Origin of the sequence: Luteipulveratus flavus (assembly GCF_029439465.1) — a bacterium.
Taxonomy (GTDB): Bacteria; Actinomycetota; Actinomycetes; order Actinomycetales; family Dermatophilaceae; genus Luteipulveratus; species Luteipulveratus flavus.
Map to the genome: position 1 here is coordinate 224766 of NZ_JAROAV010000010.1, position 48561 is coordinate 273326.

Sequence of the window (48561 nt, forward strand, 5' to 3'; positions counted from 1 at the left end):
GCGCTCGGAGTGGGCGGCCTACCGCGAGCAGGTCACCGCGTTCGAGCTCGAGCAGTACCTGCACCTGTGAGTCCGGAACGACCCGTCAGCCGGCCGGGCGCCCTGGTCCGGGCCGGGTTCGCCGACCACACCCGGGCGGCGGGCATGCTGGACGAGCTCGGGTCGACCGACCAGGCCGGCCTGGTCACCGCGCTGGGCCGCACCGCCGACCCGGACGGCGCCCTGCTCGGCCTCCTGCGTGTACGGGAGGCGCTGGCCGACGGCCAGCGAGCCGATCTGGACGCGCTGCTGAGCAGCGCGGATCAGCCTCGCCACCGCCTGCTGGCCGTCCTCGGGGCGTCCTCGGCGCTCACCGACCACCTGGTGCGGCACCCGGAGCAGTGGCGGGACGTCATCGACGCCGAACGACGCGACGCCGTCCAGCTGGCGCGGCTGCTGTGCGGTGAGGTCACCGACCGTGGCGAGCTGACGGCGTACGACGCGCTGCGGATCGCCTACCGACGCCAGCTGCTGCAGATCGCGGCGATCGACCTCACCAGCGATCCGTACGACGAGATGCCCGCGACCGGCGAGGCGCTGGCCGACCTGGCGGGCGCCGCGCTGGAGGCGGCGCTGCTGATCGCGCGCGAGGAGCACGACGCCCCGCAGCGGTGCCGGCTCTCGGTCATCGGCATGGGCAAGACCGGCGGGCTGGAGCTGAACTACCTCTCCGACGTGGACGTGGTCTTCGTCGCCGAGCCGGCGGACGGTGTCGAGGAGGACGAGGCGATCGCGGTCGCGACCGCGCTGGCCACGTCCGCGATGCGCGCCTGCTCCGCCTCCACCGGTGAGGGCAACCTGTGGCAGGTCGATGCGAATCTGCGCCCCGAGGGCAAGAACGGCCCGCTGGTCCGGACCGTGGAGAGCCACCGCGCGTACTACGAGCGGTGGGCCAAGACCTGGGAGTTCCAGGCGCTGCTGAAGGCCCGACCCATCGCCGGTGACGCCGAGGTGGGCGCTGCGTACCTCGAGGCGATGACGCCGATGGTGTGGCAGGCGAGCACCCGGGAGAACTTCGTCGAGGACGTCCAGGCGATGCGGCGGCGCGTCGAGGACAACGTCCCGCCCGCGGAGGCAGCGCGTCAGCTGAAGCTGGGCCCGGGTGGCCTGCGCGACATCGAGTTCAGCGTCCAGCTGCTGCAGCTGGTGCACGGCCGAGCCGACGACCGGATCCGGCAGCGCAGCACCCTCGCCGCGCTCGACGCGCTCTCGCGCCGGGGGTACGTCGGTCGCTCGGACGCCCACGAGCTGGACGTCGCCTACCGCTTCCTGCGCGTCCTGGAGCACCGCATCCAGCTGTCCCGGATGCGGCGTACCCACCTGATGCCCACCAGCGAGGCGGACCTGCGCCGCCTCGGTCGCAGCGTCGGTGAGTTCTCCGACCCGGGCGAGACGATCACGAAGATGTGGCGCGGGAAGGCGCGAGAGGTGCGCCGCCTGCACGAGCGGCTCTTCTACCGACCGCTCCTGTCGGCGGTCGCTCGGCTGAGCGACGACGACGCGACGCTGAGCCCCGCGGACGCGCGAGAACGACTGGCAGCACTCGGTTTTCGTGATCCCGCCGGGGCGATCCGGCACATCGAGGCGCTCTCGTCCGGTGTCAGCCGCCGCGCCGTCATGCAGCGGACCCTGCTGCCGGTGATGCTGCAGTGGTTCGCGAACGAGGCGGACCCGGACGCCGGGCTGCTGGCCTTCCGCCGCATCAGCGACGAGCTCGGCACGAGCCCCTGGTACCTCAAGCAGCTGCGTGAGGGGTCCTCGGCGCAGCAGCTGGCCAAGATCCTGGCGAGCAGCAGGTACGCCGCGGCGATGCTCGAACGCTCCCCGTCGGCGGTCGCGATGCTGGACGACCCGGACGCCATGACGCCGCGGACCCTGGACGCACTCACCCGCACGATGGGCGCGGCGGCCCGCAGGCACCGCGACGCGGACCAGGCGGCGCTCGCAGCGCGCGCGGTCCGCCGGACCGAGCTGCTGCGGATCTCGATCGCCGACCTGCTCGGCCTGCTGGACCTCGACCAGGTCGAGGTCGCGCTGACGGACGTCATGGCCGCGACGGTGCAGGCGGTTCTCGACGTGGCGGTCCGCAGGGTCGAGGCGGAGCACGGCGAGCTGGTGACGAGCCTGGCCGTGATCGGGATGGGCCGGTTCGGCGGCCGTGAGATGGGCTACAGCAGCGACGCCGACGTGATGTTCGTCCATCGGCCGCACGAGGATGCCGACGACCAGCGCGCCCAGGAGCAGGCCCTCGCCGTCGTCACCGAGCTCCGGCGCCTGGTCCAGCTCAGCGGCCCGGACCCCGCGCTGACGGTCGATGCGGACCTGCGGCCCGAGGGCAAGGCGGGCCCGCTGGTGCGCAGCCTCGACTCCTACCGGGCGTACTACGACCGGTGGTCGGAAGGCTGGGAGGCGCAGGCGCTGCTGCGCGCGACGCCGGTGGCCGGCGACCGGGAGCTGGGACGCGCGTTCGCCGAGCTGATCGATCCGCTGCGCTGGCCGGCGGACGGTCTGAGCGTCCGGGCGGTGCGGCAGATCCGCACGCTCAAGGCCCGGATGGAGGCCGAGCGCATCCCGCGCGGCGGTGACCGCAAGACGCACTTCAAGCTCGGCCACGGCGGACTCGCCGACGTCGAGTGGACCGTCCAGCTGCTCCAGCTGGAGCACGCCGGCCAGGTTCCGGGACTGCGGCACCCGGGGACGATGACGCCCCTGCAGCGGGCGGCGGACGCGGGTCTGCTCGGTCACGAGCAGGCCGAGGCGTTGCGCGAGGCGTGGACCCTGGCGACCCTGCTGCGTAACGCGTCGGTGCTGTGGCGGGGGCGCCCGGTCGACGCGCTGCCCAGCGACCTGCGCGACGGTGACGGGATCGGCCGCATCCTGGGCATGCCCACCGGGTCGGGCCCGGCGCTGCACGACGACTACCGCCGCTGCGCGCGGCGTGCCCGCGCCGTGGTCGACGAGTGCTTCTACGGCACCCCACCCTCCGAGAACGGCGCCCGTCCGGGCCGCTGAGACCGCCGAGGTCGTCGGCCTGCCGCGGCCCGGCGAGCGTCCGAGAGACCCGACGGCTGAGATGGCCCCGCAGGGCGTGTCGGGCGGTTCGTAGAATCGATCAGGTGATCACACGTACCGACCTGCGCGGTCCTGCGCTCGCGTCCCTCGACGCGCGCGGCCTGCGCGACACGTTGCCCCGGGCGGCCTTCGACGTCGAGGCAGCCCTCGACGTCGTTCGACCGATCTGCGAGCAGGTACGGCATCACGGCGCCGAGGCGCTGCGCGAGCTGTCCGAGCGGTTCGACCAGGTCCGGCCGCAGTCGTTGCGCGTCCCGGGCGAGGTGCTGGCCGCCGCGCTGGAGCAGCTCGACCCCGACATCCGGGCGGCGCTCACCGAGGCGATCCGGCGGGCGCGGCTCGTCCACGACGATCAGCGACGCACCGACACCACGACCCACGTCGCGCCGGGCGGCACCGTCACCGAGCGGTGGGTGCCGGTCGACCGGGTCGGCCTGTACGTCCCCGGCGGCGTCGCCGTCCTCGCCAGCAGCGTGGTCATGAACGTCGTGCCCGCGCAGGCGGCCGGCGTCACCTCGCTCGCGGTGGCGAGCCCGCCGCAGCGCTCCAACACCGGGGCGTTCGCCGGCTACCCCGACCCGACCATCCTGGCCGCGTGCGCGCTGCTGGGCGTGGACGAGGTCTACGCGGTCGGCGGTGCTCAGGCGATCGCGATGTTCGCCTACGGCGCCCGCGAGGACGACGGCACGACCGTGTGCGAGCCGGTCAGCCTCGTCACCGGTCCGGGCAACATCTACGTCGTGGCGGCCAAGCGGCTGCTCAAGGGTCTGATCGGCATCGACTCCGAGGCGGGCCCGACCGAGATCGCGATCCTCGCCGACGAGACCGCGGACGCCGAGCACGTGGCGGCCGACCTCATCAGCCAGGCGGAGCACGACACCCTCGCGGCCGCGGTGCTCGTCACCGACAGCGAGGAGCTCGCCACCGCCGTGGAGGCGGCGCTGGAGCGCCGGGTGGCCCGGACCAAGCACGCCGAGCGCATCCGCATCTCGTTGACAGGTGAGCAGTCCGGCATCGTCCTGGTCGACGACGTCGAGGCTGGTGTGCGGGTCGTGGACGCGTACGCGGCCGAGCACCTGGAGATCCAGACCCGCGACGCCGCGGCGGTCGCCGCCCGGATCCGCAACGCGGGCGCGATCTTCGTTGGCGCGTACGCCCCGGTCAGCCTGGGCGACTACGCCGCGGGCTCCAACCACGTCCTGCCGACCGGCGGCTGCGCCTGCCACAGCTCGGGTCTGTCGGTGCAGTCGTTCCTGCGCGGCATCCACGTCGTCGACTACACCCAGGACGCGCTGCGCGAGGTGGCCGGTGTCGTGACGACCCTCGCGCAGGCGGAGGACCTGCCGGCGCACGGCGAGGCGGTCACGGCGCGCTTCGAGTCCGATGAGTGAGCCGGTCACCGGGGTGCGGGCGCTGCTGCGTCCCGACCTGCAGGGCCGGACTCCGTACGGCGCGCCGCAGCTGGACGTACCCGTCGCCCTCAACACCAACGAGTCCTCCTACCCGGTGCCGGACGCGGTCGTGCAGACGATCGTCGAGCGCGTCGGCGAGGTCGCGGCGAGCCTGAACCGCTACCCCGACCGCGAGTTCACCCGGCTGCGGACGGAGCTGGCCGCCTACCTCACCCGGACGACCGGGCCGGTGCTGAGCGCGGACCAGCTGTGGGCCGGCAACGGCAGCAACGAGGTGCTCTCCCACCTGGTGCAGGCGTTCGGCGGGCCGGGGCGGACGGCGCTGGGCTTCACGCCGTCGTACTCCATGCACCCGATCATCACCCGCTCGCTCGGGACGGAGTGGGTCGACGGGCTGCGGGGGAGTGCCGACGGGCTCTTCGACCTCGACGTCGACCGCGCGGTCGAACAGGCCCGCACCACCGACCCGAACCTCGTCTTCCTCACCTCGCCGAACAACCCGACCGGCACCGCGTTGTCCCTCGACGTCGTCGCGGCGGTGTACGACGCGGCCCCGCACGCGGTAATCGTGGTGGACGAGGCGTACGCCGAGTTCGCCCGCCCCGGCACGCCGAGCGCGACGACACTGCTGGCCGGACGCGACCGCCTCGTCGTCACCCGCACGATGAGCAAGGCGTTCGCGTTCGCGGGCGTACGGCTGGGTTATCTCGCCGCCGACGCGCAGCTCACCGAGCTGCTCCGGCTGGTCCGGCTGCCGTACCACCTGTCCGCGGTGACCCAGGCGGTGGCGCTCGCGGCGCTCGAGCACGCCGACCTGATGCTCGGCATGGTCGAGGCGATCAAGACCGAGCGGGACCGTCTGGTCGACGGCGCCCTGTCGCTCGGGCTGCGACCCGTCCCGAGCGACGCGAACTTCGTTCTCGTCGGTGGGTTCGTGGACGCCCCCCGGACCTGGCAGGCTCTGCTGGAGGAAGGTGTCCTCGTCCGTGACGTCGGGATCCCGCACCACCTGCGGATCACGGCCGGGACGCCGCAGGAGACCGACGCCGTGCTCGCCGCGCTGGCGAGCGTCGGCGGCAGCGACCGAGAGGAGCAGGTCCGATGAGCCGGACGGCGCAGATCACGCGCACGACCAAGGAGAGCTCGGTCGACCTGTGGCTCGACCTCGACGGCTCGGGGACGGCGGAGGTCAGCACCGGCGTGCGGTTCTACGACCACATGCTGGAGAGCCTGGCCAAGCACAGCCTGATCGACCTGCGCGTCGAGGCGAGCGGCGACCTGGACGTCGATGCCCACCACACCGTCGAGGACACCGCGATCGTGCTCGGCCAGGCGGTCCGCGAGGCGCTCGGCGACAAGAGCGGCATCGCCCGTTTCGGGGACGCGACCGTCCCGCTGGACGAGGCCCTCGTGCACGCCGTCGTCGACGTCGCCGGCCGGCCGTACTGCGTCCACACCGGCGAGCCCGAGGGCCAGGTGTACGCGATCATCGGCGGGACGTACACCGGCTCGCTCACCCAGCACGTGATGGAGTCCTTCGCCCACCACGCGGCGATCGCGCTGCACATCCGCGTCCTCTCCGGGCGCGACCCGCACCACATCGTCGAGGCACAGTTCAAGGCGCTGGCCCGGGCGCTGCGGGCGGCCGTCGCGCTCGATCCCCGGGTCAAGGGCATCCCGAGTGCCAAGGGGGCGCTCTGAGATGACCGCGACCGCGTCGACCCTCCCGGGCCTGCTGCTGCTGCAGGGCGAGCCGCGCAGGGTCGGCAGCTGGGTGGCACGTGGGACCGTACCCGCGTACGTGCTCCCCGTCGGCGGCTGGACGGCCGTCGTCGCGGCCGGTGAGTCCGCTGCGAAGGCACCGTACGACGACGGGCTGACGATGCTCGCCAACCGCCCGGTGCCGCACGGCTTCCGCGGGTCGGTGGGGTTCTTCTCGATCGACGGGCGCGCGGTCGTCGTCGTGCAGCGGCGCGGCTGGCGGACCATCCCGCGCTGGCTGGTGTGGGAGCCGGGCCACGGCGCGCAGCGCGTCCACGGTCTGTCGCCGCTGCGCTCCAGCGACCTGCTGGACGTGGTCGGCGTCGCGCCCGAGGAGACCCAGACCCTGCGGTCGCTGCTGCGCTCGACCGAGGGCGAGTCGCTGGACCTCCTGCGCGATCTGATCGACGCGCTGGCCCTGCCCGCCGGCCGGATGCTGTCGGGTTCGGGTGTCCCGACCCAGCCCGACGCCACGCTGGTGACACCGGGGGAGCGGGACGTCGCCCGGTTCGAGCGGGTCGTCGGCGAGGACCGCGCCATCCGGGCGGAGCAGGAGGACCTCTCGTGAGCCGACGCGTCGTCGTCCTGGACTACGGCAGCGGCAACGTCAGATCGGTCGTGCGCATGCTCGAACGGGTCGGGGCCGACGTCGAGCTGACGGCCGACCCGCGGGCGGTCCGGCGCGCCGACGGCCTGTACGTCCCCGGGGTCGGCAACTTCCACGCGTGTGTACAGGGTCTGGTCGGCGTCGGCGGTGACACCCTGATCCGCGAGCGGGTGGTCGCCGGCGCCCCCGTCCTCGGCGTGTGCGTCGGCATGCAGGCGATGTTCGTCGACTCGACCGAGACGAGCGCCGTCGGCACCCATCCCGGTCTCGGCCTGTGGTCGGGAGCGGTCACCCGGCTCACCGGGCCGGTGGTGCCGCACATGGGCTGGTCGACCGTCGAGCCACCACCCGGCACCCGGCTGCTGCGCGGGCTGGAGGGTGAGCGCTTCTACTTCGTGCACTCCTTCGCCGCGCACGAGGCTCCGGTACGCGACGGTGCGCGTCCGCTGACCACGTGGGCCGAGCACGGCGACCGGTTCGTCGCCGCGGTCGAGGACGGTCCGGTGAGCGCGACCCAGTTCCATCCCGAGAAGTCCGGCGACGCCGGGGCCCAGCTGCTCAGCGCCTGGCTCGAGACACTCTGAACGTTGTTGCAACGAAAGGACACTCAGTGACCACTGCCCGCCTGGAGCTGCTCCCGGCCGTCGATGTCGCGGACGGTCGTGCCGTCCAGCTGGTGCAAGGCGTCGCCGGCACCGGCGGCGAGTTCGGCGACCCGTGGGAGGCCGCGAAGGCCTGGCAGGACCAGGGCGCGGAGTGGATCCATCTGGTCGACCTGGACGCCGCCTTCGGCCGGGGGTCCAACGGCGACCTGCTCGCCGACATCGTGGGCCGGCTCGACATCAAGGTGGAGATGTCCGGCGGGATCCGGGACGAGGAGACGTTGCGGGCCGCTCTCGCGACCGGCTGCCGCCGGGTGAACCTCGGCACCGCCGCCCTGGAGGACCCGGAGTGGACCCGGGAGGCGATCGCGACGTACGGGGACCAGGTCGCGGTCGGGCTCGACGTGCGCGGCACGACACTCGCCGCCCGGGGCTGGACCCGCGAGGGCGGCGACCTGTGGGAGACGCTGGCGCGGCTGGACTCCGAGGGCTGCAGCCGGTACGTCGTCACCGACGTGGCCAAGGACGGCATGCTGCAGGGTCCGAACGTCGCGCTCCTGCAGCAGGTGTGTGAGCGCACCGACCGCCCGGTCGTCGCCTCCGGCGGCATCTCCACGCTCGAGGACCTGGCGGCGCTGCGCGGCCTGGTCGGCGACGGCGTCGAGGGCGCGATCGTCGGGTCGGCCCTCTACCGAAAGGCGTTCACGCTGCCCGAGGCGCTCGACGTGGCGGGCCGGTCATGACCGACGGCTCGGACAGCACCGACTCCGCCGGCCAGGAGTGGCACGGCCGCAGCCTCAGCGGAACGGGCTTCGACGACGACACCGGCTCGGCCGACGCCGGGCTCGTCGCCGCGCTGGCGGACCCGGGCGACGAGCTGCGGCTGATGCGCGCGGTCGCCGAGGCGCGCCTGCTCGTCCCGGTGGTGGCCGCCCCCACCGAGATCGACGACTCGGGCGACCTCGCCGTGGAGAAGTCCACCGACATGGCCGTGGTAACCCTGACCGCTCCCGACGGGCAGCGCGCGCTCCCGGTGTTCTCCGGGGTGGAGGCGCTGGCGCGCTGGGACGAGGGCGCCCGTCCCTCGCCGGTCACCAGCGCGCGTGCGGCCCAGGCGGCGGTCTCCGAGCGCTGTGACGTGATCGTCCTGGACGTCGGGTCACCGCACCAGGTGGTGCTGCGACCGAGCATGGTGTGGGCCCTCGCGCAGCAGCGCGCGTGGATCCCGGCCCACCAGGACGAGCACGTCCGCTCAGCCGTCGCGGCTGCGGTCCGCGACGACCCCGCCGTGGAGGAAGTCCGCTGCGAGGACGGCTCCGACGCCGGCCCGGGGGTCCTGCGCGTCGTCCTCGGCGTCCGCCCCGGCCTGTCGCAGAACGAGCTGCGCGAGGTCGCGACCCGCGTGGGGGAGCGGATCGCGACCGACGGGGAGGTCAGGGCGCGGATCGACGGCCTGGCCTTCGCGCTGCAGGCCGCCGGACCCGCCGACCCGGGCGGGCGCTGAGCCTGGTCAGCGGCGGTTGGCCTTCAGGGTGTCCAGCCGCTGCCGCATCTCGTCGGCGCTGATCTCGCCGCGAGCGTACAGGTCGCGAACCGTCCCGACGGCGTCGTGACGGCCGCCGCGCCACCGTCGGGAGACGACGTAGATGAACGTCCCGACGACGAGAAGCCACAGAATCGGGAAGATCGGGAAGAACGGCCAGGGCGGGCCGTCCCAGTGGTCGGTGCTGTCGGCGGTGAGCTGGAGCAGTGCAGTGGTCATGCCGTCCAGACTCGGCGAGACGCGCGGTCGGCGCGTCCGCCGGGCGTTGAGATCGCCCTGCGCACCGTGCGTACGAGCCTCAGCCGGCGCGCGCCCGCAGGTGGACCTTGACGCCCTGGGTCCCGAACATGCTGAGCGCCTCGACCGGCTTGTCGTCGGCAGACCCGAACCAGTGGGGGACCCGGGTGTCGAACTCCACCGCCTCGCCCCGCGTCAGCACGAGGTCCTGGTCGCCGAGCAGCAGCCGCAGCCGTCCCTCCAGGACGTACAGCCACTCGTAACCCTCATGAGTGCGTGGTCTGGGGTGCTCGGGACTGGTGCGCTCGTGGAAGACGAGCTTGAAGACTTGGACCTGACCGGGCTGCACCGACAGCGGGATCATCGTCATCGAGCCGTGGCGCCGCGCCTGGGTCCGGACGCGAGGGTCACCGACCGCGGGTGAGCCGACGAGCTCGTCCAGGGACAGGCGGTACGCGCCGGCCAGCGCCAGCAGCAGCTCCAGGGTGGCCTTGCGCTGCCCCGACTCCAGCCGGGAGAGCGTGCTGACCGAGACACCGGTGCGCTCGGACAGGTCGGCGAGGGTGATCTCCCGCTCCTGCCGCACCGAACGCAACCGAGGGCCGATGCCGTCGATGATCTTCGCCAGGTCGGTCATGAGATCACCTTGCCATTACGGCAAGGATGTTTGCCAGCGCCTCTGCTCCGGAGGCACAGTCGCTGCATGAACGACACCCAGCAGCAGTACGACGTCCTGGTCATCGGCGGTGGTCCCGCCGGCCTCAGCGCCGCTCTCGTGCTCGGACGGTCGCGCCGGTCCGTCCTGGTGGTCGACGCGGGCGAGCCGCGCAACGCACCGGCGGCTCACATGCAGGCGTTCCTCTCCCGCGACGGCGCGCCACCGAGCGACCTGCTGGCGGCGGGACGCGCGGAGGTGGCCGCGTACGGCGTGGACATCGTCGGTGACTCGATCGCCGAGATCGACCGTACGGCAACCGGATTCACGGCGACCACCACGAGTGGCGCGACGTACGACGCTGGCCGCGTCGTGCTGGCCACCGGTCTGCGCGACGTGCTGCCGGACGTCCCCGGCATTCGCGAGCGGTGGGGTCGCGACGTGATCCACTGCCCGTACTGCCACGGCTGGGAGGTGCGCGACCAGCGCATCGCGGTCCTGGCGACCGGGCCGATGAGCGCGCACCAGGCGCAGCTGTTCCGGCAGCTGTCCGACCGGGTCACCTTCCTCGCCGGCGACACCGACCCGGACGCCGAGACGCGCACCGCGCTGGAGGCCCGGGGCATCGAGATCGTGACCGGCCCCGTCGCCGAGCTGGTCGTCGAGGACGACCGGCTCACCGGCGTACGCACCGGATCGGGTGCGGTCCTGCCGCTCGACGTGCTGGTCGTCGGCACCCGGATGGAGGCGCCGCGCGACCTGCCGGACCGGCTCGGCCTGGAGATGACCGAGCTGCCGGGGATGGGTCGTCAGGTGACGGTCGACGACATGGGCGCCACGACGGTCCCCGGCGTCTGGGCGGCCGGCAATGCCGCCGACGTGCGGATGCAGGTGATCAACGCGGCGGCCGCGGGGAACCTCGCCGGCGCCGCCGTGAACATGGACATGGTCCAGGAGGAGGTCCGGCTCGCGGTGCAGCAGCAGGCGAGCCGGACGACCGCCTAGAGGTTGATCATGTGGCCGGCGATGCCCTCGATGGCTTCCTTCACGGCCTCGCTCAGCGTGGGGTGGGCGAAGATGTTGCGGGCCACCTCGTCGGCGGTGAGGTCCCACTTCTGGGCCAGCGTCAGCACGGGCAGCAGCTCGGTGACCTCCGGGCCGATCAGGTGCCCGCCGATGATCTCGTTGTGGGCGGCGTCGGCGACGATCTTCACGAACCCGACGCCCTCGCCCATGCCGCGGGCCTTGCCGTTGGCCGAGAACGGGAAGGAGGCGACCTTGACGTCGTACCCCTTCTCCTTGGCCTGCTCCTCGCTGTAGCCGAACGAGGCGATCTGCGGCTGGCAGAACGTGGCCCGCGGGATCATGTCGAAGTCGATCTCGACGGTCTCGGCGTCGCCGATGGTCTCGGCGGCGACGACACCCATGGCCTCGGCGGTGTGCGCCAGCATCAGCTTGCCGGTGCAGTCGCCGATCGCGTAGACGCCCTCGACGTTGGTGCGGCCGCGCTCGTCGACCGCGATCGCCTTGCGCTCGGTGAGCTGGACCCCGGTGCCCTCGATGCCGTACCCCTCGATGCGCGGCGCGAAGCCGAACGCGGCGAGGAAGCGGTCGGCCTCGAGCACCTGCTCGTCGCCGCCGGCGGCCGGAGCCACCGTGACGCGGACGCCGGAGCCGGTGTCCTCGACGCCCTTGACGGCGGTCGACAGCAGCACCTTGACGCCGAGCTTCTTGTACTGGCGCAGCAGCTCCTTGGACACGTCGGCGTCCTCGGTGGGCACCATGCGGTCCAGGAACTCCACGATGGTGACCTCGACGCCGAAGGACTTCATCACATACGCGAACTCGACGCCGATCGCGCCGCTGCCGCCGATGACGACCGACTTCGGGAGGTTGCCGTCGAGGATCTGCTCCTCGTACGTCACGACGTTCTCGGAGAGGGTGACGCCCGGCACCAGGCGCACGGTCGCGCCGGTGGCGATGATGACGTTGTCCGCGGTCACCGTCTGGTGCTCACCGGCGTTCAGCTCGACGTCGATCGTGTGCGCGTCGGTGAACATCCCCCACCCGTCGATCTCGGTGATCTTGTTCTTCTTCATCAGGTAGTGCACGCCCTTGGCGCTGGCGTCCGCGACGCCGCGGCTGCGCTGGTGGGTGGCGCCGAAGTCCATGGTCGCCTCGCCGCTGATCCCGAACTTCTTCTTCTCGTTCGTGATGATGTGCGCCAGCTCGGCGTTGCGCAGCAGCGACTTGGAGGGGATGCACCCGACGTTGAGGCAGACACCGCCCCAGTACTTCTTCTCGATGACCGCAACGGTCTTACCGAGCTGCGCCGCGCGGATCGCCGCGACATAACCACCCGGACCGGCTCCCAGGACTACGACATCAAAGTGATCAGCCACGCGCCAGAGCCTATCTCCGCCCTCCTGGCCGCCCGACGCCGCGGTCGAGCGAGCGGACGCCCTGTGGGGTGGCTCACGAACGCGTGATGACTGGTTCGGTCGCGAGCAGCGCGGTCGCCAGCTCGCTGTCGGTGACGAGGCTGTCGACCAGGCCACCGCCGACGGCGGCGCGCACCACGCCGGCGCGGCTCGGGCCGGTGACGAGCCCGATGACGTGCGGGACGGCGCGCAGCTGGTCGACCGAGACGGTGATGAGGCGCTGCGCCAGCTCGCTGTCCACGGCGTTGCCCTCAGCGTCGATGAACGCGCCGGAGATCTCCCCGACGGTGCCGGCGGCGGTGAGCGCCGCGGCCGTGGGGGCGTCGACGAGGTCGATGATGGTCGACTCACCGGGCAGCCACGCGCCGATGCCGACCACCGCGACCGTCACGTCGTCGATGTGCGCGAACGTCCCGGCCACACTCGGCTGACGCTGCATCATCCGGGCGCTCTCGATGTCGGCGGCCACGAGCGGGGCGTAGAAGTGGTGGGCCGGCCCGCCGCTCAGGCGCGCGGCCTCGCGCACCACGTCCACCGGGGTGGCCGCCACGTCGGTGACGGTCAGGGCCCCGCTCAGCTGGACCACCGGCACCCGCGGCAGCGTCTCGAGGGCGGTCACCATCGCCGAGACGGTGCGCGACCACGGCAGCCCGAGCACGTCGCCCTCGCCGAGGACCTGGTGGAGCAGGACGGCCGCCGTACGCCCGATCTCCTCGCGCAGGTGGACGGCGGCCTGCGCGTCGTCGGAGAACAGCGGGACGTCGACGACCGCGGCGTGCCGCAGGCCGAGGTGCTCGATGAGCTGCTCGGACAGCGCGGTGTCGACGGCGGCCTGGGGAGCGATCTCGATCCGGACGACGCCCCGGTCGCGAGCCTCGGTCAGCAGCCTGGCCACCTTGAACCGGCTCAGCCCGAGCTCCTGCGCGATCTGCACCTTCGAGGCGTCCTGCAGGTAGTAGCGGCGCGCGACCGTCGCGAGCAGCCGCCGGTCGTCGGCGGAGTCGACCGGGCCCATGCGACCGCCTCTGCCTTCGGGCGCCGCGTTTCCGTGCACGCGGCGATGTGATCTGGAACACTACACTCAAACGTGCACGCACATGCTCATATGAGCAGAACCGGTGATGGCGCGGACGCAGCGGCAAGGAGGCCAGATGCGACGGCGGAGGAAGTTGTTGGCGACAGGCGCGGCGGTCGCGATGGCGACGAGCGTGGCGTCGTGCGCGGGGTGGGGCGGTGGTGTCGGCGGCGGTGGCGGCGACACCGTCAACGTCCTGATGGTGAACAACCCGCAGATGATCGACCTGCAGAAGCTCGCGCCGCAGTTCACCCGCGAGACCGGGATCAAGGTCAACTTCACGGTGCTGCCGGAGAACGACCTGCGCGACAAGGCCAGCCAGGAGTTCTCCAGCCAGGCCGGCCAGTACGACGTCGCGACCCTGAGCAACTTCGAGATCCCGATCTACGCCAAGAGCGGCTGGGTCGCGCCGATGGACGACTACATCAAGGCCGACCCGGAGTTCGACCAGGCCGACATCCTCAAGCCGATGGCCACGGCGCTCACGGCGGAGGGCAAGGTCTACGGGCAGCCGTTCTACGGCGAGTCCTCCTTCCTGATGTACCGCAAGGACGTGCTCGCCTCCAAGGGCATCACCATGCCGGCGAAGCCGACCTGGAAGCAGGTCGCCGACATCGCGGCCAAGGTCGACGGCGCCCGGCCGGGCATGGCCGGCATCTGCCTGCGCGGCCAGCCCGGCTGGGGCCAGCTGTTCGCCCCCCTCACCACCGTGGTCAACACCTACGGCGGGACGTGGTTCGACCAGGACTGGACGCCGAAGGTCGACTCACCCGAGTTCACCCAGGCCACCCAGTTCTACGTCGACCTGGTGCGCAAGCACGGTGAGAAGGGCGCACCGCAGGCCGGGTTCACCGAGTGCCTCAACAACCTCACCCAGGGCAGCGTCGCCATGTGGTACGACGCGACGTCCGCCGCCGGCTCGCTGGAGATGGCGGGCTCGCCGGTCAAGGGGAAGATCGGGTACGCACCGGCACCCGTCGTGAAGACCAAGAGCGCCGGCTGGCTCTACACCTGGGCATGGGCGATCGAGAAGGCCAGCAGCCACCAGGACAACGCCTGGAAGTTCATCGCCTGGGCCAGCAGCAAGAAGTACGAGAACCTCGTCGGCCAGCGGGTCGGCTGGTCGTCGGTCCCGGCGGGCAAGCGGGCGTCGACCTACACGAACCCGCAGTACCTCGCCTCGGCGGGCCCGTTCGCGGCCCAGACGAAGCAGGCCATCGAGTCGGTGAACCCGAACAACCCCGGCCTGCAGCCACGTCCGGCGCCGGGCATCCAGTTCGTCGACATCCCGGAGTTCCCCGACCTGGGCACCCAGGTCAGTCAGGAGGTCAGCTCGGCCATCGCCGGCAAGACCACCGTCCGCAGCGCCCTGAACCTCGGGCAGCAGCTCGCGGACGACGTCGCGACCCAGTACCGGAAGCGGGAGGGCAAGTGAGCACCGTTGCCGCACGAGGAGACTCGGCTCTCGGCCGGGCGGGGGCGTGGGCACGCCGTGCTCCGCTCCTGCCGGCACTGATCTTCATGATCATCGTGACCCAGCTGCCGTTCCTGGTCACGCTGGTCGTGTCGTTCATGAACTGGAACGCCTACTACCCGAACGACCGCGGGTTCGCCGGCCTGGACAACTTCCAGAGCGTCCTCACCGACGTCAACGCCCGCAAGGCGATCCTCGTGACGGTGCTGCTGACCGTCGGCGTCGTCCTCATTTCCCTGATCCTGGGGCTGATCGTCGCGCTGCTGCTGGACCGCAAGTTCCGCGGCCGGAGCATCGCCCGCACGCTGATGATCACCCCGTTCCTGGTCGTGCCGGTCGCGGCGGCGCTGCTGTGGAAGCACGCGCTCTACAACCCGGAGTACGGACTGCTCAACGGGCTGCTGCGCGGCATCTTCGGTGACAGCGCGCCGCAGAAGGACTGGATCACCGACAACCCGCTGATCTCGATCGTCGTCGCGCTGGTGTGGCAGTGGACGCCGTTCATGATGCTGATCCTGCTCGCGGGTCTGCAGAGCCGTCCGATGGACGTCGTCGAGGCCGCGCGCATCGACGGCGCGTCGTCGTGGCAGATCTTCCGCAACATGACCCTGCCCCACCTGCGGCCGTACATCGAGCTGTCCGGACTGCTCGGGGCGATCTACGTGGTCCAGAACTTCGACGCGGTCTTCACCATCACCTCCGGCGGTCTCGGCACCGCCAACCTGCCGTACTTCATCTACCAGACCTTCTACACCGCCCATGACTACGGACGCGCGTCCGCCGCCGGTGTGGTCGTGGTGATCGGGACGATCATCATCGCGACCTTCGCGCTGCGCACGGTGCTGAGCCTGTTCCAGGAGGAGTCACGATGACCACCACCCTCGCTCGTCCCGCGGCCACCGACCTGGAGATCCGCCACGCGAAGCAGCCCCGGTCCGGGGTGCTGCTCACCGGCGCGGCCTGGATCATCGCGGTGCTGTTCGTCCTGCCCGTGCTGTGGATGATCCTCACCTCGTTCCACACCGAGCAGGACGCGGCCGCGAACCCGCCGAAGCTCGCGGCACCGCTCAGCCTGGAGGGGTACCGCTCCTTCTTCGACTCCGGGCCGTGGCCGCCGCTGGCGAACTCGCTCACCGCGAGCGTCGTCTCGACGCTGCTCGTCCTGCTGCTGGCGCTCCCGGCCGCGTACGCGCTGTCGATCAAGCCGGTCAAGAAGTGGAGCGACGTGATGTTCTTCTTCCTGTCCACCAAGTTCCTGCCGGTGGTGGCGGGCCTGCTGCCGGTCTACCTGTTCGCGCAGAAGGTGAACCTGCTGGACAACATCTGGCTGCTGATCATCCTCTACACCTCGATGAACCTGCCGATCGCGGTGTGGATGCTGCGGTCGTTCCTCTCGGAGGTGCCCACCGAGATGCTGGAGGCCGCGCAGGTCGACGGGGCGGGACTCGTGCGCACCCTGCGCGAGATCGTCGCCCCGGTCGTCGCACCGGGCATCGCCGCCGCGGCGCTCATCTGCTTCATCTTCTCCTGGAACGAGCTGCTGTTCGCCCGGGTGCTGACGGGCACGCGCGCGGAGACCGCACCGGTCTTCCTCACCGGCTTCGTGACCAGCCAGGGACTCTTCCTGGCCAAGGTCTGCGCGGCGTCGCTGGTGGTGTCGCTTCCGGTGCTCGCGGCCGGGTTCGCGGCTCAGGACAAGCTGGTCCAGGGGCTGTCGATGGGTGCGGTGCGATGAGCCCGGCGCCGGTCGCGCTCTCCCAGGCCACGGTCGGCGACCTCGATCCCGCGGTCGCGACGCCGTCGTACGACCGCTCGGCCGTCACGCCCGGCGTCGTCCACCTGGGCGTCGGGGGCTTCCACCGGGCCCACCAGGCGATGTACCTCGACGCCCTCATGAACCAGGGCGAGGCGCTGGACTGGGGCATCGTCGGCGTGGGCGTCCTCGCGCACGACAAGCGCATCGTCGAGACGCTGAACGCCCAGGACGGCCTCTACACCCTGGTGCTCAAGCACCCGGACGGCCGGCGCGAGCCGCGCGTCATCGGCTCGATCGTCGGGATGCTGCTCGCTCCGGACGATCCGGAGGCGGTCCTCGCGCGGATGACCGACCCGCAGACGCGGATCGTGTCGCTGACGATCACCGAGGGCAGCTACCTGATCAACCAGTCGACGGGGGAGTTCGACGCCGAGCACCCGTCCATCCAGGGCGACCTGGCGCAAGGGGCGGTCCCGTCCACCGCCTTCGGCTACGTGGTCGAGGCGCTGCGCCGGCGCAAGGACGCGGGCACACCGCCGTTCACCGTCATGTCCTGCGACAACCTGCCCGGCAACGGCGACGTCGCCCGCAAGACGATGATCGCGTTCGCGCGGCTGAAGGACCCCGGGCTCGCGGACTGGATGACCGCGCACGTCGCGTTCCCGAACGCCATGGTCGACCGCATCACGCCGGTGACCGCGGACGCCGACAAGGAGGCGCTCGCGCAGGAGTTCGGCGTGCAGGACGGCTGGCCGGTGGTGTGCGAGCCGTACACCCAGTGGGTGCTGCAGGACGAGTTCCCGCTGGGGCGGCCGCCGTTGGAGGACGTCGGCGTCCAGGTCGTCGACGACGTCGTGCCGTACGAGCTGATGAAGCTGCGGCTGCTCAACGCCAGCCACCAGTCGCTGTGCTACCTCGGCTACCTGTCCGGGTACCGGTACGCGCACGAGGTCTGCCAGGACCCGCTGTTCGTGGAGTTCCTGCTCGGCTACATGAACGAGGAGGGGCGCCCGACGCTTCCGGAGGTCCCCGGCGTCGACCTCGACGCGTACTGCCACACCCTGATCGAGCGGTTCGCGAACCCGCAGGTACGCGACACGCTGGCCCGGCTGTGCGCGGAGAGCTCGGACCGCATCCCCAAGTGGCTGGTGCCGGTGATCCGCGACAACCTTGCCTCGGGCGGGCAGGTCGGGCGCTCGGCCCTGGTGGTCGCCGCCTGGGCGAGGTACGCCGAGGGTGTGGACGAGCAGGGCGAGCCCATCGAGGTCGTCGACCACCGCAAGGAGGCGGTCATGGCCGCAGCCGCCGCGCAGCAGGAGGACCCGCTGGCGTTCCTGCGCGACCCGACCCTGTTCGGCGACCTGGCCGAGCAGGAGCGGTTCACGGCGCCGTACCTCGCCTCGCTCGAGGCGTTGCACCACAGCGGTGCGCGCGCGACGACCCAGGCCACGGTCGACGCGCTCCGCGGCGCGTGACGGTGCCGACGGCGTACGTCCCGGCACGCTGAGCGGTTCTGGACCAGGATGGGAGTCATGGGACAGCGACGTCTGGTGGCCGGGGTCGACTCGTCGACCCAGTCGTGCAAGGTCGTGGTGTGCGACGCGGACTCCGGTGCGGTGGTACGCATGGGTCGAGCCGCGCACCCCGACGGCACCGAGGTGAGTGCCGACCACTGGTGGACCGCCTACACCGAGGCGACGGCCGACGGCCTGCTCGACGACGTCGAGGCGATCGCGGTCGGCGGTCAGCAGCACGGCATGGTCACGCTCGACGAGGACGACGCACTCGTACGAGATGCGCTGCTGTGGAACGACACCCGCTCAGCCGACGCGGCGCGCGACCTGGTGTCCGAGCTCGGTGGCGCGCAGGCCTGGGTCGACGCGGTGGACTGCGTGCCGGTCGCGAGCTTCACCGTCACCAAGCTGCGCTGGCTGGCCGAGCACGAGGCCGCCAACGCCCGGCGCACGCACACCGTGGTGCTGCCCCACGACTGGCTGACCGGTCGGATCCTGCAGCAGGCGGGCGGGTTCGGCGGCTGGACGACCGACCGCGGCGACGCCTCGGGTACCTGCTACTGGTCGGCGCTGACCGACGACTACCGGCTGGACCTGATGGAGCGCGCGCTCGGCCGCGCGGTCGAGGTGCCGCGCGTCCTCGGACCCGCGGAGCGTGCGGGAGTCACCGACTCCGGGATGGTGGTCGGTCCGGGGACGGGCGACAACATGGGCGCCGCTCTCGGGCTGGGCCTGCGGCCCGGCGACGTGGTGGTCTCGCTCGGCACCAGCGGCGCGGTGTTCGCCGAGCACGACGCAGCGGTCGGCGATGCCGACGGGTACGTCGCGGGGTTCGCGAGCGCAACCGGCGGGCACCTGCCGCTGGCGTGCACCCTCAACGCCGCGCGCGTGCTGACGGCGGGTGCGCACCTGCTGGGCACGGACCTGGCCGGTCTCGACCGGTTGGCGCTGGCGGCCGAGCCGGGCGCCGACGGGCTCAGCCTGCTGCCGTACCTGGACGGCGAGCGCACGCCCAACCTGCCGGACGCCACCGGCACCCTGGGCGGACTGACCCGGGCGAACGCCACGCCGGAGAACCTCGCCCGCGCGTGCGTCGAGGGCATGCTGTGCAACTTGGCGAACAGCGTGGATGCGCTGCGGGAGAAGGGAACTCACGTCGAGCGCGTGCTCATGATCGGCGGTGCGTCGCAGTCGGCGGCGGTGCGTGAGGTCGCGCCCCGCGTGCTCGGTGCGCCGGTGGTGGTGCCGACCCCGGGGGAGTACGTCGGAGTCGGGGCCGCTCGACAGGCGGCCTGGGTCCTCACCGGCGGCGAGGAGCCGCCGCGCTGGGACGTCTCACTCGAGACCGAGCTCGAGCCGCCGAGCGGACGCGTGGACCTGGAGCAGGACGAGCACGTGCGGTCCCAGTACGCCGACCTGCAGCGCGGCCTGTACGGCAAGCGCTGACGGGAGTCCCGCACGAGGTGTCGGGGCAGCCCTACGCGTCGTGCGGGGGCTCCAGCGGGTGGACCGCGACCACGGCATCGGTGTTCAACGGACCGTGGATGTGCGGGAACAGCTCGCCGCCGGCCTCCGCGGCCGGCTCCCGGACCAGGGGAGCGGTCAGCCGGTCCGTGTCGATCTCCAGCAGCAGGAGCGGGCCTTCGACGTCGGCGTAGAAACGGGAGCGCACCGTCTGCCACTGGGTGTCCTCGGAGGCGTGGATGAAGCCCTCCTGGGCGAGCGTGCGCCCGCGCGTGGAGATCTCGTACGCGCCGGCGGCTCGGGCGGCGTCCCAGTCCTGCGGCTCGGCCAGGTGGTAGATACGCGACATGGCCCCGAACCTACGGTCCGGGGCCATGTCGGTGGCAGGTGGGCTACGCCGTGAACGCCTGCGCGACCGGGGTGGAGCCCTGGTTGAACTCGTACACGTGCCGAGCCGACTCGGGCCGCTCGACCACGGCCGCGATCGCCGCCGCGACATCGGCGCGTGAGACCTGGGAGGCGTCCTGGTCGGCTCCGACGCTGATCGCCCCGGTCGCCGGGTCGTCGGTCAGCCCGCTCGGACGCAGGATCGTCCAGTCCAGGTCGGTCGACTCCAGGTGCGCGTCGGCCGCCGTCTTGGCGTCGGCGTACGCGTGGAACGAGCTGTCCTGCGGCACACCGTGATCGGGGCCCGCGCCGAAGTAGGACACCATCACGTACCGGCGTGCGCCGATCTTCGCGGCGGCGTCCATCGTGCGGATCGCGGCGTCGCGGTCGACCGCGTACGTGCGCTCGGGGTCGCCGCCGCCCGCTCCGGCGGACCAGACGACGGTGTCGTACCCGTTCAGGAGGTCCTCGGTGCCGGCCTCGTCGAGCTGCTCGACGTCGGCGACGACGGCGGTGGCACCGGTGGCCTCCACGTCCGAGGCGTGGTCGGGGTTGCGGACGATCGCGTCGACCGTGTGGCCGGCCTCGACCAGCAGGGGAGCGGTGAGCAGGGCGACCTTGCCGTGGCCGCCGATGAGGGCGATGCGTGCCATGCCGCTCACCGTACCGGCGCGCCGGCGGGCTTCGGGGCCGCGACCGGGCGGCCGGTGGGCTGGTCGCCGAGCACGAAGCGCTGGCGGCGGCGGAGCAGGTGCTGAGTCGTCGCGGTGACGACGGCGGAGGAACGAGCCATGAGGGTCTCCCGTCTGCGGCGCGGCTCGCCCGGATGAGGGTCGAGCAGCACGGATGGCCAGGGGGTCACCAGTGCTAACGGAGGCCCCCTCCGATTAATTCCCCGCCTCGGCAGAATCTCCTCGAGCCGACCCTTCCGCGCCGCACCCACGGCCGCGCACGGCCAGTGTGCCGCTCCGGCACCGCGAAGGGGTACGCCGACCGGCGGGTCGGCGTACCCCTTCGTCCTCGCGGGGCCCGCTAGCTGCGGGCGTTGGTCACCGTCTCGACGATCGGTTCCTCGACGACCTTGGCGTCGTCGGCCTCGCCACCGGGGTTGGCCCCGCCGCTGTCGGCGCGGACGAGCTCCTCGATCTTCTTGCCGGTCTCGGCGTCGACGTTCTTCCAGTAGTCGAACGCCCGCTCCAGGACCGGCGACTTCACGCCACCGAGCAGGTGCCCGGCGACGGTCCTGACGAACTCCTCGCGCTGCTGGTCGTTCCAGACCTCACGCACCAGGGTGCCCGCCTGGCCGAAGTCGTCGTCGTCCTGACGCAGCGTGTACGCCTGGCGCACCATCACGCCGTCGGACTCCCACGACTCCTCGGCCTCGCCCACTTGGTCGGCGTAGCCGCGGCCCTCGGAGTTCGGCGCGTAGACCGGCGCGTCCGCGCGGTGGTCGTACGCCATGGGGCCGTCCTGGGTGTAGGTGTTCAGCCCCTCCACCCGGGGACGGTTCACCGGCAGCTGAAGGTAGTTCGGCCCGATGCGGTAGCGGTGGGTGTCGGCGTACGCGAACGCCCGCCCCAGCAGCATCTTGTCGGGGGAGAAGCCGATGCCCGGCACGAGCGCCGACGGCTCGAACGCCGCCTGCTCGATCTCGGCGAAGAAGTTCTCCGGGTTGCGATTCAGGGTCATCGTGCCGACCTTGATCAGCGGGTAGTCCTCGTGCGACCAGATCTTGGTCAGGTCGAACGGGTTGAACCGGTAGGTCTTCGCGTCCTCGTAGGGCATGACCTGGACCGAGAGCGTCCAGGACGGGAAGTCGCCCTTCTCGATCGCGTCGTGCAGGTCGCGCCGGTGGTGGTCGGCGTCCTCGCCGGCGATGCGGGTGGCCTCCTCGCCGGTCAGGCCCTCGACGCCCTGGTCGCTGTGGAAGTGGTACTTCACCCAGAACTTCTCGCCGGCCTCGTTGATCCACATGTACGTGTGGGAGCCGTAGCCGTTCATGTGACGGAAGGTCTTCGGGATGCCGCGGTCGCCCATCAGGTAGGTGACCTGGTGCGCCGACTCGGGGTTGAGGCTCCAGAAGTCCCACTGCATGTGGTTGTCCCGCAGCCCCGAGCCGCCGCGCCGCTTCTGGCTGCGGATGAAGTGCGGGAACTTCATCGTGTCGCGCACGAAGAAGACCGGGGTGTTGTTGCCGACCAGGTCGTAGTTGCCCTCGGTCGTGTAGAACTTCAGCGCGAAGCCGCGCGGGTCCCGCCAGGTGTCGGGCGAGCCCTGCTCGCCGGCAACGGTCGAGAACCGGGCGAGCATCTCGGTGCGTGCACCCTTCTGGAAGAGCGCCGCCTTGGTGTACTTGCTGACGTCCTCGGTGGTCTCGAAGACACCGAAGGCACCGGAGCCCTTCGCGTGCACGTTGCGCTCGGGCACGCGCTCGCGGTTGAAGTGCGCCATCTGGTTCAGGAAGTGCACGTCGTGCAGCAGGATCGGACCGTCCGGCCCGATGGTGAGGCTGTTGCGGTCGCTGGGCGCAGGCGAACCGGTCTCCGTGTGCGAGCCGAGCTCGGCCTCGCGGGAGGGAGCTGTCTCGATCGAGGGGTTGGAGGTGGTGCTGTCAGCCATCATCTCTCCTTCGTGGGTGTCGGTCCGTCCTGGTCGGACCGCTCCTGGCACCGGGGACACAAGCCCCAGTAGATGACCTCGGCCTCGTCCACGGTGAAGCCCTGGGGGGAGGAGGCGTCGAGGCATGGTGCCGACCCGATCGCGCAGTCGACGTCATCGACCGCGCCGCACCGGCGGCACACGACATGGTGGTGGTTGTCCGCGACCCGGGTCTCGTACCGGGCGGGATGACCGGCCGGCTCGATCCGCCGGACCAGCCCGGCGTCGGCAAGGGCGCGCAGGACGTCGTAGACCGCCTGCGTCGAGACCGACCCCAGCCGCGCGCGTACGGCGGCGGAGATCGTCTCGACGTCGGAGTGCGGTCGTCCCTGCAGCTCGGACAGGACGGCGACCCGGGGCGCGGTCACGCGCAGCGAGGACCGGCGCAGGAGCACGGTCACGTCGTCGTCGGCCACGTCTCCACCCCACCACGCAGTCTGGAACGAGTCAAGAAAACTGACCCGTCGACCGGGGACGGCGTCGCCGGCGGCAGATTCGGGCTGTGATCTGAATCTCCCTGAAAACCGGGGAAATTGGCCATTCCTCCCGTGACGCAGCCCAACTTTACGACCGCTTGGACAAACCCGGGCGAAGCCCAGACGCGGGCGGCCACTGACGCGGATCGGGCCGGAAGAACGGCCGTTAACGTGGCCGGAATCGTCCAGCGGCGGGTCACCACCGGCCGTCCCGAGCCGACCAGGAGACACACCTTGACGGATCTGCTCGAGCCCGTGCCGGCCCTCGACGTCGGTGCCGGTCACCGCCTCGTCCCCGGCGTACGGCGACGCGACGAGCTCTCCCCGGAACAGCTGGGCGAGCAGCTGCTCCGGTCGGCCTCCGACCCGCGGGCCCTGGTCGCTGCCGTCCGGGTCCCCGAGCTGACGACGCTGCACGAGGAGCTGCCGCAGCCGGTCTGGGACTCGATCCGCCACCGGGTCGTCACCGAGCTGCTGCGCGACGTGGACGCCGACGTCACCCTTGCCTGGCAGGACCCCGAGCTGATGCTGGTCCACGTGCCGGGCGACCGTGCCCGCAGCGCCGAGGACCTCACCCGCCGGCTCGAGGAGGCGAGTCGCGGGCTCGCCGCGGCGGGGCTCCCCAGCGGGGACGGTCAGCTCTACCTCTCGCCGCACACAGGGGTCGCCTCCAACGCCTCGTCCCGGCCGGGATTCAGCGCGCTCGACCAGGCCCTGGACGCCGCGCTCCAGGCGCAGGGGCACATGGACCTCGTACCGCGGATGACCGGAGCCGGGTCGCGCGGCCCGGCCCACCGGGCCCGTCGCACACCGCTCCTGCTGCGTGGTCCCGGCCTGGTCGTCTGCTCCTACCTGCTCGCGCTGGGCGTTCCGTTCGTGGTCTACGAGCTGCTCTACCTGGGCGGCCTCGACGTCACCCGCGTCGCGTACCTCATCGCGGTCGGCGCCGGGCTGCTGACGGCGTGGCTGGCCTTCTCCGAGGTCGTCCGCGCACTCCCGCACCACGACCCGCCCCCGCCGCCCGTCGGCACACCGGCCCCCGCGGCGAGCGCGATCATCGCGGCGTACCTGCCGAACGAGGCCGACACGATCGAGGAGACCGTGCAGCGGTTCCTCGGCCTGGACCACCCCGGCGACCTGCAGGTGATCCTCGCCTACAACACCCCTCGGCCCCTCCCGGTGGAGACCCGGCTGCGGGAGGTGGCCAGGCGGGACCCGCGGCTGCTGCTGCTCGCGGTCGACGGCAGCACGTCCAAGGCGCAGAACGTCAACGCCGCGCTCGCGCACGTCACGGGCGACGTGGTCGGCGTGTTCGACGCCGACCACCACCCGCGGCCCGGGGCGTTCGAACGGGCCTGGCGCTGGGTCGGCAACGACTACGACGTCGTCCAGGGGCACTGCGTGGTCCGCAACGGGGACGAGTCCCGGCTGGCCGCGATGGTGGCGGTGGAGTTCGAGTCGATGTACGCCGTCTCCCACCCGGGCCGCGCCCGCTGGCACGGGTTCGGGATCTTCGGCGGTTCCAACGGCTACTGGCGCGCCTCGGCGCTGCGAGCCATGCGCTTCCGCCGCGACATGCTCACCGAGGACATCGACGCCTCCATGCGCGGGCTCGCGCTCGGGCTGCGGATCGCCAGCGACCCCTACCTCGTGTCCACCGAGCTCGCGCCCACGTCGTTCTCCGCCCTGTGGCGGCAGCGGCTGCGCTGGGCCCAGGGCTGGCACCAGGTCGGCCGCGTCCGGATGCGACCTGCGCTGCGCAGCGCTCGACTCACCGTCCGGCAGAAGGTCGGTGTCCTCGTGCTGCTCGGCTGGACGCAGGTGGTCCCGTGGATCTCGCTGCAACCTCTGGCGCTCGCCGCGGTCGCGCTCCTCAACACCCACCACTCGCGCCAGTGGTTCGCGCCCCTGGTCGTGCTCACCTTCTTGATGACGCTCTCGGAGTCGCTGCTGCAGGGCGCGGTCGCCTGGCTGCTCGCCGAGCCGTCGATCAAGCGGCGGCCGCTGTGGTGGCTGCAGTACCTGCTGTTCAACATTGTCTTCTACGCCGAGTACAAGAACGCCGGCGTCCGCACGGCCCACCTGCGGGAGGTCGTCGGCGAGGAGCAGTGGGTGGTCACACCCCGGACGGCCGCAGCCGTGGCCGCGCTGGACGGGCGGAGCGCTCCGGCCGGGGCGGTGTCCTGATGGCCCGGGTGCGCGACACGTCGCTGGACGGTATGCGAGGAGCCGTCGTCCTCACCGTGCTCGCGTTCCACGCCTGGCAGTACGCCGGCGGCCAGGCCGGCCGTGGCACGGGCGTCAGCGACGCGGTGGTGCTCGGCCTGTCCTGGTCGGTGTCCTGGTTCTTCGTCGTCACCGGCTTCCTCGTCTTCGCCTCGTACGCCCGGGCGCTGGTCGACGGAGGCCGCACCGAGACGGCCGGGCGGTTCCTGGCGCGGCGGCTCGTCCGGGTCCTGCCGGCGTACTGGACGGCGGTCCTGATCATCTGGGCGGCGCGGACCCGTGCCTTCCCCGGTGACCTGGTCGACCTGGTCGAGCACCTCACACTCACCCACGTCTTCGACCAGCAGCGCATCTTCTGGACGCTGGGTCCGGGGTGGTCCCTGACCTCGCAGGTGCTGGTCTACGTCTTCGCGGCTCTGCTGTGGCTCCCGCTGGGAGGGCTGGCCCGCCGGTTGCCTCGCGCCGGCCGGGTCGCCGTCCTGACCCTGCCCGGGCTGCTGCTGATCGCGGCCGGGGTCGCCTATCAGTACTGGGCGCTGAACCGGTCCGGCGCCGCCGCACGGGACTGGCCGGTGTGGTTCCACCCGCTGGCCCAGGCGCCGGCGATGGGCGCGGGGATGCTGCTGGCGGTGGTCGTGGCGGCGGGGCCACGGGCGCTGGGCTCGCCGCGCGGCGCACGGACCGGCACCGCGCTCGCCGTCGGCGCGGTGGCCGGGCTCGCGGCCATGGTGGTCTGGCAGCACGGAGCCGTCGAGCACGGCGTCGGCGCGATGCTCGTGTTCCGCGCGGCCAGCGGTGTGGTGTCCGTGCTGTTCCTCGCCTCGATCCTGTACTCGCGCGCGGCCGGACGGTGGCGCCGCTGGTGGGGCAACCGCTCGCTCGCCTGGATCGGCACGATCTCCTTCAGCGTGTACCTGTGGCACGAGGCCGTGATGCTGTCGATGGGCTACCTCGGCATCCTCACGCCGCAGGACTCGGCGCTGCGGGTGCTCGTGCTCCTGCTTCTCGTGGCCCTGCCGGTGTCGTGGTTCGCACACGTGGCCCTGGAGCGACCGTTCGGGATGCTGACCGAGCTGCTCGCGCCGCGGGTGCCGTTCCGCGGTCGCTACGAGCGGGCGTACGCGCCGGAGCCTCTCCCCGTACCTCGACGCACCGACCGGGAGCCGGCGCGGGTGTAGCGGTTGGGTCGTATCTAATTTGATGCGCAAATATTCGATATGGAAGAATGGGGCGCATGTCCATCGCTCCCTACCGGCGCGTGCTCGCCGTGGCCCAGACCCGCCGCATCCTGCTCATCGCCTTCCTGCTGCGCATCCCGATCATGGGTGCGGGCGTCCTGCTGACCCTGCACGTCACCGGCTCCCTGGGGCGCAGCTGGACCGACGCCGGGCTGGTGTCGGGAGCGGCCACCGTCGCGATCGCGGTGAGCGGCCCGTGGCGTGGCCGGCTGCTGGACCGGATCGGGCTGCGCCGGGTCGTGCTGCCCTCGATGCTGGTGTCGGGCACGTGCTGGGCGGTCGCACCGTTCGTCGGGTACTGGGAGCTCCTCGGTCTCGCCACCGTGGCCGGCCTGTTCGTCGTGCCGACGTTCTCGATCATCCGGCAGGCCCTGATCGTGGCCGTGCCCGAGAGCGACCGGCGCACCGTGCTGTCGCTGGACGGCGTGGTCGTCGAGCTGTCCTTCATGGTCGGCCCGCTCCTGGGCGTGTGGCTGACCACCCTCGTCCCGACCCGCTGGGTCCTCTTCGGCATCGAGATGATCTCCGTGATCGTCGCGGGTGTGCTGTGGTGGATGAACCCGCCGCTGCGCTCCGCCGAGAGCGACCTCGCCGACGCTGTCGCCGACGCGCTGCCGCGTCGGGCGTGGTTCGGACCCGGTTTCCTGGGGGTCTGCGCGGCCGCCGCGGCCGCCACGGTCGTCCTGACTGGTAGTGACGTCGGTGTCGTCGCCGCGCTGCAGGAGTGGGACGCCGTCCCGCAGCTCGGCCTCGTGCTGCTGCTGTGGGGCCTGGGCTCCATCGTCGGCGGGCTGCTGTACGGCGCGATGTCCCGGCCGCTGCCGCCGTTCCTGCTGCTCGCCGGGCTGAGCGCCACGACCGTCCCGATGGCGTTCGCCTCGAGCGTGTGGGCCCTCGCTGGCCTGTCGTTCGTGGCCGGCCTGCTGTGTGCGCCGACGGTCACCTCGACGGTCGACGCGGTGAGCCGGATCGTGCCGCAGGCGGCTCGCGGTGAGGCCATGGGCTGGCACGGCTCGTTCATGACCGCCGGCTCGGCGATCGGTGCGCCGCTCGGCGGTGTGTTCATCGACCGCGCCGGGTTCGGGGGCGGCTTCGTCAGCGTCTCGGTGATCGGGCTCGCCGTCGCGCTCGCGGGCCTGTGGACCGTCCGCCTGCGCAGCCGGCTGCGGCGTCGCCTGGCCCTGGCCGCCTGACCGCGGCTCGATTTCGGGGAATGCCACGGTGTCCGGTACGGTTGTGCGTACCGACTGGTCTGCGTGAGCAGCCAGTGTGCAAGAGAAGCCCAGCTTCCACCCGCGTCGACAGACATGTCGCCGGGTCACGGTGAGGACGGGCCCGTCGTCTCGACGGGCCGGACACTCGTCATCTGACGGGTGTCGTCCTCGACCTTCGCGAAGGCTCCTCGTGCGCTCCGGTGACGAGGAGCCTTTCCTTGTCTCCGGACTCCGTGACAGACAACGAAGGAGCAGACATCAGCGTCGAGCCACGTATCAACGACCGCATCCGGGTCCCCGAGGTGCGGCTGGTCGGACCCAACGGCGAGCAGGTCGGCATTGTTCGCGTCGAGGACGCGCTCCGACTGGCTGCCGAGGCTGACCTGGACCTCGTCGAAGTGGCGCCGATGGCCAAGCCGCCGGTCGCCAAGCTCATGGACTACGGCAAGTTCAAGTACGAAGCCGCCATGAAGGCGCGTGAGTCGCGCAAGAACCAGGTCAACACGATCATCAAGGAGATCAAGCTCCGTCCGAAGATCGACCCGCACGACTACGGCACCAAGAAGGGCCACGTCGAGCGGTTCCTCAAGGCGGGCGACAAGGTCAAGGTGACGATCATGTTCCGCGGACGTGAGCAGTCCCGCCCCGAGCTGGGCTTCCGGCTGCTGCAGCGTCTTGCGGAGGACGTCGCCGAGCTGGGCTTCGTGGAGAGCGCGCCCAAGCAGGACGGCCGCAACATGATCATGGTGCTCGGTCCGACCAAGAAGAAGGCCGAGGCGCGAGCCGAGGACCGCCGTCGCCGTGAGGCGGAGTCCAAGACCGACGCCGCAGAAGCGGTCGCCTCCGAGTGACCTCCCGGGGCTGCGGCCCCGACCGGCGGCTCCGGCCGCCACCAGACTCGCCATGAGTGCGCTCGTGGCTGCCATCACCCGCGATCGGCGCGCTCCAGGCGCCGACCACACGAAGGAGATCGGCTCATGCCGAAGATGAAGTCGCACAGCGGTGCGAAGAAGCGTTTCCGGGTCACCGGGTCGGGCAAGATCATGCGCGAGCGTGCCCGCCACGTGCACAAGTTCCAGGAGCGCACCTCGAGCCAGGCTCGTCGCCTCGCCAACGACGTCGTCGTCGCCCCGGCCGACACGAAGAAGATCAAGAAGCTTCTCGGCAAGTAAGCCCGTCGTCCTGCTGATGAGCCGATCGGCCGGCAGGACACCACTCGACCACCCCAGCACTGAAGGAGTACTCACGTGGCACGCGTGAAGCGGGCAGTCAACGCCCACAAGAAGCGTCGGACCGTTCTCGAGCAGGCCAGCGGCTACCGCGGCCAGCGCTCGCGCCTGTACCGCAAGGCCAAGGAGCAGGTCACCCACAGCCTCGGCTACAGCTACCGCGACCGTCGCGCCCGCAAGGGTGACTTCCGTCGCCTGTGGATCCAGCGCATCAACGCCGGCTGCCGCGCCAACGGCATGACCTACAACCGGTTCATCCAGGGTCTGAAGGCCGCCGAGGTCGAGGTCGACCGTCGCATGCTGGCCGAGCTCGCCGTCAACGACGCTGCCGCGTTCGCCACGCTCGTCGAGCTGGCCAAGGCCAACGTCCCGTCGCAGGAGTCCGCCAAGGACACCGAGCCGACCACGGCTGCCTGAGCTGCCGCACCCTTCACGAACGCCGGTCCACCCCGTGCTGACCAATCCTCGCGCCGAGCGAGTGCGGTCCGTACGGGCGTTGGGCCGGCGTTCGTCGCGTGAACGGGCCGGGCGCTTCGTCGCCGAGGGCCCGCAGGCGGTACGCGAGGTGCTCGCGTTCCGCCCGGAGACCGTGGTGGACCTGTACGTCGACCCGCAGGTGGGCGACCGGCGTACCGACATCCTGGCGCTGGCGCACCAGCACGACGTGCGGGTGCACGAGTGCTCGCCCGAGGTCATCGCCGCCATGGGCGACACCGGCCAGCCGCAGGGCCTGGTCGCGGTGTGCCGTCCGGTCGACGTCGACCTCGCCGCCGCGCTGGCGGGCGCCCCCCGCCTGGTCGTGGTCCTCACCAACGTCCGCGACCCCGGCAACGCGGGGACGGTCATCCGGGCCGCGGACGCGGTCGGCGCCGACGCGGTCCTGGTCAGCGACGCCAGCGTCGACATCTACAACCCCAAGGTGGTCCGCTCCACCGTCGGTTCCCTGTGGCACCTCCCTGTCGTGCGCGGCGAGTCGGTCGAGACGCTGCTGCACGCCTGTCGGCAGGTCGGGTTACGGACCCTCGCGGCCGACGGCTCGGGCGACCAGCTGCTGCCCGACACCGACGTACGGAGGCCGCACGCCTGGGTGATGGGCAACGAGGCGTGGGGGCTGGAGCCCGCAGTCCGGGACGCGTGCGACGAGGTCGTGCGGGTGCCCATCTACGGGCACGCCGAGTCGCTCAACCTCGCGATGGCCGCGACCGTCTGCCTCTACGCCTCGGCGCAGGTCATGCGTCGAGGGGAGTGACCTCGACCCGGGCCTCGTAGCTCGCCTGACCGGCGGGGAAGCGCTCGGCCGCGACGTCCGGTACCACCCGGTCCCCGCTGGTGAGGGTGTTCAGCCCCGCCCAGCCGTCCCGCATCCAGACCACGCCGGGAGGCGTCCGGTCGGTGACCGTGGCCACCGCCTCCATCGCACCGCGTCCGTTGCTCAACCGGATCCCAGCGCCGTCGCTGACGTCGCGCCGCTCGGCGTCGACCGGGTTGATCCACAGGCGGGGCTCGGGCTCGCGGCGCGCCAGCGTCGGCAGCGCCTGCCCGTGGTCGTAGAAGGCGTGGAAGTGCCCGATGGTGCGCCCCTGCACGAACCGCAGCGGGTACGAGTCCGGCTGGGGCGGCTCGTAGACCGGGAGGTCCGGCAGCCCGAGCTGCGCCGCTCGCGAGGAGCGCAGCTCGATCCGCCCGGACGGGGTGTCCAGCTCGAGCGTGGGATGGGCGACGGGCGAGGTCCGCAGGGGGACGTGACCGCCGGCCGCTCGCAGCTGCGCGACCGTGGTGTGACCGGTCGCGTCGTGGTCGAAGATGGCGTCCAGGGCGGCCTCGGGCGTCTCCCAGGGCAGCATGTCGGTGACGCCGAGGCGCCGGGCCAGGTCGTCCAGGACGTCCCGGACCGGGCGCGCGTCGCCACGCGGGCTGATGGCCTGCTCCATCAGGTACAGGTGGTTGCCGGTGGCCTTGAAACCGGTCTCCTCCACCCACGAGGTCCCGGGCAGCAGCACGTCGGCGTACTCGCGGATGGTCTCGTTCTCGAACAGGTCGAACGCCACGACCATCGGCATCCGCTCCAGCGCGGCAGCGGCCCGGCCGGCGTCGGCGAAGGAGCTGAGCAGGTTCGTGCCGAGCAGCAGCAGCACCTCGACGCGGTCCTCCTCCAGCGCCGCCAGGATGCTGCTCATCTCGCTGATCATGCGCTCCGGCGGCACCTCGGTCCCGTCGCTCAGCTGGTTCAGACCCATGCCGTGGACCTGCCCGGCGTGGCGCGGCCCGAGGCCGGCGCCCGGCCGTCCGAGGTGGCCGGTCACCGCTGGGAGGCAGGAGATCGCGCGAGCGGCATGCCAGCCGTTGCCGGTCTTGTGCATAGAGCTGCCGCCGATCAGCACCATGGCCGCCTGCGCACCGGCGTACGCACGGGCCAGGTCGACGATCACGTCGGCGTCGATGCCGGTCTGCTCGGCCGCCCAGGACGGCGTGCACCCGGCGACCTGCTCGGCGAGCTCCTCGAAACCCACCGTGTGCGAGGCGACGAAGTCCGCGTCGTGGCGGCGCTCGCCGATGATGACGTGCAGCATCGCCAGCGCGAGGGCCGTGTCGGTGCCGGGCCGGATGACGATCCGGTCGTCGGCCTGGGCGAACGCCTCGGTGCGGCGGACGTCGATCGCGACGACCCGGGCGCCCCGGCGACGGGCCCGGACCAGCGCGGGCGCCGTCAGCGGCTGGCTGGCGATGTTGGCGCCCCACAGCACGATCAGGTCGGAGTGGTCGCGCATGTCCTCGACCGTGTGGGTCTCGGTCGTCCCGGTCAGCCACAGGCCGAACCCGCCCAGGCCCCAGCACACGATCGCGGGGTTCCAGTGGTGCAGGCCGAGCAGGTTCGCGAACCGCAGGGAGTACTGCCCGCCGGCGCCGTTGGCGCTGTTCCCGTGGCCCCGGCTGACGACCGTACGGTCCGCGCCGGCGCTCTCGATGGCGTCGGCCACGCGCTGCAGCGCCTCGTCCCAGGTCGTCTCGCGCCACGCGTCCGGCTCGCGACGGTCCCGCACCCGGGGCCGCAGGACGCGGCGCGGGTTGTCCGGGACCTCGATCGTCGAGCGGCCGCGGATGCACAGGAAACCGCGGCTGTCGGGGTTGTCCCGGTCACCACGGACGGCGACGACGCGGTCGCCCTCGACGTCGACCTCCATCCCGCAGTACGTCGGGTGGCAGTTCATCGGGCACATCGTCTTGACCGTCGTCGGCACCCGATCAGGCTACGGCGGTGCCGTCGGCCGCCGCCGAGGGTCCGGGACGAGGTTGGGTGAGATCTCCACCCCCAGCGTGCGTGGCTATTCTGCCCGGCATGCCTAGCGACCCACAGCGGTACGGGGGCGGACCCGACGACGAGCCCGTCGGCGACGTCACTGACCCCGCGAACTGGGTGGCGCTCGTGGAGTACCTCCCGGAGGGCGTCGTGGTCGCGGACGCCTCGGGCGCGCTGCTGGGCGCGAACCGCCGGGCCGAGCAGCTGACGGGCATCCCGCTGCGGTCTCGTACCGGCGAGCAGGTCGACCGTGTCCTCCCGCTGTGCGACCACCAGGGCCGTTCCTGGTGGCAGGTGCAGGACCCCTGGGGTGGCCTGACCACCCGCACCGGTTCGCCGGAGCAGGACCTGCGGCTGCAGGGCGGGCGGTCCCTGCTGGTGGCCTCCCGGTTCCAGCGCGCCGCCGACCGGTCCGTCGAGCACGTCGTGCTGACCATGCGCAGCACCCGCGGACGCGAGCGGGCCGAGCGCGACAGCGTCGCGCTGATCAGCACGGTCTCCCACGAGCTGCGCTCACCGCTGACGTCCGTCAGAGGGTTCTCCCGGACGCTGCGGCAGCGATGGGGTCAGCTGGCCGACGAGCAGAAGCAGTGGATGCTGCAGGCGATCGAGACCGACACCCAACGCCTTTCTCGCCTCGTCGGCGAGCTGCTCGACATCTCCCGCATCGACGCCGGCCGCCTGCGGCTGCGCAACCAGCCCATCGACATCACCGCGCTCGTCGAGGACCAGGTCGGCCGGATGATCTCGGCCGGTCACGACCCCGACCGGTTCGAGGTCGTCGGCGCCCCCGAGCCGCCGGAGCTGTGGGGCGACCAGGACCGCATCGTGCAGATCCTGAGCAACCTGCTGGAGAACGCCGTCCGGCACGGCGGCGGGTCGGTGACGGTGAGCATCGGCCAGGACTCCGAGAACGTCATCCTGCTGGTCGCCGACCAGGGGCCCGGCATCCCGCCCGAGGACCGGGAGGCGGTGTTCAGCCGGTTCTGGCAGGGCAGTACGCGCGGCGGGAGCGGGCTCGGCCTGCATGTCGTGCGCGGCCTGGTGCAGGCGCACGGCGGTCGCGTGGAGGTGCTGGACGTGCCGGTCGGGGCCACCTTCCGCGTCCTGCTGCCGGCCGGTCCGCCCGAGTCGCTTCGCTGAGCGCCCGCCCCGGACCCGGGGGTCCGCTCTCGGCCGAGCGGCCGGCGCGGGAGGGACAGCGGTCGGGTGCTCGCCGGTCGCGTCGATAGACTCGGCGGCGCGCCCGTGAGGGAGACCCGGGCGCTCCAGCCGAACCGACGCGCGAAGTGAGACCCATGTCTGGCCCGAACACCCAGTACGACCCGGTCGAGGTGAGCGCGCTCGACCCGGCCGCCATCGACCAGGCCGTCCAGGACGCCCTGAGCGCCATCGCGGGCGCCACCTCGCTGGACGATCTCAAGACGGTCCGTACGGCGCACCAGGGTGACCGCAGCCCGCTCGCGCTCGCCAACCGCGAGATCGGCGCGCTGCCCCCGACCGCCAAGGCCGAGGCCGGCAAGCGCGTCGGTCAGGCACGCGGCCGCGTCGGCGGTGCGCTCAAGCAGCGTCAGGCCGAGCTGGAGAGCGAGCGGGACGAGCGGATCCTCGTCGAGGAGGCCGTGGACGTCACGATGCTGCCGGGTCGCCGGCCGCTCGGGCGCCGCCACCCCATCGAGCTGATGGGCGAGCGGATCGCCGACATCATGGTCGGGCTCGGCTGGGAGGTCGCCGAGGGTCCCGAGGTCGAGGCCGAGTGGTTCACCTTCGACGCCCTCAACTTCGACGCCGACCACCCGGCCCGCCAGATGCAGGACACCTTCTACGTCGACCCGCCGGAGAACGGCCTGGTGCTGCGGACGCACACCTCGCCCGTGCAGGCCCGCTCGATGCTGGAGCGCGGCGCACCGCTGTACATCGCGTGCATCGGCCGGGTGTTCCGTACCGACGAGCTGGACGCCACGCACATGCCGGCGTTCCACCAGATCGAGGGTCTGGCCGTCGACGAGGGCCTGACCATGGCCGACCTCAAGGGCACCCTCGACCGGCTGGCGACCGAGCTGTTCGGTGAGGGCATCGTGACGCGGCTGCGCCCGTCGTACTTCCCGTTCACCGAGCCGTCGGCCGAGATGGACCTGCGCTGCTTCGTCTGCGGCGGGACCGACCCGGACTGCCGCGCGTGCTCCGGCACCGGCTGGATCGAGTGGGGCGGCTGCGGCATGGTCAACCAGAACGTCCTGCGCGCCTGCGACGTCGACCCCGAGAAGTACACCGGCTTCGCCTTCGGCATGGGCGTGGACCGGGCGCTGATGTTCCGAACCGGCCAGTCCGACATGCGGGAGATGATCGAGGGCGATGTGCGCTTCAACGCCCAGTTCGGAATGGAGATCTGATGCGCGTCCCCGTCGACTGGCTGCGTGAGTACGTCGAGATCCCGAAGCAGGCGCGCGGTGCCGACATCGCCGCCGCCCTGGTGAAGGTCGGGCTGGAGGAGGAGGGCCTGCACGGTGCCGACCTGACCGGTCCGCTCGTCGTCGGCCGCGTCCTCACCCAGCAGCTGGAGCCGCAGAAGAACGGCAAGACGATCGGCTGGTGCACCGTCGACGTCGGCGACGCGAACGGCACCGGTGAGCCGCAGGGCATCGTGTGCGGGGCGCACAACTTCCAGGAGGGTGACCTGGTCGTCGTCGCTCTGCCCGGATCGGTGCTGCCGGGCGGCTTCGCGATCTCCGCGCGCAAGACGTACGGCCACGTGTCGGCGGGGATGATCTGCGCCGCCGACGAGCTCGGGCTGCCGGACGACGGCTCGGGCGGCATCATCCGCCTGGCCGACCGGCTCCCCGCGCACGAGCTGGCGCCCGGTGACGACGCCGTCCCGCTGCTCGGGCTCGACCGCGAGACGGTCGAGATCAACGTGACGCCGGACCGCGGCTACTGCTTCAGCATGCGCGGTGTCGCGCGGGAGTACGCCCACTCGACGGGAGCCTCCTTCGTCGACCCGGTCGTCGCGCTGCGCGACCGGGCGCCGGCGGGCAACGACGCGGGCTTCCCGGTCGAGCTGCGTGACGAGGCCCCGATGCGCGGGCGTGCGGGCTGCACCCGCTTCGTCGCCCGGATCGTCCGCGACCTGGACCCTGCCGCGACGACCCCCGACTGGATGGCGACGCGCCTGACCGAGGCCGGGATGCGGCCGATCTCGCTGCCCGTCGACATCACCAACTACGTCATGCTCGCCCTCGGCCAGCCCCTGCACGCGTACGACCTGGACACCGTGACGGGGCCGATCGTGGTGCGCCGTGCCCGCGCCGGGGAGACGCTCACGACGCTGGACGACGTCCGTCGGACCCTGTACCCGCAGGACCTGCTCATCACCGACGGGGGCGAGCGGCCGCTCGGTCTGGCCGGTGTGATGGGCGGCCAGGACGGCGAGCTCGGCGAGGGCACCACCGCCGTGCTCGTGGAGGCGGCCCGGTTCGACCCGGTGACCATCGCCCGGTCGGCGCGCCGTCACCGCCTCACCACCGAGGCGTCCCGACGCTTCGAGCGCGGCGTCGACACCGACCTGGCTGCCGCCGCCGCCCAGCTCGCCGTCGAGCTGCTGGTCGAGCTCGCCGGCGGTCGTGCGGACGCCGCCGTCACCGACCTCGCCGAGCCGCTCGAGCCTGTCGTGATCGACCTCGACCCGGCCGCGATCGGCCGTCTGGTCGGCGTCGACTACGCCGTCGACCGGGTCACGGCGATCCTCGACGAGATCGGTTGCAGCATCGACGGATCCGGCGACCTGTTCGCCGTGACTCCGCCCACCTGGCGCCCCGACCTCACGACCTGGCCCGACCTCGCGGAGGAGGTCGCCCGGATCGACGGCTACGACCGGATCCCGTCCGTGCTGCCTGCCGCGCCCGGTGGCCGCGGGCTGACGACGGAGCAGGAGGGGCGCCGCCTGGCCGCGAACCTCCTGGCCGGCCGCGGGTTCTCCCAGGTCTGGAGCGCGCCGTTCGTCGGTGAGGCGTTGTTCGACCAGCTGGGATACCCCGCGGACGACCCGCGCCGGTCGACCTTGCGCATCGCCAACCCGTTGTCGGACGAGGCGCCGCTGCTGCGGACGTCCGTGCTCCCGAGCGTCCTGGAGGTCGCGCGCCGCAACGTCTCGCGCGGCACCAAGGACGTCGCGCTGTTCGAGCACGGTCTGGTGCTCGGCGGCCCCGCAGGTGTGGCGCCGACGTACGACGTCGGTGTCTACCCCGGTGCCGAGGCGGTCGAGCAGATCGCCGCCGCCGTGCCGGCCCAGCCCCGCCACCTGGCGTGGGCGATGGTCGGCGAGGCCGAGCCCGCCGGCTGGTGGGGGCCGGGCCGCGCCGCCGACTGGGCCGATGCCGTCGGCGTCGTGCACGCGCTCGCCGAGGCCTTCGCGGTCGAGATCAGGGTCTCGACCGGCGCGGAGGCGCCGTTCCACCCGGGCCGGTGCGCGCGCGTCGAGCTGGCCGACGGCACCTACCTCGGGTCTGCGGGCGAGCTGCACCCGAAGGTCGTGAGTGCGCTGGGGCTGTCCGGGCGTCCGGTCGGTGGTGAGCTCGATCTCGACCGGCTCATCGCCGCCTCGACGAGCCCGCAGGCGAGCGGGCTGTCCAACTACCCGTCCGCCCAGAGCGACGTCGCCCTCGTCGTCGACGCGGCCGTCCGGGCCGCCGACGTGGAGGCGGCCCTGCGGCGCGGTGCGGGTGACCTGCTGGAGTCGGTGACCCTGTTCGACGTCTACGAGGGCGACCAGCTCGGCGAGGGCAGCAGGTCGCTGGCCTACCGGCTGGTGTTCCGCGCACCCGAGCGGACCCTGCGGACCGAGGAGGTCAACGACCTGCGCGACGCCGCCGTCGCCGCAGCCGGCACCGCCACCGGCGCCACCCAGCGCATCTGACGATCGTTCTGACATCACGTCCGCGCTCGTGGACGTGATGCCAGAGCGATCCGCCGGCGTGATCGTCGGTGGGCACGTATGAATGATCATGCACCTGCGTGTATGATCATGCCTCATGATCACGGTGGGCGTCGCAGGCGCGAGCGGGTACGCGGGCGGTGAGGTGCTGCGGCTGCTGCTCGGCCATCCTCAGGTCCGCATCGGGACGATCTCGGCAGGCAGCAGCGCGGGCTCGCTCCTGGGCCAGGTCGCGCCTCACCTGACACCGCTGGCCGACCGCGAGCTGCAGGCGACCTCCCCGGAGGCGTTCGCCGATCACGACGTGGTCGTCCTGGCGCTGCCGCACGGCGCTTCCGACGGCCTCGCCCGCGAGCTGGCCGATGACGTCGTCGTCATCGACTGCGCCGCCGACCACCGCCTGACGGACGCCGCCGCGTGGTCGAGCTTCTACGGCTCGCCGCACGCGGGGGCCTGGCCGTACGGCATGCCCGAGCTGTTGACCCACGGGGGAGTCAAGCAGCGCGAGTACCTGCGCGAGGTGCGCCGGGTGGCCGTGCCCGGGTGCTACCCCACGGCGGTGAGCCTGGCGCTCGCGCCGGTCCTGCAGGCGGGTCTCGTCGAGTCGACCGACGTGGTCGTCGTGGCGGCGAGCGGCACGTCCGGCGCCGGCAAGGCGCTCAGGCCCCACCTGCTGGGCGCCGAGGTGATGGGCGGTATGAGCCCGTACGGCGTCGGCGGCGGTCACCGGCACACGCCGGAGATCGAGCAGAACCTCGCTGTCGCCGCGGGTGAGCCGGTCTCGGTCTCGTTCACGCCGACGCTCGCCCCGATGCCGCGCGGCATCCTCGCCACCTGCACCGCCCGTACCCGCCCCGACGTCACGGCAGCCGACCTGCGCGCCGCGCTCGACAAGGCGTACGGCGACGAGCCGTTCGTGACCCTCCTTCCGGAGGGCGCCTGGCCGACCACGGGCGCGGTGCTGGGTTCCAACAGCGTCCAGCTGCAGGTCGCGCTGGACGAGCACGCCGGACGTGCCGTCGTCGTCGCCGCGGTCGACAACCTCACGAAGGGCACGGCCGGCGCCGCGGTGCAGTCGATGAACCTCGCACTCGGTCTGGACGAGCAGGCCGGGCTCAGCACGATCGGAGTGGCCCCGTGAGTGTGACCGCGGCCCGCGGGTTCCGGGCAGCGGGCGTGGTCGCCGGCCTCAAGAGCTCCGGCGCCCTCGACGTGGCGATCGTCCGCAACGACGGCCCGGACCAGTACGCCGCCGCGGTCTTCACCAGCAACCGCGTCGAGGCGGCGCCGGTCACCTGGAGCCGGCAGGTCGTCAGCGACGCGCGGGTCGACGCGGTCGTCCTGAACTCCGGAGGAGCGAACGCCTGCACCGGGCCGCAGGGGTTCCTCGACACCCACCGCACCGCGGAGGCGGCTGCGGACGCCCTGGGCGTGTCCGCCGGCGACGTCGCGGTCTGCTCGACCGGTCTCATCGGCGAGCTGCTGCCGATGGACGCCCTGCTCACCGGCGTCGAGCGCGCCGCAGACACCCTCTCCGACGAGGGCGGGCCCCGCGCGGCCGAGGCCATCATGACCACGGACACCCGGAGTAAGCAGTCGGTCGTCACCGGTGACGGATGGACGGTCGGCGGCATGGCCAAGGGCGCCGGCATGCTCGCGCCGGCGCTCGCCACGATGCTCGTCGTCGTCACGACGGACGCCGTCGTCGACCCGGCCGACCTCGAGACGGCGCTGCGGGCAGCGACGGCGGCGACGTTCGACCGGGTCGACTCCGACGGCTGCCAGTCGACCAACGACACGGTCCTCCTGCTCGCCTCCGGGGCCTCCGGCGTCCGTCCGAGCGCGGCCGAGCTCCAGCAGGCGGTGACCGGTTGCTGCGCCGAGCTCGCGCGTGCGCTCGTCGCGGACGCCGAGGGTGCCCACCACGACATCGCCATCGAGGTCCGTACGGCGGCGAGTGAGGAGGACGCGCTCGAGGTCGCGCGCTCGGTCGCCCGCAACAACCTGTTCAAGTGCGCGGTCTTCGGCAACGACCCGAACTGGGGCCGCGTACTCGCTGCGGTCGGCACCACGACCGCGGCGTTCGACGCCGCTCGGCTCGACGTCGCCATCAACGGCGTTCAGGTGTGCCGAGCCGGCGGCGTCGGCGAGGACCGCTCCCTGGTCGACCTCACGGCCCGCGACGTCAGCGTCGTCGTCGACCTGCACGCGGGCGAGGCGTCCGCGACGGTCTGGACCAACGACCTGACCCACGAGTACGTCCACGAGAACTCGGCGTACAGCACATGAGCCGCCGTACTCCGTCCTCGCTCGCCGCCGCAGCCGGGAAGGCCGCGACCCTCGTGGAGGCGCTGCCCTGGCTGGAGCGGTTCAAGGACGCCCTCGTCGTGGTGAAGTACGGCGGCAACGCGATGACCGACGAGTCGCTGAAGGCCGCGTTCGCCGCCGACGTCGCCTTCCTGCGCTACTCCGGCCTGCGGGTCGTCGTGGTCCACGGCGGCGGGCCGCAGATCCAGGCCATGCTCGACCGGCTCGGGGTCGAGAGCGAGTTCAAGGGCGGGCTCCGGGTCACGACACCGGAGGCGATGGACGTCGTCCGCATGGTCCTCACCGGCCAGGTGTCTCGTGAGCTCGTCGGCCTGGTCAACCAGCACGGTCCGCTCGCGGTCGGCCTGTCCGGCGAGGACGCCGCGCTGTTCGGGGCCCGACGCCGGACGGCGCTCGTCGACGGCGAGCAGGTCGACATCGGCCTGGTCGGCGACGTGACCACGGTCAACCCCTCGGCCGTGCGCGACCTGCTGGACGCCGGTCGCATCCCCGTCGTGTCGTCCGTGGCGCCGGACCTCGACCACGACGGCCAGGTGCTCAACGTCAACGCCGACACGGCCGCGGCCGCCCTCGCCGTCGCCCTCGGTGCCCACAAGCTGGTCGTCCTGACCGACGTCGAGGGCATCTACGAGCGCTGGCCGGACCGGGACAGCCTGCTGTCGACCCTGAGCGTCGGCAGCGCCGAGGAGCTGTTGCAGACCGTCGACGCGGGGATGGTCCCGAAGCTCGAGGCGTGCGTACGAGCCGTTCGCGGAGGCGTCCGGCAGGCGCACGTCATCGACGGCCGCGCTCCGCACTCACTGCTGCTGGAGATCTTCACCGACGAGGGCATCGGCACGATGGTCCTGCCCGAGGAGACGACACCATGACCACGACCGGCCATCAGACCGACCTGCTCGGGCGCTACCGCGACAGCGTGCTGGGCGTCTTCGGTACGCCCCCGCTGGTCCTCTCCCACGGCGAGGGCTGCTACGTCTGGGACACCGACGGCCGCCGCTACCTCGACCTGGTAGGTGGCATCGCGGTCAACGCGCTCGGCCACGGTCATCCGGCGCTGGTGTCGGCGCTGTCGAAGCAGGCCGCCGAAGCGATCCACATCTCCAACCTCTTCACCTCCGTACCCCAGATCGAGCTCGCCGAGCGGCTGCTGGGCGTCGCCGGCGCACCCGAGGGATCCCGCGTGTTCCTCGCCAACTCCGGTGCTGAGGCGATGGAGGCCGCCGTCAAGCTCACCCGGCGCACCGGTCGCACCCGGATCGTCGCCGCGGAGGGCGCGTTCCACGGCCGGACGACAGGAGCGCTCGCGCTCACGTCCAAGGCGGCCTACCGCGAGCCGTTCGAACCCCTCCTGCCCGGGGTGTCGCACGTGCCGTACGGCGACGTGGACGCTCTGCGAGCGGCGGTGACCGAGCAGACCGCCGCGGTGGTCCTCGAGCCCGTCCAGGGTGAGGCGGGCGTCCTCGACCCAGGCCCCGAGTACCTCGTCGCCGCCCGCGAGATCACCCGCGCCGCCGGCGCCCTGCTCGTCCTGGACGAGATCCAGACCGGCGTCGGGCGTACGGGGGAGTGGTTCGCCTTCCAGGCCGCCGGGATCGTCCCGGACGCGATCACGGTCGCCAAGGGTCTCGGCGGCGGCGTCCCGATCGGCGCGCTCGTGACGTTCGGCGAGCGGGTGTCGTCGATGCTCAGCGCGGGCCAGCACGGCACGACGTTCGGCGGGAATCCCCTGGCGGCAGCGGGCGCGCTCGCCGTTCTCGACACCATCGAGTCGGAACGCCTGCTCGAGCACGCCCGGCTCGCCGGCGAGCACCTCGCCGCGCGGGTGGCAGGGCTCGAGCACCCGATGCTGCATCCGGTACGTGGCCGCGGTCTGCTGCGCGCGATCCCGCTGGCGGCACCGGTGTCGGCCGAGCTCGCGACTGCCGCACGCGACGCCGGATTCATCGTGAATCCCGTTGAGCCACAAGCGATCCGGCTGGCGCCGCCTCTGGTCGTCACCACCGGACAGCTCGACACGTTCGTCGACGCCCTGCCCACCTTGCTCGACTCCTTGGAGGCCACGCCGTGACCCGTCACTTCCTGCGCGACGACGACCTGAGCCCCGCCGAGCAGGCTCACGTCCTTGAACGCGCCGGCCGGCTGAAGGCCGACCGGCACGCCGAGCAGCCGCTCGCCGGGCCTCAGGGGGTCGCGATCATCTTCGACAAACCGACCCTGCGCACCCAGCTGTCGTTCTCGGTGGGCATCGCCGAGCTCGGCGGCTTTCCGATGGTCGTCGACGGCAACCTCGCCCAGATCGGGACGCGGGAGTCCGTGGCGGACGTCGCCCGCGTCATCGGCCGCCAGGTGAGCGCGATCGTGTGGCGGACGTACGAGCAGTCGCGGCTGGAGGAGATGGCCGCGTACGCCGGCGTGCCGGTGATCAACGCGCTGACCGACCAGTTCCACCCGTGCCAGATCCTCGCCGACCTGCTCACGATCTCCGAGCACCGCGGCCGCCTCGCCGGGCAGACCATGACCTACCTCGGGGACGCCGCGAACAACATGGCGCACTCCTACCTGCTCGGCGGCGCGACGGCCGGCCTGCACGTCCGGATCGCCGGGCCGAGCTCACACCATCCCGACCCCGAGGTCGTCGACCGCGCCGCGAAGATCGCCGCCGCGACCGGTGGGTCGGTGATGGTCGGCGACGACCCGCAGGCGGCCACGGACGGTGCCGACGTCGTGGTCACCGACACCTGGGTGTCGATGGGTCAGGAGTCCGAGGGGGAGGGCCGCAAGGGAGCGGACTCGCCGTTCACGCCGTACGCCGTGGATGCCGACCTGCTGAGCCACGCCGCGGACGACGCGATCGTCCTGCACTGCCTGCCGGCGTACCGCGGGTTCGAGATCGCCGCGGATGTCATCGACGGACCCCGATCGGCCGTCTGGGACGAGGCGGAGAACCGGCTGCACGCGCAGAAGGCACTCCTGGCGTTCCTGCTGGAGCACCGCTCGTGATCGCCCGGAACCGCGCTGCACGCCACCAGCGGATCGTCCAGATCGTCCAGAGCACCGCGATCCGGTCCCAGGGCGAGCTCGCCGACCGCCTGGCCGACGACGGGGTGGAGGTCACCCAGGCGACACTGTCGCGCGACCTCGTCGAGCTGGGAGCGACCAAGGTGCGCCAGGGGCGCCAGCTGGTGTACGCCGTGCCCGGTGAGGGCGGCGACCGGACGCCCCGGGCCGGCGGCGCCGACCAGGAGCCGAGCGACGCCCGGCTGCGGCGCGTCCTCGGCGAGCTGCTGGTCAACGCCGAGGCCAACGATCACACCGTCGTCCTACGCACCCCGCCCGGCGCCGCGAGCTTCCTCGCCTCCGCGATCGATCACGCCGACCTCCAGCCGGTGATGGGCACCATCGCCGGCGACGACACGATCCTGCTCGTCACCCGCGCCGACCATTCCGGTGCGCAGGTGGCAGAGCTGCTGCTGGACCTCGCCCGGACGGGCGAGGCATGACCGCGCCGCACCCCGAAGGAGCGACCTCCGTGCCCACCCCTGACAGTCCCGCACCCGAGCCACACCTGAGCCTGTGGGGCGGGCGGTTCGCCGGCGGACCGGCCGACGCCCTCGCCGCGCTGTCGCGGTCCGCCCACTTCGACTGGCGGCTGGCGCCGTACGACATCGCCGGCTCGCGCGCTCACGCGCGGGTACTGCACCGCGCCGGCCTGCTGGACGAGACCACGCTGCAGACCATGCTCGAGGGTCTGTCGGGCCTGCTGGACGACGTCCGGTCCGGCGCGTTCACCCCGGGGCCGGCGGACGAGGACGTCCACACGGCGCTCGAGCGCGGGCTCATCGAGCGGGTCGGGGCCGAGGTCGGCGGTCGGCTCCGCGCCGGACGCTCGCGCAACGACCAGGTCGCCACCCTGTTCCGCATGTACCTGCGTCAGCACGCTCGTACGGTCTCGGGGCTGGTCCTGGACGTCGTCGACGCGCTGACCGCCCAGGCGGACCAGCACCTCGGCGTCGCGATGCCCGGGCGTACCCACCTGCAGCACGCCCAGCCGGTCCTGCTCTCCCACCACCTGCTCGCCCACGCCTGGGCGCTGCTGCGGGACGTCGACCGGTGGCAGGACTGGGACGTCCGCGCCGACGAGTCGCCGTACGGCTCCGGTGCGCTCGCAGGGTCCTCTCTCGGGCTGGACCCCGAGGCCGTGGCCCGCGACCTGGGCTTCAGCCGGGCGACGCAGAACTCCATCGACGGCACCGCCGGGCGGGACTTCGTCGCGGAGTTCTCCTTCGTCGCGGCGATGGCGGCGGTCGACGTCTCCCGGATCGCCGAGGAGGTCGTGCTCTGGGCGACCAAGGAGTTCTCGTTCGTCACGCTCGACGACGCGTACTCCACCGGGTCGAGCATCATGCCGCAGAAGAAGAACCCGGACGTCGCCGAGCTGGCGCGTGGCAAGGCCGGCCGTCTCGTCGGTGACCTGGCCGGTCTCATGACGACGCTCAAGGCCCTGCCGCTGGCCTACAACCGTGACCTGCAGGAGGACAAGGAGCCGGTCTTCGACGCGGTCGACACCCTCGAGGTCCTGCTGCCGGCGTTCTCGGGCATGGTCGCGACCTTGACCTTCCACCAGCAGCGGCTGGAATCCCTTGCACCGCAGGGCTTCTCGCTGGCCACCGACATCGCGGAGTGGTTGGTGCGGCAGGGTGTCGCGTTCCGGATCGCGCACGAGGTCGCCGGTGCGTGCGTCCGCGAGTGCGAGTCGCGCGGCATCGAGCTCTGGGACCTCACCGACGACGACCTCGCCGCGATCGACGAGCACCTCACCCCGGCCGTACGCGAGGTCCTCACCGTTCCCGGCTCGCTCGCGTCCCGGTCCGCACAGGGCGGCACGGCACCCGTACGGGTCCGTGAGCAGCTCGCCGCCGCGCGCGCCCGCAGCACGCAGCTGCGCTCCTGGACCAAAGTGGCTGTCCTCGCCGACTAACGGCGCTCGGCTGTCGAACCACCGGCCCGCTCGCGCAGCCGCCTGAGCATCCGCCCGTCCTCGAAGCCCACGGCTCGGGCTGCGGCCTCGACGGTCGAGCCGCCGCCGATGAGCCGGTTGGCCCGTTCGAGCCGGATTGTCTGCTGGTAGCGCAGCGGCGTGGTGCCCGTCGCCGCGCGGAAGGCCCGGGTCAGGGTGCGTTCGCTGACCCCGGCCGCACTGCTGAGGTGCAGCAGGGACAGCCGCTCGGCGAACCGCTCGTCGATGACGTCCTGCACCCGGTGCACGGCCTCGTCGAGGTGGTGGCGGGTCTCGATCAGGACGCTGTCCTGCGGGTCGTCCCCGTTGCGGCGTGCGTACACGACGGTGTCGCGCGCCACCCGTGCGGCCGTCTGCGGGCCGTCGTGCTGCGCGACGAGGTGGAGCGCGAGGTCGATGCCGCTGGCGATGCCGGCGGAGGTGACCACCCGGTCGTCCTCGGTGAACAGCACGTCCTGGACGACGGTGGCCCTGGGGTACGCCGCGGCGAGCCGGCGCTGCACCGCGTGATGAGTGGTGCAGCGGCGTCCGTCCAGCAGTCCGGCCGCCCCCAGCGCCAGCGCACCGGCGCACACGCTGCCGACCACGCCGCCGCCGGCATGGTGCGACGCCAGCCGGGAGATGACGGAGTCCGGCAGCGGCACCCGCATCGGGTCGTCGGCGGTGACGTGCCAGCCGGGGACCAGCACCAGGTCCCGCGGCGTGTCGTCGGTCGGCCACTGCGGCTCGCCCGTGAGCCGAAGGCCCTGGTGGGACCGGACCCCGCCGGCGCTCGTCACGAACACCAGCTCCCATCCGCCGCGCAGCTGCGCGGCCGAGGAGAAGATCTGGCTCGGCCCCGAGACGTCCAGGAGGTGGACGCCCGTCGGCAGCGGCATGATCACCCTGGGCATGATCCGGTCAGTGTGCCACCGCGGTCGGCGAGAGCACCTGCTCCATCGTGAGGATGCGGGCGAACCGCCCGGCGAGCGCGTACTCGGTCCGCTCCTCGATCGCCGCGGCGCCGAGGGTGGTCGGATCCGCCAGGACGGCGTCGAGGTCGCGTTCCGCCGGAGCGTCCCGGTGAGCGATCGGGAACGTGGCGGTCGCCTCGGTCACGAAGTCGACGTCGTAGCCGAGGTCGGCGGCGACCCTGGCGGTGGTCTCGCAGCACTGCTCGGTCTGGATCCCGGTGATCACCAGGCGGTCCACACCACGCTGGGTGAGGAGCTGCGCGAGTCCGGTGGTGGTGAACGCGTTACGGGACGTCTTCGTCAGGACCGGCTCACCGGCGGCGGGGGCCAACCCGTCCATCAGCCTGACGTGGCCCTGGTCGGGATCGAACGGGCCGCCACTGCCCGGCTCGGCATGAAGCACCCAGACGACCTCCTGCTGCTCGGCCCGGGCGTGCGTGACGAGGCGGGCGACGCGGTCGGCGATGTCGGGGCGCGACACCGCCGTCCAGGACGGGCGGACGGTGAAGGACTGCTGGACGTCGATGACGAGGAGCGCTGTGGTCATGCCACGATCCTGGTGCCGCGTGCGTCCCGGTCACCAGACCGCGACAGGTCAGGAACCGGACCGATCCGGTCACAGCGAGGGAGAGCGTCATCGAGCGACTGCAACCGTCCTTCTACGACCGGCCGGTGCTGCAGGTCGCGCCCGACCTGCTCGGCTGCCTCGTCTCCCACGCCGGCGTGACGATCCGCCTGACGGAGGTGGAGGCCTACGACGGCGCGAACGACCCCGGCTCGCACGCTTTTCGCGGCAGGACGGCGCGAAACGCGAGCATGTTCGGGCCGCCCGGCACGCTCTACACCTACTTCACGTACGGGATGCACTGGTGCGCGAATCTGGGCTGCGGGCCTGAGGGCGTCGCGCGGGCCGTGCTGCTGCGGGCCGGCGAGGTGGTCGAGGGCCTCGACGCCGCGCGAGAGCGACGGAACGGGATCGGGGATCGCGACCTGGCACGCGGCCCGGCGCGGCTCGCCCAGGCGCTCGGTCTCGGGCGCGACCAGGACGGCGTTGTGACCACCGCACCCGACGCTGCGGTGGCCGTCGCGCCTCGGGCCGGTGAGGCGGGAGTCGTCCGCACCGGTCCGCGGGTGGGCGTGAGCGGCGCCGGCGGTGACGCCACGAGCTACCCGTGGCGGTTCTGGCTGGACGGTGAGTCGACGGTCTCCGTCTACCGGCCGGCGAAACCACGTCGGCGCCCTGACGGCTGATGCGGCAGGCTGGACCACGAGGTCCGCGCGCGCGGTGCGGCCCGCACGAGAGGAACGATGACCTGTGAGCGATCTGTTGGACGAGCTGCAGTGGCGCGGCCTGGTGGCGCAGACCACCGACGAGGCTGCGCTGCGGGAAGCACTCGACGGCGGGCCGCTCACCATGTACGTGGGCTTCGACCCCACCGCGCCGTCCCTGCACTTCGGCAACCTCGTGCAGCTGGTGGTGGTGCGGCGGATGCAGCGGGCGGGCCATCACGTCATCTGCCTGGTCGGCGGGTCGACGGGCCTGATCGGTGATCCGAAGCCGGACAGCGAACGCGTGCTGCGGACCAAGGAGCAGGTGGCCGACGCGGTCGCGGCGATCCGCTCGCAGGTCGAGGCCTTCCTGGACTTCGACGGCGACAACCCCGCGCGGATGGTCAACAACCTGGACTGGACCGAGGGCATCTCGGCGCTGGACTTCCTGCGCGACTACGGCAAGTACTTCCGAGTCAACGGGATGATCAAGAAGGACGCCGTCTCGGCGCGGCTGAACTCCGACGCCGGCATCAGCTACACCGAGTTCAGCTACCAGATCCTGCAGGGCCTGGACTACCTCCACCTGTTCCGGGAGCTCGGCTGCACGCTGCAGACCGGTGCGGTCGACCAGTGGGGCAACATCCTGGCCGGCGTGGACCTGATCCGGCAGACGGAGGGCGAGCACGTCCACGTGCTGACCACGCCGCTGCTCACCGACTCCACCGGCCGCAAGTACGGCAAGTCGGAGGGCAACGCCATCTGGCTCGACCCGGCCATGACCAGCCCGTACGCCTTCTACCAGTACTTCCTCAACGTCGAGGACGCCGAGGTCGTGAAGCTCCTCAAGGTGTTCACCGACCTCGGGGCCGACCAGGTCGCCGACCTGGAGAAGCAGGTGCGGGAGGAGCCGTTCCGGCGAGCGGCCCAGCGCACCCTCGCGGAGCAGGTGACCACGCTGGTGCACGGGCCGGAGGCGACCCGTGCCGTGCAGGACGCCTCGGCGGCCCTGTTCGGCAAGGGGGACGTCACGGTCCTGGACGAGCGGACACTGGCCGACGCGACCGCCGAGCTACCGGGTGGAGAGGTGGCCGTGGGCGTGACCATCACCGACGCCCTGGTGGCGAGCGGCGTGGCGGACAGCCGCAACGCCGCGCGCCGACTCATCGCCGAGGGAGGGGTGTCCCTGAACAACGTGAAGGTGGGCGATCCCGAGGCGGTGCTGGTCGAGGAGGACTTCCTGCACGGCCGGGTGGCGATCGTGAAGCGCGGCCGCAAGCACCTGGTCGCGGTCCGTCGCAGCGCCTGATCGACCACCGAGGACGCGTGGTGCGGCCGCCGATTTGGCGTCTGCACCACGCGTCCTCTAATGTTCCATCTGTCGCCGCGAGGAGGCACGGACAACCGGGAGACCGGGAGGCCGGTCCAGCGGACGACCAACCCACTGTTGATCGAGGTGGTGGACGCATGTCCCTCACCTGAGTACAGTGGTCCCTCCGCCGCTGATGCGGCACCCAACACTCCACGGAGCGGACACAGTCCGAAGTTGGCGAGAAAGCGAAGCGGTGGTAAGTTAGAGAAGTTGCCCCGGACGGGAAGCGGCGAAAGCCACGAACCGAAGGTGAGCGGCTGTTTCTTGAGAACTCAACAGCGTGTCGAGTGATTGATGCCAAATGTTTGTTTGGT

The 48561-nt window shown here is 72.0% G+C and carries 46 protein-coding genes (1 of these 46 cut by a window edge); 34 read left to right on the plus strand and 12 right to left on the minus strand.

Translation table 11 applies throughout. From position 1 onward, the window contains the following. From P4R38_RS04210 to P4R38_RS04250, 9 genes are all read left to right on the plus strand, one after another. Positions 1-70: the end of a glutamine synthetase family protein gene (locus P4R38_RS04210; protein WP_275240280.1), read on the plus strand. The gene continues 1265 nt to the left of window position 1, outside the view; only the last 70 of its 1335 coding nucleotides appear in the window; the start codon falls outside the window, past its left edge; its stop codon occupies positions 68-70. Next, positions 67-3051, plus strand: a complete 2985-nt coding sequence (locus tag P4R38_RS04215; RefSeq protein WP_277191170.1) for a bifunctional [glutamine synthetase] adenylyltransferase/[glutamine synthetase]-adenylyl-L-tyrosine phosphorylase — start codon at positions 67-69, stop codon at positions 3049-3051. The genes P4R38_RS04210 and P4R38_RS04215 overlap by 4 nt, the downstream gene beginning before the upstream one ends. A gap of 104 nt (positions 3052-3155) precedes the next feature. Continuing rightward, complete coding sequence (gene hisD / locus P4R38_RS04220; RefSeq protein ID WP_275240278.1) at positions 3156-4502, plus strand: histidinol dehydrogenase; 1347 nt, start codon at positions 3156-3158, stop codon at positions 4500-4502. After that, entirely contained in the window at positions 4495-5628 is a 1134-nt protein-coding gene (locus P4R38_RS04225; RefSeq protein WP_277191171.1) for a histidinol-phosphate transaminase, read from the plus strand. Before hisD ends, P4R38_RS04225 begins: the two co-directional genes overlap by 8 nt. Then, a complete protein-coding gene (gene hisB / locus P4R38_RS04230) occupies positions 5625-6224 on the plus strand; it encodes an imidazoleglycerol-phosphate dehydratase HisB (RefSeq protein WP_275240276.1) in 600 nt (199 codons plus the stop codon). Before P4R38_RS04225 ends, hisB begins: the two co-directional genes overlap by 4 nt. Position 6225: 1 nt before the next feature. Then, positions 6226-6852 (plus strand): hypothetical protein, encoded by a 627-nt coding sequence (locus P4R38_RS04235; RefSeq protein WP_275240274.1) that lies wholly within the window; start codon positions 6226-6228, stop codon positions 6850-6852. After that, complete coding sequence (gene hisH / locus P4R38_RS04240) at positions 6849-7475, plus strand: imidazole glycerol phosphate synthase subunit HisH (RefSeq protein ID WP_277191172.1); 627 nt, start codon at positions 6849-6851, stop codon at positions 7473-7475. The genes P4R38_RS04235 and hisH overlap by 4 nt, the downstream gene beginning before the upstream one ends. A gap of 26 nt (positions 7476-7501) precedes the next feature. Next, the gene (priA, locus tag P4R38_RS04245) at positions 7502-8236 is read left to right on the plus strand and encodes a bifunctional 1-(5-phosphoribosyl)-5-((5-phosphoribosylamino)methylideneamino)imidazole-4-carboxamide isomerase/phosphoribosylanthranilate isomerase PriA (protein ID WP_277191173.1); all 735 of its coding nucleotides are present in this window, start codon (positions 7502-7504) and stop codon (positions 8234-8236) included. After that, positions 8233-8997, plus strand: a complete 765-nt coding sequence (locus P4R38_RS04250) for an SseB family protein (RefSeq protein WP_277191174.1) — start codon at positions 8233-8235, stop codon at positions 8995-8997. The genes priA and P4R38_RS04250 overlap by 4 nt, the downstream gene beginning before the upstream one ends. A gap of 6 nt (positions 8998-9003) precedes the next feature. Here the strand turns inward: P4R38_RS04250 and P4R38_RS04255 are convergent, their stop codons facing one another. Beyond that, positions 9004-9255 carry an SHOCT domain-containing protein gene (locus P4R38_RS04255; RefSeq protein WP_277191175.1) on the minus strand — a complete coding sequence of 84 codons (252 nt, stop codon included), beginning with the start codon at positions 9253-9255 and terminating at the stop codon, positions 9004-9006. Positions 9256-9334: 79 nt separating this feature from the next. Continuing rightward, the gene (locus P4R38_RS04260; protein WP_275240268.1) at positions 9335-9910 is read right to left on the minus strand and encodes a helix-turn-helix domain-containing protein; all 576 of its coding nucleotides are present in this window, start codon (positions 9908-9910) and stop codon (positions 9335-9337) included. Positions 9911-9976: 66 nt separating this feature from the next. Here P4R38_RS04260 and P4R38_RS04265 point away from each other — a divergent pair, with 66 nt between their 5' ends. Then, positions 9977-10933: an NAD(P)/FAD-dependent oxidoreductase gene (locus P4R38_RS04265; RefSeq protein WP_277191176.1), complete on the plus strand. Its 957-nt coding sequence runs from the start codon at positions 9977-9979 to the stop codon at positions 10931-10933. Here the strand turns inward: P4R38_RS04265 and lpdA are convergent. Continuing rightward, positions 10930-12330 carry a dihydrolipoyl dehydrogenase gene (lpdA, locus tag P4R38_RS04270; protein ID WP_277191177.1) on the minus strand — a complete coding sequence of 467 codons (1401 nt, stop codon included), beginning with the start codon at positions 12328-12330 and terminating at the stop codon, positions 10930-10932. The genes P4R38_RS04265 and lpdA overlap by 4 nt on opposite strands. A gap of 73 nt (positions 12331-12403) precedes the next feature. Then, positions 12404-13384, minus strand: coding sequence for a sugar-binding transcriptional regulator (locus P4R38_RS04275; RefSeq protein WP_277191178.1), 981 nt, complete (start codon positions 13382-13384; stop codon positions 12404-12406). 136 nt (positions 13385-13520) lie between these two features. On the opposite strand from P4R38_RS04275, the gene P4R38_RS04280 reads away from it, so the two are divergent. The 5 genes from P4R38_RS04280 to P4R38_RS04300 are packed head-to-tail and all read left to right on the plus strand — an operon-like array spanning position 13521 to position 19634. Next, the gene (locus P4R38_RS04280) at positions 13521-14879 is read left to right on the plus strand and encodes an ABC transporter substrate-binding protein (RefSeq protein WP_277191179.1); all 1359 of its coding nucleotides are present in this window, start codon (positions 13521-13523) and stop codon (positions 14877-14879) included. Then, entirely contained in the window at positions 14876-15790 is a 915-nt protein-coding gene (locus tag P4R38_RS04285; RefSeq protein ID WP_277191180.1) for a carbohydrate ABC transporter permease, read from the plus strand. Before P4R38_RS04280 ends, P4R38_RS04285 begins: the two co-directional genes overlap by 4 nt. After that, positions 15787-16653, plus strand: coding sequence for a carbohydrate ABC transporter permease (locus P4R38_RS04290; RefSeq protein ID WP_275240259.1), 867 nt, complete (start codon positions 15787-15789; stop codon positions 16651-16653). Before P4R38_RS04285 ends, P4R38_RS04290 begins: the two co-directional genes overlap by 4 nt. Then, positions 16650-18149: a mannitol dehydrogenase family protein gene (locus P4R38_RS04295; RefSeq protein ID WP_277191181.1), complete on the plus strand. Its 1500-nt coding sequence runs from the start codon at positions 16650-16652 to the stop codon at positions 18147-18149. The genes P4R38_RS04290 and P4R38_RS04295 overlap by 4 nt, the downstream gene beginning before the upstream one ends. A gap of 57 nt (positions 18150-18206) precedes the next feature. Next, positions 18207-19634 carry a xylulokinase gene (locus P4R38_RS04300; protein ID WP_277191182.1) on the plus strand — a complete coding sequence of 476 codons (1428 nt, stop codon included), beginning with the start codon at positions 18207-18209 and terminating at the stop codon, positions 19632-19634. Positions 19635-19665: 31 nt separating this feature from the next. On the opposite strand, the gene P4R38_RS04305 is transcribed toward P4R38_RS04300, so the two are convergent. The 5 genes from P4R38_RS04305 to P4R38_RS04325 all read right to left on the minus strand — a co-directional run bounded on the left by P4R38_RS04305 (position 19666) and on the right by P4R38_RS04325 (position 23113). Continuing rightward, complete coding sequence (locus tag P4R38_RS04305) at positions 19666-20001, minus strand: DUF952 domain-containing protein (protein ID WP_277191183.1); 336 nt, start codon at positions 19999-20001, stop codon at positions 19666-19668. Positions 20002-20044: 43 nt separating this feature from the next. Beyond that, positions 20045-20692, minus strand: a complete 648-nt coding sequence (locus P4R38_RS04310; protein WP_277191184.1) for an SDR family oxidoreductase — start codon at positions 20690-20692, stop codon at positions 20045-20047. A 5-nt stretch (positions 20693-20697) separates the two neighbouring features. Next, complete coding sequence (locus tag P4R38_RS04315) at positions 20698-20832, minus strand: hypothetical protein (RefSeq protein ID WP_275240254.1); 135 nt, start codon at positions 20830-20832, stop codon at positions 20698-20700. Positions 20833-21071: 239 nt separating this feature from the next. After that, positions 21072-22658, minus strand: coding sequence for a catalase (locus P4R38_RS04320; protein ID WP_277191185.1), 1587 nt, complete (start codon positions 22656-22658; stop codon positions 21072-21074). Beyond that, on the minus strand, positions 22658-23113 hold the full coding sequence (locus tag P4R38_RS04325; protein ID WP_277191186.1) for a Fur family transcriptional regulator: 456 nt from the start codon (positions 23111-23113) through the stop codon (positions 22658-22660). The genes P4R38_RS04320 and P4R38_RS04325 overlap by 1 nt, the downstream gene beginning before the upstream one ends. Before the next feature lie 294 nt (positions 23114-23407). On the opposite strand from P4R38_RS04325, the gene P4R38_RS04330 reads away from it, so the two are divergent. From P4R38_RS04330 to P4R38_RS04360, 7 genes are all read left to right on the plus strand, one after another. Next, positions 23408-25360 (plus strand): glycosyltransferase family 2 protein, encoded by a 1953-nt coding sequence (locus P4R38_RS04330; RefSeq protein ID WP_277191187.1) that lies wholly within the window; start codon positions 23408-23410, stop codon positions 25358-25360. Beyond that, the gene (locus tag P4R38_RS04335; RefSeq protein ID WP_277191188.1) at positions 25360-26577 is read left to right on the plus strand and encodes an acyltransferase family protein; all 1218 of its coding nucleotides are present in this window, start codon (positions 25360-25362) and stop codon (positions 26575-26577) included. The genes P4R38_RS04330 and P4R38_RS04335 overlap by 1 nt, the downstream gene beginning before the upstream one ends. A gap of 56 nt (positions 26578-26633) precedes the next feature. Then, positions 26634-27830: an MFS transporter gene (locus P4R38_RS04340; protein ID WP_277191189.1), complete on the plus strand. Its 1197-nt coding sequence runs from the start codon at positions 26634-26636 to the stop codon at positions 27828-27830. Between the two features lie 239 nt (positions 27831-28069). Continuing rightward, positions 28070-28702: a translation initiation factor IF-3 gene (gene infC / locus P4R38_RS04345; protein WP_277191190.1), complete on the plus strand. Its 633-nt coding sequence runs from the start codon at positions 28070-28072 to the stop codon at positions 28700-28702. A 126-nt stretch (positions 28703-28828) separates the two neighbouring features. Then, positions 28829-29023 (plus strand): 50S ribosomal protein L35, encoded by a 195-nt coding sequence (gene rpmI / locus P4R38_RS04350; RefSeq protein ID WP_275240241.1) that lies wholly within the window; start codon positions 28829-28831, stop codon positions 29021-29023. Between the two features lie 75 nt (positions 29024-29098). Beyond that, the gene (gene rplT / locus P4R38_RS04355; RefSeq protein ID WP_275240240.1) at positions 29099-29497 is read left to right on the plus strand and encodes a 50S ribosomal protein L20; all 399 of its coding nucleotides are present in this window, start codon (positions 29099-29101) and stop codon (positions 29495-29497) included. A gap of 34 nt (positions 29498-29531) precedes the next feature. Further along, the gene (locus tag P4R38_RS04360) at positions 29532-30329 is read left to right on the plus strand and encodes a TrmH family RNA methyltransferase (RefSeq protein ID WP_277191191.1); all 798 of its coding nucleotides are present in this window, start codon (positions 29532-29534) and stop codon (positions 30327-30329) included. Here the strand turns inward: P4R38_RS04360 and P4R38_RS04365 are convergent. After that, the gene (locus P4R38_RS04365) at positions 30310-32319 is read right to left on the minus strand and encodes a molybdopterin-containing oxidoreductase family protein (protein WP_277191192.1); all 2010 of its coding nucleotides are present in this window, start codon (positions 32317-32319) and stop codon (positions 30310-30312) included. The genes P4R38_RS04360 and P4R38_RS04365 overlap by 20 nt on opposite strands. A 98-nt stretch (positions 32320-32417) precedes the next feature. Between P4R38_RS04365 and P4R38_RS04370 the strand changes: the two genes are divergently transcribed. From P4R38_RS04370 to argH, 10 genes are all read left to right on the plus strand, one after another. Next, a complete protein-coding gene (locus tag P4R38_RS04370) occupies positions 32418-33521 on the plus strand; it encodes a sensor histidine kinase (RefSeq protein ID WP_277191193.1) in 1104 nt (367 codons plus the stop codon). A 155-nt stretch (positions 33522-33676) separates the two neighbouring features. After that, entirely contained in the window at positions 33677-34771 is a 1095-nt protein-coding gene (gene pheS, locus P4R38_RS04375) for a phenylalanine--tRNA ligase subunit alpha (protein ID WP_275240234.1), read from the plus strand. Further along, positions 34771-37290, plus strand: a complete 2520-nt coding sequence (gene pheT / locus P4R38_RS04380) for a phenylalanine--tRNA ligase subunit beta (RefSeq protein WP_277191194.1) — start codon at positions 34771-34773, stop codon at positions 37288-37290. Before pheS ends, pheT begins: the two co-directional genes overlap by 1 nt. Positions 37291-37405: 115 nt before the next feature. Continuing rightward, positions 37406-38449, plus strand: a complete 1044-nt coding sequence (argC, locus tag P4R38_RS04385; protein ID WP_277191195.1) for an N-acetyl-gamma-glutamyl-phosphate reductase — start codon at positions 37406-37408, stop codon at positions 38447-38449. Then, positions 38446-39597 carry a bifunctional glutamate N-acetyltransferase/amino-acid acetyltransferase ArgJ gene (gene argJ / locus P4R38_RS04390; RefSeq protein WP_277191196.1) on the plus strand — a complete coding sequence of 384 codons (1152 nt, stop codon included), beginning with the start codon at positions 38446-38448 and terminating at the stop codon, positions 39595-39597. The genes argC and argJ overlap by 4 nt, the downstream gene beginning before the upstream one ends. Next, entirely contained in the window at positions 39594-40505 is a 912-nt protein-coding gene (argB, locus tag P4R38_RS04395) for an acetylglutamate kinase (protein ID WP_277191197.1), read from the plus strand. The genes argJ and argB overlap by 4 nt, the downstream gene beginning before the upstream one ends. Beyond that, on the plus strand, positions 40502-41704 hold the full coding sequence (locus P4R38_RS04400) for an acetylornithine transaminase (protein ID WP_277191198.1): 1203 nt from the start codon (positions 40502-40504) through the stop codon (positions 41702-41704). Before argB ends, P4R38_RS04400 begins: the two co-directional genes overlap by 4 nt. Further along, entirely contained in the window at positions 41701-42636 is a 936-nt protein-coding gene (argF, locus tag P4R38_RS04405; RefSeq protein WP_277191199.1) for an ornithine carbamoyltransferase, read from the plus strand. Before P4R38_RS04400 ends, argF begins: the two co-directional genes overlap by 4 nt. Next, complete coding sequence (locus P4R38_RS04410) at positions 42633-43136, plus strand: arginine repressor (RefSeq protein ID WP_275240224.1); 504 nt, start codon at positions 42633-42635, stop codon at positions 43134-43136. Before argF ends, P4R38_RS04410 begins: the two co-directional genes overlap by 4 nt. After that, positions 43133-44614 carry an argininosuccinate lyase gene (gene argH / locus P4R38_RS04415; protein ID WP_277191200.1) on the plus strand — a complete coding sequence of 494 codons (1482 nt, stop codon included), beginning with the start codon at positions 43133-43135 and terminating at the stop codon, positions 44612-44614. Before P4R38_RS04410 ends, argH begins: the two co-directional genes overlap by 4 nt. On the opposite strand, the gene P4R38_RS04420 is transcribed toward argH, so the two are convergent. Both P4R38_RS04420 and P4R38_RS04425 read right to left on the minus strand, forming a co-directional pair. Beyond that, positions 44611-45546, minus strand: coding sequence for a GlxA family transcriptional regulator (locus tag P4R38_RS04420; RefSeq protein ID WP_277191201.1), 936 nt, complete (start codon positions 45544-45546; stop codon positions 44611-44613). The genes argH and P4R38_RS04420 overlap by 4 nt on opposite strands. A 7-nt stretch (positions 45547-45553) precedes the next feature. After that, the gene (locus P4R38_RS04425; RefSeq protein WP_277191202.1) at positions 45554-46153 is read right to left on the minus strand and encodes a cysteine hydrolase family protein; all 600 of its coding nucleotides are present in this window, start codon (positions 46151-46153) and stop codon (positions 45554-45556) included. 89 nt (positions 46154-46242) lie between these two features. Between P4R38_RS04425 and P4R38_RS04430 the strand changes: the two genes are divergently transcribed. Both P4R38_RS04430 and tyrS read left to right on the plus strand, forming a co-directional pair. Beyond that, positions 46243-46857, plus strand: coding sequence for a DNA-3-methyladenine glycosylase (locus P4R38_RS04430; protein ID WP_277191212.1), 615 nt, complete (start codon positions 46243-46245; stop codon positions 46855-46857). Between the two features lie 64 nt (positions 46858-46921). Continuing rightward, positions 46922-48184 (plus strand): tyrosine--tRNA ligase, encoded by a 1263-nt coding sequence (gene tyrS, locus P4R38_RS04435; RefSeq protein WP_277191203.1) that lies wholly within the window; start codon positions 46922-46924, stop codon positions 48182-48184. Positions 48185-48561 lie beyond the last annotated feature (377 nt).

Bases quoted from the DNA above. Each gene is read 5' to 3' on its own strand.
- P4R38_RS04225 (WP_277191171.1), top strand. From the start codon at position 4,495: ATGAGTGAGCCGGTCACCGGGGTGCGGGCGCTGCTGCGTCCCGACCTG.
- hisB (WP_275240276.1), top strand. From the start codon at position 5,625: ATGAGCCGGACGGCGCAGATCACGCGCACGACCAAGGAGAGCTCGGTC.
- P4R38_RS04235 (WP_275240274.1), top strand. From the start codon at position 6,226: ATGACCGCGACCGCGTCGACCCTCCCGGGCCTGCTGCTGCTGCAGGGC.
- P4R38_RS04250 (WP_277191174.1), top strand. From the start codon at position 8,233: ATGACCGACGGCTCGGACAGCACCGACTCCGCCGGCCAGGAGTGGCAC.
- P4R38_RS04255 (WP_277191175.1), bottom strand. From the start codon at position 9,255: ATGACCACTGCACTGCTCCAGCTCACCGCCGACAGCACCGACCACTGG.
- P4R38_RS04260 (WP_275240268.1), bottom strand. From the start codon at position 9,910: ATGACCGACCTGGCGAAGATCATCGACGGCATCGGCCCTCGGTTGCGT.
- P4R38_RS04265 (WP_277191176.1), top strand. From the start codon at position 9,977: ATGAACGACACCCAGCAGCAGTACGACGTCCTGGTCATCGGCGGTGGT.
- P4R38_RS04275 (WP_277191178.1), bottom strand. From the start codon at position 13,384: ATGGGCCCGGTCGACTCCGCCGACGACCGGCGGCTGCTCGCGACGGTC.
- P4R38_RS04280 (WP_277191179.1), top strand. From the start codon at position 13,521: ATGCGACGGCGGAGGAAGTTGTTGGCGACAGGCGCGGCGGTCGCGATG.
- P4R38_RS04290 (WP_275240259.1), top strand. From the start codon at position 15,787: ATGACCACCACCCTCGCTCGTCCCGCGGCCACCGACCTGGAGATCCGC.
- P4R38_RS04295 (WP_277191181.1), top strand. From the start codon at position 16,650: ATGAGCCCGGCGCCGGTCGCGCTCTCCCAGGCCACGGTCGGCGACCTC.
- P4R38_RS04300 (WP_277191182.1), top strand. From the start codon at position 18,207: ATGGGACAGCGACGTCTGGTGGCCGGGGTCGACTCGTCGACCCAGTCG.
- P4R38_RS04305 (WP_277191183.1), bottom strand. From the start codon at position 20,001: ATGTCGCGTATCTACCACCTGGCCGAGCCGCAGGACTGGGACGCCGCC.
- P4R38_RS04310 (WP_277191184.1), bottom strand. From the start codon at position 20,692: ATGGCACGCATCGCCCTCATCGGCGGCCACGGCAAGGTCGCCCTGCTC.
- P4R38_RS04315 (WP_275240254.1), bottom strand. From the start codon at position 20,832: ATGGCTCGTTCCTCCGCCGTCGTCACCGCGACGACTCAGCACCTGCTC.
- P4R38_RS04320 (WP_277191185.1), bottom strand. From the start codon at position 22,658: ATGGCTGACAGCACCACCTCCAACCCCTCGATCGAGACAGCTCCCTCC.
- P4R38_RS04335 (WP_277191188.1), top strand. From the start codon at position 25,360: ATGGCCCGGGTGCGCGACACGTCGCTGGACGGTATGCGAGGAGCCGTC.
- P4R38_RS04340 (WP_277191189.1), top strand. From the start codon at position 26,634: ATGTCCATCGCTCCCTACCGGCGCGTGCTCGCCGTGGCCCAGACCCGC.
- rpmI (WP_275240241.1), top strand. From the start codon at position 28,829: ATGCCGAAGATGAAGTCGCACAGCGGTGCGAAGAAGCGTTTCCGGGTC.
- P4R38_RS04370 (WP_277191193.1), top strand. From the start codon at position 32,418: ATGCCTAGCGACCCACAGCGGTACGGGGGCGGACCCGACGACGAGCCC.
- pheS (WP_275240234.1), top strand. From the start codon at position 33,677: ATGTCTGGCCCGAACACCCAGTACGACCCGGTCGAGGTGAGCGCGCTC.
- pheT (WP_277191194.1), top strand. From the start codon at position 34,771: ATGCGCGTCCCCGTCGACTGGCTGCGTGAGTACGTCGAGATCCCGAAG.
- argC (WP_277191195.1), top strand. From the start codon at position 37,406: ATGATCACGGTGGGCGTCGCAGGCGCGAGCGGGTACGCGGGCGGTGAG.
- argB (WP_277191197.1), top strand. From the start codon at position 39,594: ATGAGCCGCCGTACTCCGTCCTCGCTCGCCGCCGCAGCCGGGAAGGCC.
- P4R38_RS04400 (WP_277191198.1), top strand. From the start codon at position 40,502: ATGACCACGACCGGCCATCAGACCGACCTGCTCGGGCGCTACCGCGAC.
- argH (WP_277191200.1), top strand. From the start codon at position 43,133: ATGACCGCGCCGCACCCCGAAGGAGCGACCTCCGTGCCCACCCCTGAC.
- P4R38_RS04420 (WP_277191201.1), bottom strand. From the start codon at position 45,546: ATGCCCAGGGTGATCATGCCGCTGCCGACGGGCGTCCACCTCCTGGAC.
- P4R38_RS04425 (WP_277191202.1), bottom strand. From the start codon at position 46,153: ATGACCACAGCGCTCCTCGTCATCGACGTCCAGCAGTCCTTCACCGTC.